This window comes from Paraburkholderia sp. J69-1 (genome assembly GCF_905220255.1).
GTDB lineage: Bacteria > Pseudomonadota > Gammaproteobacteria > Burkholderiales > Burkholderiaceae > Paraburkholderia.
Genome location: NZ_CAJMZG010000013.1, coordinates 170819 through 228489 on the forward strand (window position 1 = coordinate 170819; position 57671 = coordinate 228489).

Genomic DNA, 57671 nt, shown 5'->3' on the forward strand with positions numbered 1-57671 from the left:
GCACCGAATTTGCGTTGAATTTGATCGCGAGGTTCGAGTACAGCGGCGAGACGGCCATCGCCACGCCGGCCAGCATCGCGAGGCGGCGCGGCACGAAGCGCCCGGCCAGCGCGACGATGCCGAACAGTCCTGCCATCGCGTTCAGCGACGACAGCGCGAAATAAGCGATGTCAGTATGCGGAAACACACGGAACCACGCCGCCGTGATCCATGCGAACAGCGGCGGATGCTTGGCGTAACCGGCCTGCCATTCGATGCCCCAAACGTAGTTCTCGATCATGTCGCCCGGGGTGTCGAGATTGCTGCTGGCGAGCCAGGCGCCCAGGGTCCAGACGAGTGCGTGCAGCGGCAGCAGCCAGAGCAGCAGGCCCAGCTCGCCGGACTTGCTTTGCCGCGTGCGGGCCGCGGTGGGTAGGGACAGCTCCAGGGTGGAAGTATCGGACATCGATGATTCGCAGTGCAGGAAGAGGGTGATGGGCGCGCGGCGCTCGGGTGCGACGCTCAGGTGCGGCGCGTCTGGAAGGTCCAGAGCGAATTGGCGCTATAGGTGAGGATCAGGACGCAGCCCGTGGTCGCGCATTGCGCAAGCAGCCAGCCGATCCCAAGCAGATGGATCAGCACGTACATGAGCGCGCTATTGAGCGCGACGCCCACTGCGGCGACCGCGAAGAAACGGGGCGCGGCTTCGCGGTGCGAACGCGTGGCGCGAAACGTCAGGCGGTAGTTGAGGCCGTAATTGACGATGGCTCCGGCGATCGCGCCAAGCGCCGATGCCACCACCGCACCGCAGGCGTGAATCAGCACGAGCGCGCTGAGCACGCCGTACTGCACAGCGGTGCCGGCCGCGCCCACGCACGTATAGCCGACGAAGCGCCGGATCTGGGCGAACGTCATGCGGCGCGCCGGTAAGGCCGGACGCCGGCAAACACGGCGCGTGCGCCGTCGCGCCATTCGATCATGGCGTTCTTCAATCCTGCGATTCGCTCATCCTGACTCACTGCGGAGAGGAGGTACGGTCGTGCAAAGATAGTGGGGATCATTTTTTTTCTCAGGCAGGGTCGGACGCCCTTTTCTGGCGATCCGGCGCAGTGCGCCGGATCACGGTGTATTGTCTGCTTTAGCCCAACAGTTCCAGGACCGCCTTCGACGGGCGATCTTATATGGCACCAATATATCGGCACCTGCGCCGAAAAATGAAGTCTTGACGACGGCATGGGCAGTTCAAGCGCCGAATTCTACCCTGGGCTGAAGTCGACCAAGTGTGCTTTATCGTGCGCCCGGCGACCGATGCGCAGTCAATAAAATCAAACACCTACATCGATAAAACATCAGCAGACGAATGTCTTACGGCATCCAGCGATGCACGATCACGCTGGTGCCGTTGTAATTGTCTTTCGTGATCACGTATTCGCCGTTCGAGCGCAGGTAGGCGCGCAGTCCGTACATCGAATCGACGTCGTTGCCCACGTCCACCGTGCCCGGGCTCGCGTTGGTCAGCGTGGTGACGAGCTGGCCGCTCGTCAGGTTGTAGACGTCGATGTTGGGCACTGTATGTACATAGCCGACAAACAGATAATTGCCCGCTGCCGCAATCGATTTCGGATTCGCGCTGGTGAGCGTGATGACTGGGCTCGGCTTGCTGATATTTCCGGCCGCCCAGCCGTGATAGACCTCGATATAGCCGTTCATCGCGGTCCAGTCCCAGTTGCCGGCGAGACCTTGCGCGAGAATCATCGTGTCGGTTTCCGGCTGATAGACGATGCGCGCGGTGGGCCGCACGCTTTCGGGCGTCGAGGTCGTCACGGCCGGTCCCCATGACGGTTTGCCGTTGCCGTCGAAACCGGTGAGCGGGTAGTGATAGATGTGATTGGTGCGATCGAGTCCGGCCCAGATATCGCCCTTGTTGTCGAGGCAGAAGCCACCGGTGACCTGCAGGGCCGTGTTGAACGCGGTGCCGGGCAGCGCGGCATCGGGAATCGCGATATACCCGCTCGCGGTATTGAAGTGATAGAAATAAAAAATACCGGGGTTTTGCCCGGATGCCACGAGTATGCGGTTGCCGCCCACCGTCACGAGCTGGCCGAAATGTTCGTCGCGCTGCGTGTCGTTCATGTTCAGGCGCGGATCGTTCGGGTACGCGAACGGGTCGACCGTATTGGCGACGAAGCTACCGCCCGCCGTGCCCGTGAAAATATCGGTGCCGCTATAGAAAAGCGTGGCGTCGGTGAGCGGATCGGGCGCGGCCACGCCTTCGAAATTGAGCGCCTGCAGCTTGTAGAGCAGCGTGCCTGCCGCGTTATAGGCGTGGATATCGGTGCCGCCGTTGCGGCCCAGATCCCAGCCGCCGCCCCAGGGATTGTTGAGCACATAGAGATTGCCCGCACTGTCTTTGCCGATGCCGGTAATACGCGTGAAGCGCTTGTCGCCCACTTGCCCCTTGATGCCGCTCGTGGCGTCCAGATAGCCGCCTGTCACGCCGAAGGTGCCAGTCAATGCAGGCGCACCGGCAAGGCTATAGAGCTTGATGTTCTGGTCCGGGCCTTCGTCGCCCACCATCAGCAGGCCGGTCGAGGCATCGAAATACAGCGCCGAAGGTTGCGCGCCCGCCGGCATCTGGATGGTCTGCAATGGCGCGCCCGCCGCGCTGAATTCGCTGATCGTGCCCGCGCTCTTTTGCGCGACCCAGAGATTGCCCGCACTATCGATGGCGAGCGCGCCGGGGCTTTTGATCGACATGTCGCGTTGCCAGACGCCGTCGGTGGTGAACGCGCGCACGCGGTTGGCGAAGAAGTCGCTGGCGTAAAGCGAGGAGCCGGCGGTGGCGAGGCCGGTGATGGCGTCGGCGCGGCTCACCTTGTTCCAGACGCTTACGTTGATGGTGAGATCGCGCGTGCCATCCGCGCGGTTGTAGCGCCCGACCGTGCCGCTACCGAACGAGGTGCCCGACTGCAGAACCGCGAAAATCGACGTGCTATTGCCGGTAATGGCGCCGCCCTGGAATTCGTCGTGAATGCCGATCGAGCCCAGGTTTTTGCCATTCTGGTAAATAGCGACGCCGCCTTCGTTTTCGTCCCAGAACGAGGCGGTATACACGACCCCTTCGGGCGAGACCCACATCGACCGCGCGCCGTTGCCGACATGCGCGGCGAGCGTGCCGTAAGTATTGGCGAGCCAGTCGGTGGTGTATTGCTGCGCGGGCGCAACAGGTGAAAAGAGGGCGAGGGCTGCCGCCGACAGCAGCGTGACCTGAATAGTGCGCGTGCGCCTGGAAAACATGGAGCAAACTCCTGATGCCGTCATTCAATGCGGCGATGAGAGTGAAAGTGGACAAAAGCAGAAACTACGTCGCGCGATGTAGTGCGCGGCCCGTTCGCGAGCAAGCGCCGTGCCGCCATGCAAGGTGAATGCAAACGTTTGCCATACATGCCATGCGCGTTGAATTCGCGCACGCACGCGCGCGGCTTCGCGCATGCGTGACGGATCGAAATATTTTTTCAGGCCGATCCGCAAACGGCGCGAGCTTGAATCGGCACGCATGAAAAGCGGTTTTTTCGTGCACGTCATGCACTTTTTTTGTACGCTTTGCAATTTGATTTACCGGTGACGCGTGTCATCTCGGCGTCATGGAAAATTGCCTGGTATCACTAACGAATGGCAACGTCGAGAACCGGTGCGCGGCGCTGTCGCATTTCCGACCTGATTCCTCGTGCATTATTGTCAAAAGTCCGCCTTGCTCTATCATGATCTGGGTATAGGCGAGCTTTCAAAACTCAAACCGGGTTGCACGGATGACCCGAATCCACGCGCGAGACCACGGCATGGCGAATTCGAGCACGCACTACCAGGATTTACCGATCCGCAGCGATGCATTACAGCGCCGCGCGCTCGCGCATCAGCATTTCGACGTGCTGAATCTGCCGGTAGGCCGTCAGTTGCTCGCGTGGCGCGAGCGCATGGGTTCGGTCACCGATGTGGTGCCTTCGCGGCATGAAATGGAGCGGCCGTTTCGCGCCTCGATCGATCGTTACGACGTGGGCGAATTCATGTTCGCCGATTGCTATACAGACCCGCTGACGCTCGACCGCACGATCGCACGTATTTCGCGCGATAACGTGCGCAGCGTGGTGTTTCATCTTTTCGTCGACGGCACGGGTAAAGGCGTGCTCACGCATACGGCGAAGCGTAGCGGCGTGGAAATCGATTGCGGCATTCTTGCGGTCGATCTCGATCATCCCGTGCGCCTCGTGCGCGGCGCCTGCCGCCATATCACCATCTTCGTGCCCGGCGTGCGTCTCGGGCAGGTCTTCCCCGATCCGGGCGCATTGCACGGTCGCCTGCTTTCGCCGCAGATGCCGCTTGTGCGTTATCTGGTGGGGCGCGCCGTGTCGCTGGCGGCGCATATGCCGTTTCTGGCGGCTGAGCGCGCATACGACGAAGTGAGCGAAATCGTCGATCTGCTTCTGGAAGCTTACGGCGAAGAGGCGGGCATCAAGGGCGGCCAGCGCGCCACCGCGCGGGCGCTTGCGTTCGACGGCGCACGGCGTTATGTGCGTACCCATCTCGCCGATGCGGACCTCACGCCGGAGCAGGTCGTGAGTTCGCTCGGGCTGTCGCGGCCGTCGTTGTACCGGCTGTTTCAGCACGAAGGCGGCCTGGGAGCGTATATTCGCCACTTACGCCTGCGCACGGCGGCCAGCGAACTCGTAGCGTTTCCTGGCCTCGCGGTGCAGGACATCGCTTATGCGGTGGGTTTCAAAAGCGCTTCCGACTTTACGCGCGCGTTTCGGCGCGCGTATGGCGTCGCGCCGCAGGAAATGCGCCACGACGTGCGTGCGGTGCCGGACAAAGCCAGCCAGCTTTAACCAGGTGGCGGCTGATCCGATGCACAATGCGTTCTTTGCTTGCTTTTGCGATGTCCGGCCATAGCTATGGAGCCTATGTCTGGAAACGAGGGACAGCATGCCAGTGAAAACGGAATTTATCGAAGCGAGCAGTGCCCGCCCGGAATTGCTCTGTTATCTCGTGGCGATCGCCGCGTCGTCATATGCGCTGACGCAGGAATGGCGCGTCGATCATGTGGTGTCGTGCTGCCGCGAATGGCTGCAAAAAGCCGGGGCGACCATGCACTGGCTCGATCGCGTGCGTCTGGGCCAGCTTGCGCTGAAGATTGCCAGCCGCGATCTGCTGGGCGCCGGGATCGCCGTGCGGCTTTCGAGTGTATCGGTGCTGTTTACCGCTGAAATGGAACTCAATGAGGCATCGACCATGGTGCAGCGGATGATGTCTCTTTGTCAGGAAGCGTTGTAAGCACGTTTGCAAGCGCGTCGGCCTGGAAATTTTCGAGCCAGCTCCATGGATAAATGCCACGATCGTGGCCGTCGCTGAACACAAGCTGCACCCCATAGCCCATCGGCGCAATGTCGGTGAGAAGCAGATCCGCCGGGAACGCTTCGCGCGCCTGACTGCCCCCCAAACGCGGCGCACGGCAATATCCACACGGGCAGGCCGCGCGCAGTGCATTCAGCGCCACGCGCTGATGCACGCCATCGGGCCAAACCAGCACGAGCGTGCTGCCTTCGTTACGTAATTCCACCGGCACTTTCATGATGCGCGGCTTTCGACTTGCTGCAAGGCGATGCGCACAGCCTTGCGGACTTCGGGATCACGATCTTTCAGCGCCGCCTGCAATAGCGCGATGCTCGCGGGCGCGCCGATTTCGCCTAGCGCCAAGGCCGCTTCCTTGCGCAGATTGCTGATCGAATGCGTCAGCAGCGCGCCGATGGCGCCAGCGGCTTGTGGATCGGCGAGACGCCCGAGCGCGCGTGTCGCGCGCAGACGCACTTGCCAGTAATCGTCGGCGAGCGCGGTCACGAGCGCATCGCGCGCCGCATGGTTGTGCAGCTTGCCGAGCGTTGTCGCGGCTTCTTCGCGCACCTGCCAGTCGGCGTCGCCTAGCGCGTGAAGGAGTGCGGGCGCGGCGTGGGCATCGTCGGGCGCCGCGAAGCCGAGCGCGCCCGCCGCCGCGTGGCGCACCGGCACTTGCGCATCGGTTGCCAGCAACGCCGAGAGCGGAGCGAGCGCGCGCGCGTCTTTGAGCCAGCCGAGCACGGCCACGGCTTCGAGCCGCACTTGCGCATCGGCGTCGTCCAGGGCGGCGAGCGCCGGCTCGAATGCGGCGGCGTCGCGCAGTTCGCGCAGGCCACGCAAGGCCGCGCGGCGCGCGAACGGTTCGGGCCGCGCGGCCCAGCGCCGCAACACGTTCGCCGATGCCGCGTCCTTGAGTTCCGAAAGCGCTTGCTGGGCGGCTTCGCGCACGCTTGCGTCGGTGTCGAGCAAGGCGGCGCACAGCGCTTCCACCACGTCTTCCTGCTCCCACGCCGCGAGCACATTCGCCGCTTCGCGCCGCACTTCGGGCGAGGTGTCGCCGCGCAGCGTCGCCACCAGCGTGGGCACGAGCGCTTCGTCTTCGAGATCGGCGAGGTCGAGCACGGCGATGCGGCGCACGGCAGCATCGGCATCCGCGAGGCGCGCGAGTGCGCGGTTTTCGAAAAGATCAGTCATGGTGAAAATCTATCTGGAATCCGAATGATTGTGCTTCGATAGCCTGAGCGCCTAGCGCAGCAGATACGGAATGTCGACCTTGACGGCGCCGGTCGGGCAATCGCGCTCGCAGGGCATGCAGTACCAGCACTCGTCGAATTGCATATAGGCCTTGCCTTTGGACGTATCGATCGCGAGCAGATCGAGCGGGCAGACATCGACGCAAACCGTGCAGCCTTTATCGGCAATGCAGAGATTTTCGTCGATGGTGACGGGCGCGCTGCTGCGCTGGAAGATATCGTGGGGTGTAAAGGACATGATGTTTTTCTCCAGCGGTTTTTCAGTGCGCTTCGGCCAGTGTCTGGGTGGGCTTGATCCGCATGCGGTCATAAGCTCCTTGCTCCGCCGCGCCAATCGGCACGACGTAAGGTGCGACGGCGCGCTTTTCGCAGATCATGCGGTCGTTCTCGTCCTTGCGCAGATCGGAATGGCAGAACCAGTTGGCGTCGTCGCGCTGCGGAAAATCGACGCGATGGTGATACAGTCCCCAGCGGCTTTCGGTGCGAAACAGCGAAGCGCGCGCGGCCATTTCGGCGCAATCGCGGATCGCTCGGACTTCGGCTGCACGCATCAGTTCATGCGCGTTGTTGGCCTTTATCGATTCGATATCCTCAGCAATGGCGTCAAAACGTTGCAGGCCAATCTCCATCTTTCGCGTGACCTTGGGCGGCTGGAGATAATCGTTGACCATACGGCGCAACTTGTATTCGACCTGCGAAGGCGAGAGTCCTTCCTTGCGTTCGAGCGGCGCGTAAATGCGGGCGCGTTCGGCATCGATCTGGGCCTGATCGAGTGGCGCGTGTTCGCGGCCTGCCACGTAATCGGCTGCGTCGTGGCCCGCGAACCAGCCGTAAGTAAACGCGCCCAGCATGTAGTTGTGCGGCACGGCGGCCATGTCTCCGGCAGCGTAGAGTCCCGGCACGGTAGTACGCGCACGCGAATCGACATAGACGCCGGACGCGCTATGCCCGCTACACAAGCCAATCTCCGAGATATGCATTTCCACCATCTGATCGCGGTAGTCGGTGCCGCGTCCGGCGTGAAAACGTCCGCGGCTCGGGCGCTCGTTGGTGTGCAGAATCTGCTCGATGGTCTGAATGGTTTCTTCGGCAAGATGATCGAGTTTGAGAAACACGGGGCCATTGCCGCTCTGCAATTCCTGATAGAACTCCCACATCATCTGGCCGCTCCAGTAATCGCATTCGATAAAGCGCTCGCCCTTGCCATTCGCCGTAAAGCCGCCGAGCGGGCCGGTCACGTAGGCACACGCTGGCCCGTTATAGTCCTTGATCAGCGGATTGATCTGGAAGCATTCGAGGTTGGTGAGCGCAGCGCCTGCGTGATAGGCCATGGCGTAACCGTCGCCCGCATTGGTGGGGTTTTCGTACGTGCCCATCAAATAGCCGGAGGCGGGCAGACCGAGTCGCCCGGCCGCGCCACAGCACAGAATCACGGCTTTGGCGCGCACCACCACGCTATGCGCAGTACGGCAATCGAAGCCGATCACGCCGCAAACGGCGCCTTGCGCATCGGTGAGCAAACGCGTGGTGACGACACGATTGGTGATGTCTATGCGCGCGCGTTTAAGCTGGCGGTACAGCACTTTCTTGATGTCGTGGCCTTCGGGCATGGGCAATACATAGGCGCCCATGTGATGGACTTTCTTCACGGCGTAATCGCCATTGCCGTCCTTTTCGAACTTCACGCCCCAGCGATCCAGTTGCTCGATGGTAGTGAAGCTATGCTTCGCATAGGCATAAACGGCGTCCTGATCGACAATGCCGTCATTTGCGATGGTGATCTCGCGCGTGTATTGCTCAGGCGTGGCGTGCCCCGGAATGATCGCGTTGTTCAGCCCGTCCATGCCCATGGAAATCGCGCCGCTGCGTTTGACGTGGGCTTTCTCCAGCACCAGCACGCGCAGCGCGGGATTGCGTTCTTTGGCCTTGATCGCCGCCATCGGGCCGGCTGTGCCGCCGCCAACTACCACAATGTCGTAGTCCAGTACTTCGGTGGGGATCGTTTGTGTCGTCATTACGTCATCCTTATTGATGGGTGGCGTGCGATGCGCTCTTCTCGCGATCCACACGCAGGCGATACTGGAAGGCGTCGCCGCGAAAATACAGATATTCGTAATCGATGGGCGTTCCGCTGGCGTCGTGGGTGGTGCGCTCGATGCGCAGCACCGGGCTGCCGTCCTCAACGCGCAGGGCATCGACGATATCGTCGCTCGCCAGCATGGCGTCGATCGATACATCGGCGTGACCGAGCGGCACGCCACAATCGTTTTCCAGAATCAGAAAGATGTCGCGCGCGGTAAGGTCGGCATTGGCGAGGCGTTTGCCCAGCGCTTCGGGCAGCCAGGTGAGTTCGAGCGAAACCGGCTTGCGGTTGAGCAGGCGCACGCGATGAATCTCCACCACGTTTTCCCCTTCGGCCAGGTGCAGTTTTTGCGCGACATGTCGGCTGGCTTTGACGACGCGAAACGCGCGCAACTGGTTGACGATCTCATAGCCCATCGACGTCATCGCTTCGGCAAAGCCTTGCAGCGAGGTCACGTTCTGGAATGCCTTCGGCTTCGATACAAACGTCCCTTTGCCGTGCAGGCGAAACACGAGCCCTTCCTTCTGCAGATCGCCTAGCGCCTGGCGCACGGTGATGCGGCTGACGCCAAAGAGCGCGCAAAGCTCGTGTTCGGACGGCATCTGGCTATGCGGCGCGTAGCTGCCATCCAGGATGCGCGCACGCAGCGTGTCCTTGATCTTTGCGTAAAGCGGTTGCGGCGGCAGCGCGGCGAGCGTGTTCTGAGGCATGGCGAACTTGTTATGACAAGATGGAACGCAGTGTAGTGAGTGTGCAGCGCACGGCCAACGAAGCATTTCTGCTATGGATGTTCCGTAGCGCGCTTAATCAGGCGGCGAAGCCAGCGGACGCGGCTTGCATATTCATTCGCTTAAAGCTTGGTAGGCGCGCTCGCCTGCATCGACCAGAATGAACCGGTTTATCTATCGATTGCGAACAGAAGAAGGAGCAGCATGGTCAATCCCATCCGCAGTGAAATCGATTTCGACGTTACTGGCCGTCATACCGGCTATCTGCGCTTGCCGCATTCGGTGCATCGCTCCGCATACGGCTGGATTCCCATTCCGGTGGCGTCGATCCGCAACGGCACGGGACCGACCGTGCTGCTGATGGGCGGCAGTCACGGCGACGAATACGAAGGACAAGTTCTCGTCTCGCAACTGCTGCGCGAAATCGAACCGGCCTGGGTGCAAGGTCAGTTGATCTTCCTGCCGATGGCGAATTTCCCCGCCGCCGAGGCGGGCCTGCGTGTTTCGCCGCTCGACGACGGCAACCTGAACCGCAGCTTTCCCGGTGATCCGCACGGCGAACCCACTGCCGTTATCGCGGACTATATCGAGCACACGCTACTGGCGCGTTCGCAATATCTGCTCGATTTCCATTCGGGCGGCAGTTCGCTGATCTATCACGGTGCGAATATGCTGGCGATCGAACCGCGCGACGCCGATGAAAATACGCGTCTGCGTGCGGCGCTTTCGGCGTTCGGCATGCCGCGCGCGTTTTTGCATCCACTCAATCCTGTGCATTCGGCGAGCGCGGCGCGTCGTCAGGGAGCGCTTTCGATCGTCACCGAACTCGGGGGCGCGGGTATCGTGCAGCCACCTTTGCTGCGCGAGGCGCGCGAAGGCATACTGCATTTGCTAGGCAAGATCGGCTTACTGGAGGGGCCGCTGGTGCCTACGAAAGCGCCCGGCGAAACGCGCTTTTATCGCGTGGCTGGCGCGTCGCATTACGTCTATGCGTATGAGCGCGGTGTGTACGAGCCGCTCGTGCAACTTGGGCAGAGCGTGAGCGCAGGGCAGTCTGCGGCGCGCATTCACTTTCCCGACACGCCATTGCGTGAACCCGTGATAGTCAATTTCGAAGCCGATGGCGAAGTCGTCTGCCAGCGCGCGATGGCGGCCGTGCAGCGCGGCGATTGTCTGTTTCATCTGGCGCAGCCGGTATAACGATCAACGCAACGTCATGTTCCGCCAATCGGATGACGAAAATCGCGCGGCACCAGAGGGTAATAAAGCGTAATTCAATGCGGTTTCAATCCATTAAGACAAGTCGATAAACATATTAGAAATGCTTGGTTAATCTGCATTCGTCGAAAGGCTAATCTTGTCGCAACCCCAACAGTCGTTGAATAAGTATGGCGACGTTGCGATCACAGAAAAAATACGGTGGCACCGGATAAAACCTCCGGTACGCCGCCGCAAATTGGCCCATTACGAATGCAACGACCATGAGCTTCCGCATTTTCGACACCTCGCCGCTCGATCCCGCCGCGCAGCCTTTGATCGACGCGCTCACACGCGAATATGCCACGCGCTACCGCGCCTTTCGTACCGATAGCGAAGCGTCCGCTGCAGCAGAACTCGCGCGTTATCCCGCCGAATTATTCACGCCGCCCGAAGGCGCTTTCATCATTGTCGAGCGTGACGGAGAAACTGTGGGCGGCGGCGCGTTCAAGCGCTATGACGCGCAGACCGCCGAACTCAAGCGCATCTGGACGCGCGAAGATCAGCGCCGCCAGGGACTCGCGCGGCAAGTCGTGGCAGCACTCGAAGCGCGTGCGTTGCGTCAGGGGTATCGGCGTGTCTATCTCACCACCGGTTTCAAGCAGCCGGAAGCGTGGGGCCTCTATATCGATTCGGGCTATACGCCGCTGTTCGATCGCGCTATTGCGCCGGAAGTGCACGTGCATTTGCCTTTTGCCAAAGACCTGATCAATCCGCGTGCGATCGATTCGCTCCACGATCTGCGCCCGCGCGAACCGTTAGACGCGCAGCACTGAGATTCATTTCTTTATCGACCTGTCTGCTTGAATTCGCCATGAAACTCAAACATTCTCTCGCTGTTTTCGCGGGCGCGCTGGCGCTCGGCGCTGCCGGCCTCGCATTGGCCGCCACGTCTTTCGATCTGAGCCCGGAACAGCACGGCCGCGTGCGCGCCAGTGCGGACCCGGCAATCATCAAATCCATTCCGGCGAGCTTCAATTTCGTCGATAAAGATGCGCTCACCATCGGCATCGTGCCAGCGTTGCCGCCGATCAGCACCTACGCCACAGATGCGAAAACCGTCGTGGGCTTCGACGTCGATCTCTCGCAGGTGGTGGCCGATAGCTTGGGCCGCAAGCTCAAACTCGTCGTGCTCGCATGGCCGGACTGGCCGCTTGCGCTGCAGTCGGGCAAGGTCGATGCCGTGGTGTCCAACGTGACCGTGACGGAAGAACGCAAGGCGAAGTTCGATTTTTCGACCTATCGGCGCGATGAGGTGGGTTTTTACGTGCGCAAGGATAGCCCGATCAAATCGATTCGCGAACCCAAGGATGTGGCGGGCCTGCGCATCATCACCGATGCAGGCACCAATCAGGAAAAAGTGCTGCTCGAATGGGACAAGGAAAACGTGGCACATGGCCTGAAGCCGGTGAGCGTGCAGTACTACGACGACGATGCGGTGCGCACGCTCGCACTGCAATCGGGCCGCGCCGATGCAATTTTCAGCGTGAATGCCGTGCTCGCCTGGCAAGCGGCGACGCAAGGGAAGACGCGTCTGGTGGGCACCGTGAGCGGCGGCTGGCCGCGTACCGCAGAAGTGGCGATCACCACGCGCAAAGGTAGCGGTCTGGCCGATCCGATCACCCAGGTGCTCAACGATCTGATCCGCGATGGCAAGTATCGCCAGGTGCTCGACCGCTGGAGTCTGGATTCGGAGGCGATCCAGCGTGCCGCCACCAATCCGCCGGGCCTGCCGAAGACCTGATGCAGCGCGCGCCGCGTGAAATTCGCGGCGCCACGGTTTACAAACAGTTTGTAGTGCAAAGGAAAGGAAGGAGCGCTTCATGTCGGACTCAGTGGTGGTGGCGGGGAAGTGGGCAGCGCGCCCGCGCCAGTACGGGGCGCGCAGACAGGGATCGGTGCGCCGCTATGCGGGTATCGCGGCCGTGCTGCTGTTGCACATCGTCTTTATCTGGGCCTTGCTCAACGGCCTTGCTAGCAAGGTGGTGCAGGTGATCCAGAAGCCCGTGGAAGTGCGCATTCTGGAGACGGTGAAGCCGGTACCTGTGCCGCCCATCCCCACCGTCAAACTGCCGCCGCCGAAGCCGGTGGCGCCGCCCAAACGCGTCGTGCCTTACGTGCCGAAGCCCGAAGTGCCGGTCGTAGCGCCTCCCGCGCCGACGATCGCGCATCAGTCCGAGCAGCCTGCGCCGCCGGCGCCGCCCGCACCCGTTGCGCCGCCGGCCCCGCCTGCGCCCGCGAAGCCCGTGAGTCACGAGGCCGGTGTGGTCTGCCCGAACTCCGACAAGGTACGCGCTGCAATGGTGTATCCGGAAGAAGCGCAGGACAACAACATCACCGGCGATGTGCTGATCTCGTTCGTGGTGGACCCGCAAGGTCACGTGACGGAAGAGAAGGTCGAGAAGTCCGCCGATCCCTTGCTCGATCGCGCCGCCTTTAACGCGGTGAAGAAGTTCAACTGCATTTCGCAGGGCCAGCCCGTGCGCGTGCAGGTGCCGTTTTCATTCAACCTGAATTGAGCATCACTCTGGAGCAAACATGAAGAAGTCAATCCTTGCTGCGCGTTCCGCGCGCCTCATTCCTGCGGCGGCTGGCGCCGTCGCGCTGCTCGCCTCACCGCTCGTGTGGGCGCAAAGCGCCGGCAATTCAACCGATGCGAATCCGTACGGGCTCGGCGCGCTGTGGGCCAATGGCGATTTCGTCGCGCGCTTCGTGCTGCTGGTACTCGTCGTGATGTCGATGGGGAGCTGGTACATCATGATCACCAAGTTCGTCGAGCAGGCACGAGCAGCGCGCCGCGCGAAATCGGCCGACGCGCAACTCTGGAGCGCGCCGTCGCTGGCCGTGGGCGTAGCCGATCTCGACGACAACTCGCCGTTCCGCTTTATTGCCGAGACGGGCCTCGAAGCCGCCGAGCATCACGACGAAGCGCTCCTCGAAGAAGTCGATCGCAACACATGGATTCAGGTGTCGATCGATCGGGCCAGCAACAACGTGTCGAATCGCCTGCAGGACGGTCTTGCGTTCCTCGCCACGGTGGGTTCGACGGCGCCGTTCGTTGGCCTGTTCGGCACGGTCTGGGGCATCTATCACGCGCTCACGGCGATCGGCATTGCAGGCCAGGCGTCGATCGACAAGGTGGCGGGACCGGTGGGCGAAGCGCTCATCATGACGGCCGTAGGTCTGGCCGTGGCCGTGCCCGCCGTGCTCGGCTACAACTTCCTCGTGCGTCGCAACAAGTCGCTGATGGAGCGCGTGCGCGGCTTTGCAGCGCAACTGCATACGGTGCTGCTCGCCGGGGGCCGCAAGCGCCCGGTCCGCGCGGTCGTCAACGCCCACTGAGTCCGATTCGCCATGGCCATGAACGTAGCTCAGGACGGAGGCGAAGACGAAGTCATCGCCTCCATCAACACGACACCGCTCGTGGACGTGATGCTGGTTTTGCTGATCATTTTCCTCATCACGATTCCGGTGGTTACGCATACGGTGCCGGTGCAATTGCCGAAGGAAACGGTGAATCCGTTGCAGACCAAACCGGACAGCATCGAGATTGCCGTCGATAAAGAGGGCGACCTGTTCTGGAATGAGAAGCGCGTGGGTGCCACAACGTTGCTCGCGCAACTGAAAGGCATTTCGCAGCGTAACCCGCAGCCCGAGGTTCATGTGCGCGGCGATCAGGCCACGCGCTACGAATACATTGCGCGCGTGGTGAGCACCTGCGAACGTGCGGGTATTGCCAAAGTCTCGTTCATCACCCAGCCGCCTGCGCGCGGCGGCTAACCCGAACCGAAAAGGAGTCTAGACGATGGCGATGAATGTCCCATCGGGCAGCGAGGAACCGGACGTGCTGGTGGACATCAACACGACGCCGCTGATCGACGTGATGCTGGTGCTGCTGATCATGCTCATCATCACGATCCCGATCCAGATGCACGCGGTCAAGATGAATCTGCCGGTGGATAGCCCGCCGCCGCCCGCCACGCCGCCGCCGGCCGTGCAGATCGATATCGGCCCGACAGGCGCGCTGCAATGGAATGGCGCGCCGCTCGCGGCTGGCGCGGATCTCGAGCATCACATGGCCGATGTCGCCGCTCAGGCGGATCAGCCCGAGATCCATCTCTCGCCGGACAAGCTCGCGCCGTACAGCGCGGTCGCGCAGGTCATGGCGGCAGCGCAGCGCGAAGGTGCAACGAAGATCGGCCTGGTCGGCAACGAACCTTGACGGTGTCTCCGGGAACGGGCGCCGACGTTCCCGGAAAACAACTGCTTCGTAATGAAGGCAGGGGAAGTCGGCGCGTGACAATAAAGTAGTCATTAAATTAATAAGTTGTTCGAATGAAAACGAAAAACAATATTCGTGCTTCGGGTTTTGGGTTCGCGAGAACAATACCAGGCGAGCGCCAGGCGCCGCGTCTGCGTATGAAGGTGCTTTTGGCGGCGGTTTTCGCGCTGGCGTGCAATGGGGCCGTGTGGGCGCAAACGGCGGCGGCTCCCGCTGCGGCGAGTGATGCATCAGTTGGCAGCACGGTTGGTAATGCTGTCGGCAACACCGTGCAACAGGACACCGTCGTGGTCACCGGCAGCCGCACAGAAACGAAGGCGAGCAAAAGTCTCACGCCCGTGGATGTGATCAGCGGCCAGCAATTGCGTTCGACCGGCCAGACCAATCTGCGCGACGCGCTGGTGCAACTCTCGCCTTCGATCGGCCACGAAACCTACGCTGGCGACGCGGCGATGCTTACCAACACGCTTTCGCTACATGGCCTGAGTCCCGACCATGTTCTCGTGCTGGTGAACGGCAAACGCCGCCACACTACGGCGAATATTTCTCTGGACGGTGGCCTGAATCAGGGCGCGACGGGCGTGGACGTCGACACTATCCCGATTGCACTGATCGATCACATCGAAATCCTGCGCGACGGCGCAGCGGCGCAGTATGGATCGGATGCGATCGCCGGCGTCATCAATATCATTCTGAAGCGCGCGTCGCATGGCGGCGAAGTGACGTCGACCACTGGTCAGACGTATGCAGGCGATGGCCTGAAGAATGCCGAATCGGCGAATATCGGCTTCAATCTCGGCGATAAGGGCTTTCTCGATCTGAGCGCCGAATACGCGCGCCAGAATCATACGGTGCGCACGGGCCCTGACGACTACTTCGGCAGTTTCCCGGCGGGGCAGGGTTATTACAATCGTATGCTGGGCGATCCTTCGGCCACGCGCGAATCGGTGGGCTTTAACGCCGGCTATTACCTGGGCGACGATGTCGAACTCTATGGCTTCGGCACCTATGCACACCGCAATGCCAGCGCGTATCAGAACTATCGGCCGCCATCAGTGCTGCCGTCGATTTATCCGAATGGATTTACGCCGCAGGAAACCGTCAACGAGAATGACTATTCGATCACGGCGGGCGTGAAGGGCCAGAATCTGTTCGGCTGGTCGTGGGACTTGAGCACGACCTATGGCGGCGATCACGACAACATGGGCATGGTCGATTCCGCCAATACCGGGCTCTACGACGCGCAAGGTTTTACGCCCACCAGTTTCCATCTGGGGACGGTGAGCAACACGCAACTCACCAATAACCTGGACTTCTCGCGCGCGTTCCAGTTGCCGCTGCTGGCGGGGCCGCTGCATGTTTCATTTGGTGTGGAAGAGCGCCGCGAAACCTATACCGTGGGCGCGGGCGATCTGTATTCGTATCTCGACGGCGGTGCGCAGGCGTTGCCGGGTCTTGCACCGGTTAGCGCAAGCGATAATTCGCGCAACGTATTCGGCACCTATATCGATCTGGCGACGAAGATCACCCAGAAGTGGCAAGTCGATCTCTCCGGTCGCTACGAACACTACAACGATGTGGGCGATACCACCAACGGCAAGATCTCGACACGCTACGACTTTACGCCGCGCTTTGCGATTCGCGGCAGCGTGAGTACGGGATTCCGCGCGCCGTCGCTGGCCGAGGAGTATTACACCAACATCAACGTATCGCCGGCATCAGCTTCAGGTTTGCTGGCGGCGAATTCGGCGGCCGCGAAACTGATCGGCGCGCAATCGCTCAAGCCGGAAGAATCGACCAACTATAACGTTGGCTTCGTGCTGCAACCGGTCGATAACCTGCACCTCACGCTCGACGCGTATCAGATCGATATCCGCAATCGCATTGTTCTGGGCGGTACGGCAGCGGGCGCGGATGCCATCGCAGCCATGCAGGCGGCAGGGCTTTCGGTGCCCAGTTCGATTCCGGCTTCGGCGGTATCTGCGAGCTATTTCACCAACGGCGCCAGCACGCGCACGCGCGGTATCGATCTGACCGGCACATATCACACGGGCTTTGGCCGCTACGGTCAGGTGGATTGGGATCTGGGCGTGAACCTGAATACGACTTCGGTGCGCAGTGTGGCGAAGAATGCCAATGGCACGGCGGCGCTCAACGCGCAACAGATCGGCTGGCTGACGACATCGACGCCTAAAAACAAGATCATTATTGGCGGCACTTGGCATCGCGACAAATGGGCAGTGAGTCTGCATGAAACGCGCTATGGCTCGACGTCCAGCGAGATGACTTATATCGTCGGGCCGAATGCGTTTTCCACTACGCAATTCCAGCACGTAGAGAATGCCGCGCGTTACGTGACCGATGTGGAAGTGCGCTACGACGTCACGAAGAAATTCCAGATTGCCGTGGGCGCGAACAATCTGTTCGATGTGTATCCGTCGAAGATTCCTTATGTGAATCAACTGGAAGGCGTGCAGTACGACACCTATGCGTCGAATGTGGGTGTGAACGGCGGCTTCTATTACCTGCGTGCGCGTTATCAGTTCTAAAGCGTCTACGCCCACGCTCATATGCATAGCAGAAATCGCTCGTACGCTCCGGTGCGTTGCGTCGACATAATGACTGGAGCGTATTCGAGCGACCGCTATTTACCTTAAAGCGCAATCGCTTAACACCGTTCGACCCATGCGCAATACGCATGGGGAAGGAGTGACATGGCCTGGTCTCTTTCCATTCTCGACAAAAGCCCGATCGCCGAAGGCGCAAGCGCACACGATGCGTTGCGCTTCACGATACGTCTCGCACAACGCGCGGAAGCGCTTGGCTACCAGCGTTTCTGGATCGCCGAGCATCATGGCGCGCCGGGGCTTGCAAGTTCGGCGCCTGAAATCGTCGTCTCGCATCTGCTGGCGCATACCTCGCGCATTCGCGTAGGTTCGGGCGGCGTGATGTTGCAACACTACAGCCCGTTCAAGGTAGCGGAATCGTTTCGCGTGCTGGCGTCGCTCGCGCCGGGTCGCGTCGATCTGGGAGTGGGCAAGGCGCCCGGCGGGCTGCCGCTGACCACGCGCGCGCTGCAGTGGTTTCATGACAAGGCGAAGAAGCCGGACTTCGCAGGACAACTCGCGGAGCTGGACGCTTTCCTCAAATGGGGCGTGCCTGAAGATCACGCGCTGGCGGGCGCATTGGCATTGCCGGTTCCGCCCGAGGCACCCCAGCGCGTGCTGCTGGGTGGCAGTCCCGAAAGCGCGCGTCTCGCCGCAAAGCACGATTGGGCCTTTTGCTACGCCGGGCATTTCAATGGCGATGAAGCCCATATCGCCCGCTCTATCGACGCTTATCGCGGGGCCACCGGCCGCGCGCCGTTGCTCGCGCTTTATGCGTTCGCGGCTGCGACGCGTGAAGCCGCGCGTGCACAGGTTGGCGCGCTGCGTCTATTCAAACTGCAACTCGCGACGGGACAAAGCGTGAACTTGCCGAGCCCCGAAGCGGCAGCGGAATTCGCACGGCAGACCGGCGTGTCTGATTACCGCCTCGACGAACTGCATCCGCATGTGATCGCGGGTACTGCGGAAGACGTGCGCGCCGAACTGGACGCGCTGCATACGCGCTTCGGCATTGAAGAATTCGTGATCGATACGCCGGTTGCGGATTACGCGTTGCGACTCGATTCTGTCGAGCGCCTCGCGCCGCTGACCTCGCACGCGCACGCCTGATCGTCGCATCACTATTATTCAAGGAATCTGAAATGACCGACACGAATAAACGCAATCTGACTTTCGGCATCATGCTGCATGGCGCGGGCGGCCATATGAATGCGTGGAAGCATCCGGGCGGCCCGGCCGATGCAAGCGTCAACATCGATTTTTATACCGGCATTGCCCAGAAAGCCGAGGCCAACGGCGTGGCCTTTGCCTTCGTGGCGGACGGTCTGTATATCAACGAAAAATCGATTCCGCATTTCCTGAATCGATTCGAGCCAATTTCGATTCTCTCGGCACTGGCCACCGCCACGACAAAGATCGGCTTGGCCGGCACGCTTTCCACTTCTTATAGCCATCCGTTTACGGTGGCGCGCCAGTTCGCTTCGCTCGATCTGATCAGCGGCGGACGCGCGGGCTGGAATGTGGTGACATCGCCGCTGGAAGGCTCGGCGAAAAACTATGGCGGCGAGCATCCGAACCATGAATTGCGCTACGAAATCGCCGATGAATACCTCGACGTGGTGCAAGGCCTCTGGGATAGCTGGGACGACGACGCCTTCCTGCGCGACCGTGAAAGCGGCCGCTTCTTCGCGCGCGACAAGCTGCATACGCTCGATCACAAGGGCAAGTTCTTCGAAGTGGCGGGGCCGCTCAATATCCAGCGTTCGCCGCAAGGCCAGCCGGTGATTTTCCAGGCGGGTTCGTCCGATTCGGGCATCGATCTCGCAGGCAAATACGCCGATGCCGTGTTCACGCATTCGCCTTCGCTGGAGGAAACGCGTGAATTTGCCGAGCGTGTGCGTCAAAGCGCGGTGGAGCACGGGCGTGCCGCCTCGGACGTAAAAATCTTCCCCGGTATTGGGCCGATTGTCGGCAAGACAAAGGAGGAGGCCGAGGCAAAGTACCGGGCGATTCGTGATCTGCTGAGTATTGAAGACGCGCTCGCGTATCTCGGCCGCTTCTTCGAGCATCACGATTTTTCGCAGTATCCGCTCGACGAGCCGTTTCCTGAACTGGGCGAACTCGGCACCAACAGTTTCCGTTCGACCACGGACCGCATCAAGAGCGATGCACGCCGCAGCGGCGCGACGCTGCGCGAAGTGGCGCTCGAAGTCGCTACGCCAAAGTCGCAGTTTCTGGGCACCGGCGAGCAGATCGCCGACGAATTGATCCGTTGGCTCGATGCCGGCGCGGCCGATGGCTTCATCCTCGGCTTCCCGGTGCAGGCCGAAGGGCTCGACGATTTCGTCAAGCACGTGATTCCGGTGCTCGAAGCGCGCGGGCGTTACAGCCGTCGCCTGACTGGCGACACGCTGCGCGACCATCTGGGACTGCCGCGACGCGAGAGCCGCTACGCACTCGCGAAAGCCCAGTGATGCATTGACCGCAGAATCGAGCAGGAACATCGAACCATGAGCGACACCCCTCACATCGCCGTCCCTTCGTCCGCGCGCGGCCATGCCGCGCTGGAGGCCTCCGACTACGCGCATTTTCGCGTCGTGCCCGCACGCCATCGCGCACGCACGGCAGGCACCGTGCTCGCCGTCGTCCTGATAGCGTTGGTACTGCATTCCGTGCTGGGCAATCCGCGCTGGGAATGGAGTGTTTTCGCGCAATGGTTCTTCGCAGAACCCATTCTTGAAGGGCTGTCGCGGACCTTGCTGCTCACGCTGCTGGGGTCGCTGATTGGCTTTGCGCTAGCGGTGCCGATCGCGCTGGCGCGTCTTTCGCGTTCGCCTTTGCTGGCTGCGTGCGCGTGGGCCTTCGTCTGGTTGTTCCGCTCGATTCCGCCGATTGTGCTGTTGCTGCTCCTGAACAATCTCGGCTATCTCTACGAGACCGTCTGGATTGGCGTGCCATTCACGCATCTGACGTTCTACGACGGCCCGACCACCGATTTGATCAGCCCGTTATTCGCGGCCGTGGTGGGACTGTCGCTCAATCATGCGGCCTTTGCCGCCGAGGCATTTCGCGGCGGTATGCTCTCGGTCGATCAGGGCCAGCGCGAAGCGGCCGCCGCGCTGGGTTTGCCACACGCGCGTCAGGCCTGGCGCATCGTGCTGCCGCAGGCCATGCGCGCGGTGTTGCCTACCGCGTTCAACGATGTGATCGGGCTCGCGAAGGGTACGTCGGTGGTGTATATCCTCGCGATGCCGGACCTGTTCTATACCGTGCAGATTGTTTATCACCGCAATCTGGAAGTCATTCCCCTGCTGATGGTGGCGACGATCTGGTATCTGCTGATACTCACGGTGCTCTCCGCGATCCAGGTGCATATCGAGCGCCATTACGCGCGCGGCGCGACACGCACGCAGCCGCCGCGCTCCGCGCTGCTGGCATTGCTGCGTAAATCGTTTTCGGGTACGGCATCGAACAAGACTGAGCAAAGCGACGATGTACAACCCATCGCCGATTCCGGCTGGGCACAACGCCGCATCGGTGGTCGCGTAGGAATCCATAACGTGTCGAAGAGCTTCGGTACGCTCAAGGTGCTCGACAACGTATCGCTGACGGTGCCGTCGGGTAGCGTCACGGTGATCCTCGGGCAATCCGGATCGGGCAAGTCTACGCTGCTGCGTTCGATCAATCACCTCGAGAGTGTCGACGATGGCTTTATCGATATCGACGGTGAACTTGTGGGTTATCGGCGCGAAGGGCGCACGCTTTATGAATTGAAGGAGAAGGACATTCTGCGTCATCGTGCGGAAGTGGGCATGGTGTTCCAGAACTTCAATCTGTTTCCGCATCTGAGCGTGCTCGACAACATCACCGAAGCGCCGCTTGCCGCTGGCGTGCCGCGCGCCCAGGCGCAAGCCGAAGCGCGTGCATTGCTGGCACGCGTAGGTCTCGCAGGCAAGGCCGATGCCTGGCCGCGCCAGCTTTCGGGCGGTCAGCAGCAGCGCGTAGCGATTGCGCGCGCGCTCGCGCTCAAACCCAAGGTGCTGCTATTCGACGAACCGACTTCGGCGCTCGATCCGGAACTTGTCGGCGAAGTGCTCGACGTGATCCGGCAACTGGCGCGCTCGGGCACCACGCTGGTGATCGTGACGCATGAAATTGGCTTTGCGCGCGAAGTCGCGGACACCATCGTGTTCATGGACGGCGGCCGCGTGGTGGAGGCGGGGCCGCCCGCTCAGGTGCTCGGCAATCCGTCGCATTCCCGCACCCGCGAATTCCTCTCCAGGGTTCTTTGACATGAAGCGAAATTCACTGGTTGCGAACGCACGCATTGAACCAAGGCGAAGATCGCAACGTAATTAAATCCATAAAATATTAATAGTCATCCTGATTAAAGAGGAGTCGATCACCATGAGCCAGGATTTGCTGTTGTTGCTGGAACCCGCCTTTACCGACCCGAAACATCCCGGTGAGCATTTCGTCTGCCCACATGGGCTTTCCATCGAAGGTCTGCTCGCGAGCGATCCGGCGCGCGCCGCACAACTGGACGTAAAGCGCGTGGCGTTCGCCCGCCCGCGTCCGGCCGTGATCGACGTCCTCGACGAAGCGCACCAGGGGCTCCCCGCGCTCGTGTTAGGCAACGAGCATCCGGTGCCGGACGACGCCTTGACGCTGGGCGAAACGCGCTACGTGACCGACCCGAAGCGCATTCTCGCGCTGCTGGCCGAACGTCACGGCTTTCCCCGGGTGCATTGATGGCGCACGAGGCGTTTGTCTATGTTCAGGTGCGAGACCCGCGAGCGCGGCCTCTGCTGGCAGAACTGGCCGATGAATATCGCAGCCGCTATGCGGATGTCATCGCTGCCGAAGATCTCGAACGCGAAATGACGCGTTACCCGGAGGAGGATTTCACGCAGCCGCGGGGCGCATTCGTGCTTTTGTTGCGCGATGGCGTTGCGGTGGCGGGCGGCGCATTCATGCCACATCCCGACGAAGGCACGGCGGAATTCAAGCGCATCTGGGCGAGCCGTCGCGAGCGCCGCCAGGGACTCGCGCGCCGTGTGCTGGTGGAACTGGAAGCGCAGGCGGCACGCCAGGGTTATACGCGTGTGTTTCTGGGCACCGGACCGCGTCAGCCCGAGGCGGTCGGGCTCTATACGTCGAGTGGCTACACCTTGCTTTCGGCGCACGACTTCGGCGAGGTGCAGCCGCCCGGTTACCACTTCGAAAAGCGGCTGCCTGTCCTGCAGGAAGTTCAGGTATAAGCGCGTCACGCGCGCCACTTCAGGCGGCGCGCTTCTCGAATACGTCCTTGAAAACCGGCATCGCCGAAAACGCCATCGGCCAGCCCGCATAGAACGCGAGTTGCGTGAGGACTTCGCCGGCTTCGGGTTGCGTGAGACCGTTATCCATCGCGCGATTGAGGTGATAAGGAATCTGCGCGGACTGCCCGTTGGCAACCAGTGCGCTCACCGTGACCAGACTGCGGTCACGCGGCGCGAGGCCGGGGCGCAGCCAGAGATCGAGAAAAAGCGCTTCGGTGGTGTAGTGCACTACGCCTGGCGCGGTCGTGCCAAAATTCTGTTCGACGGTTTGCGCGCGTTGTGCTTCGGCGGCTTCGTTCAGCGGCAGCGGATCGACATGAGCGCCCGGCAATTGATTCACGCCGATATCGCGCTCGCGGAACGCGTCGCCGACAATCGCCGTGGCAGCCGTTGCCGTGCCCCAGCCCGCATAGAACGCGAGATGCGTGACGATCTCCGAAAGCTCGGCAGGTGTGACGCCGTGATCGAGCGCGAGACGAACCTGGAACGGCAGTTCCGCGGTGTGATGACGCGCGATGAGCGCCGCAACGGTCACGATGCTGCGATCGCGCAGGGAAAGCGGCGTGCGTTTCCATACGCCGTCGAGCAAGGTGTCCGATGTGTAGCGGGCGAGCGCGGGCGAAACCGCTTGCGTGGCGTTGAACGTGGTCATCGGCATGATTCGGAATCCTTTCTTTATGCGGGGCGTGTGGCAGTGGACAGCGGCGTGACGGTGCCTGTGCACGCGTCTAACTGCTACGCCGATACCACCCGTGACTCTAGCATTGCCGCCGACGAAGAATAAGGCGCTGCGCTTGCATGCACTTATCGATGGGATTCATGAATCGGCGCTGGACCGTGCGGGCTCCAGCGCCGGGTTACGGCATTAATACCGCATTAATACACCATTATTGCTGCGTTAAACCTTGGCTTCGGTGGGCAGGGATTCGTATTCGGCGTGGCGCTCGCGTTCGTCGAGATACGGCGTGCGATAGCCCGAGCTGACGCCCCAGTAATAAAAGCCCAGCGAGATGATCGCGACCACCAGCATGTCCCAGCCATAGGGAATCACATCGTGACCGCCGAACTCCTTGCTGCCGATCAGTGAGAGCACGGCCATCACCGGCAAATAGGCGCACAGCCACCATGCGGCCTTCAGGTCGCGGCCCCAGCCGGCCCAGCCTTCCTTGCCCTGAAAGTAGAAGTACACGGGCAGTGCAACAACCATCAGCAGAATGATTTCGCCGGTCAGCGGCCATTTGGCCCAGTACAGGATCATCGATGCGCAGACGAAGGCGAATGGCGCGATCACTTTCATGAGCGGCACGGTCAGCGGGCGTTCGATGTCGGTGGCGGTGCGCTTGAGCGCCATCAGGCTGATCGGGCCGGTGAGATACGAGATCACGGTCGCCACCGAAATCACGGCCGCGAGCGAACTCCAGCCACGGAAGAAGAACATGAAGATGAACGACACGGCCAGGTTGAACCACATGGCCTGACGCGGCACGCCATAGAACGGATGCACATTGCCGAACATCGCCGGCATGGTGTTGTTGCGCTCCATTGCGTAGATCATGCGCGAGGTGGTCGCCATATAGGTCGTGCCGGTGCCGCTCGGGCTCACGAATGCATCCACATACAGCAGGATCGCGAGCCAATTCAGGTTCAGCGCAATCGCGAGTTCCGCGAACGGCGACTTGAAATTGAAGGTATTCCAGCCTTTCATCACATCAGACGGGTCGACCGCGCCGATATACGCCACCTGCAACAGTACGTAAATCACCAGTGCGCAAACAATCGAGCCGATCACCGCAAACGGCACGCTCTTTGAAGGATTGCGCGCTTCGCCCGCGAGATTGATCGGGCTCTGGAAGCCATTGAATGCGAACACAATGCCGCTGGTCGCGACTGCCGTGAACACGGCCGACCAGCCATACGGCGCAAACGTGCTGGCTTCGCTGAAGTTTTCGTGGTGGAAACCCGTCGCCATAAGACCGGCGATCGTCAGACCCGGAATGATGAACTTGAAGATCGTAATGGCGCTATTGGCGCGCGAAAAAACCTTTACGCCCCAGTAATTGAGCATGAAATAGACAATCACGAGCAGGGCCGAAAGCAGCAAGCCTGAATGCGTGAGTTCGCCATTCACGAATAACGCATGCGCCCATGGATAAGGCCAGGTGCTCATGTATTGAATGGACGCTTCGGCTTCGATGGGAATTACCGAAACAATGGCGATCCAGTTCGCCCATGCGCTGATAAAACCCACCAGCGCGCCGTGCGAATAGCGCGCGTAACGCACCATGCCGCCCGATTCCGGGAACATCGCGCCGAGTTCGGCGTAAGTGAGTGCAATGGCCAGTATCACCACCGCGCCGATGATCCACGCGCAGACCGCAGCGGGACCGGCGATCTTGGCGGCTTTCCAGGCACCGAACAGCCAGCCGGAACCGATGATCGATCCAAGGCCGGTAAACATCAGTGCAAACGGGCCAATATGTCGTTTTACAGAACTGCTCACGTCGTCTCCTCATGTCCAGATCGAGGGAGATCGCGGCGGGTTGCGCAGCGATTCCCGTCGTCGTTTCAGGCATTCGCGCCGCCTTTTGCGAGGCTTGCGTGCGGGTTATGCGCGATGCGTGGTCACCTGCGGATAGCGGTGACAAGGCTGGCTTGAATGCCGAACGCGGATACTCGGGCGACGCAAAGCCAGCGTCCAATGCTGAATACACATAGCGTCATGCGCAATTTGCATGAGGGGAGAAAACATGCAGACAGGTCAGCAGATTCTTGCGCGCGATGCGCATTCATCGAGTGCGTGAATGCATCGCAATGGGCTCGGCATTCCGCCATAAATTCGCCCATGAGTGATCCGCGAGCGAGCCATAAATCATTCATTCCAGATTTTAAGGCAGGAAAACCGGATTTTTCGGCATGGCCGATTCGACCCCTCGCGACTAGACTCGGAAGGTCGTGCGCGGGCGAGCGTGCTATTGCGGCTCGCCCCGGTTTTCCCCAGCGCCAACCCATTCCCGCCACATCCGCCGATCCGCGCGAACGCGCCGGATACGGCCACCTTACAAGGAAGGTCCGAGATCATGGTTCAGATAGTGATTAATGGTCAGCCACATCAATTCGATGGCGATCCCGAGATGCCGCTGCTCTGGTATCTGCGCGACGAACTCGGCATGACCGGCACCAAGTTCGGTTGCGGCATGGCGCTGTGCGGCGCCTGCACCGTGCATCTGGACGGCCAGCCCGCGCGCGCCTGCGTGACGCCCATCGGCGCGATCGAAGGCCGCAAGGTCACGACGATCGAAGCCGTGCAAGAGCAGAAGGTGGGCGCAGCCGTGCAGGCCGCGTGGATCGAAAAGCAGGCGCCACAGTGCGGCTACTGTCAATCGGGGCAGGTGATGTCGGCGGTGGCGCTGCTCACCACCCAACCCAATCCCACCGACGCCGATATCGACGACGCCATGAGCGGCAACATCTGCCGCTGTGCGACCTATCAGCGGATTCGCGCCGCGATCCACGAAGCTGCGGAGGCGCTCAAACATGCGTGATCCGAAACTCAACGAAGGCGCAGCGGCGGGTGCCTCGCTGTCGCGCCGCCAGTTTCTCGCGGGCATGTCGGCGCTCACGCTGGCGGTGGGATTTCGCGGCGGCCTGGCCGTCGCGGCTTCGCTCGATCCTGCTGGGAAATCCAGCGCTGCGTTCACGTTCGAACCGAATGCGTTTATCCGCGTGAATGCGGATGGCTCGGTCACGGTTATCGCCGAATATCTGGAGATGGGTCAGGGCACCTTCACGGGTCTCGCGACGCTGGCCGCCGACGAACTCGACGTGCCGCTCGACCGCATTACCGTCGAAGCCGCGCCCGCCGACGTCAAGAAATACGCGAACCCGATGTTCGCTTCGTTTGGCTGGACGCTGCAGGCCACCGGCGGCAGCACGGCGATGGCCGGCGCGTGGAAGCAGATGCGCGAAGCCGCCGCCGCCGCCCGCATGATGCTGGTCGGCGCGGCCGCGAAGCAATGGAAGGTGGACCCGGCCACGCTGAAAGTGGAAGACGGCGTGATCGTCCACGCGGCGTCGAATCGCCGTGCGAGCTATGGCCAGTTCGTGGCCGCCGCCGCGCGCGAACCTTTGCCCGCGAAGATCGTCGTCAAGCAGCCCGCCGATTTCAAACTGATCGGCAAACGCGATTCGAAGCGCGTGGATATTCCCGCGAAGGTGAACGGCTCGGCCATCTACACGCAGGACATCAAGGTGCCCGGCATGCTGGTGGCGGTGATCGCGCATCCGCCGCGGCTGGGCGGCAAGGTGCGCCACATCGACGCGAGCAAGGCGAAGGCGATTCGCGGCGTGGTGGCGGTCGTGCAGATTCCCGGCGACGACGAAGTGCAGGGCGGCGTGGCCGTGCTCGCGCACAACACGTGGATCGCACGCCAGGGCCGCGACGCGCTCAACATCACGTGGGACGACAGCCACGCGTTCGCGCTCAGTTCGACCGATATCTTCAGCCAGTTCCGCACGCTCGCCGATCAGGCGGGCAACGTGGCGGAGCAGCGCGGCAAGGTGCTCACGAGCGCGCCCGAGGGCGGCCACTATATCGAGGCGGTCTACGAGCAGCCGTATCTCGCGCATGCGCCGATGGAGCCGATGAACTGCCTGATCAGCCTCAAAGGCGATCAATGCGAGATCTGGAACGGCGAGCAATGGCACACGGCCGATCAGGCGATGGCGGCGAAGGAACTCGGCATCACGCCCGCGCAGGTGACGATTCATCAGCTCTATGCGGGCGGCAGTTTCGGCCGCCGCGCGAATCCGCATTCGGACTTCGTGCGCGAAGCGGCGCGCGTGGTGAAAGCGGCGCACGCGCAGGGCGTGGATGCGCCCATCAAACTCGTGTGGATGCGCGAGGACGACATGCGCGCGGGCTATTACCGTCCGCTGACGGTGCACAAGGTGTGCGTGGCCGTCGATAAGGCGGGCCAGCTGGTTTCGTGGAATCACGATGTCGTGGGCCAGAGCTTCATGCAGTTGCCGAAGCCCGATTCGATCGATCCGGTGCTGGTCGAAGGCGCGGCGGACATGCCGTATGCGATTCCGAATTTCCGCGTCGCGCAGCACAAGCCGAAGCTGCCCGTGCAGACGCAATGGATGCGCTCGGTCGGTCACACGCATTCGGCTTTTGTCGGCGAAACCATGATGGATCAGGCCGCGCGTGCGGCGGGCAAGGACCCGTATGCGTTCCGTCACGCGTTGCTCGCGAGCCAGCCGCGTCATCGCGGCGTGCTCGAACTCGTGGCGCAGAAGGCGGGCTGGTCCACGCCGCTCAAGCCAGGACCGCAGGGCACGAAGCGCGGGCGCGGCATCGCGTTGCAGCTTGCGTTCGGCACCTACGTGGCGCAGGTGGCCGAGGTGACCGTGCAGCCCGACGGATCGTTCACGGTGGATCGCGTGGTGTGCGCGGTCGATTGCGGGATGGTGGTGAACCCGGACATCGTCACGACCCAGGTGGAAGGCGGGATCGGCTTCGGTCTCACGTTCCTGCGCACGGCGATCACGTTCGATAAAGGCCACGTCAGGCAGGGCAATTTCAACGATTACCCGGTGCTGCGCATGAGCGGCATGCCGGTGGTCGAGGTGCATATCGTGCCGTCGAAAGAAGCGCCCACGGGCATCGGCGAACCTGGCGTGCCGCCCGCGGCGCCGGCGGTGGCCAATGCGCTTACCGCCGCCACGGGCGTGAGCATTCGCTCGCTGCCGCTGGGCGATTCGCTGCGTCCGGCGTAATGCGTTTTGAGCGCTCTGAGCCTTCTGAGCGCCTCCTGTCGAAACGAACAACATTCCAATCATCGTGAACATTCGCAGAATCATCGGCTATACAGCGCTGGCGGCTGCCGTGGCCGCCGTCGTCCTGTGCGGCCGCGCTTGGCTGTTGCCCGCGGGCGCCGAACCGCAAGCGCCTGTCGCGGGCACGCCCGCCGATCTGGCCTCCAGCGTCGCGCGCGGAGAATACCTCGCCAAAGCCGCCGATTGCGTGGCCTGTCATACCGCACAAGGCGGCACGCCTTACGCGGGCGGGCGCGCCTTCAAGCTGCCGTTCGGCACCATTTACGCCACCAATCTCACGCCCGACAAGGACACGGGCATCGGCAACTGGAACGACGACGCCTTCGTGAAAGCCGTGCGCGCGGGCGTGGGCTCGCACGGCAATCTCTATCCGGCGATGCCCTATACCTCGTACACGCAGCTCAGCCGCGACGACGTGCTGGCGATCAAGCAGTATCTGCTGAGGCTGCCGGCCGTGCATCAGGCGCCGCCTGCGAACGATCTGTCGTTTCCGTATAACCAGCGCTGGGGCATGGCCGCCTGGAACGTGCTGTTTTTCCGCGAGCAGCGTTTCGTGACCGATCCGGCGAAGAGCGTCGAGTGGAATCGCGGCGCGTACCTGGCCACGGCGCTCGGCCATTGCGGCGAATGCCATACGCCGCGTAACGCGGGCTTCGCGATGAAGTCGCGCGATTATCTGTCGGGCGCGGAAATCGAAGGCTGGAAGGCCTACAACACGACCTCGGACCAGAGCTACGGCATCGGCGCGTGGAGCGATCAGCAGGTCGCGCAGTATCTGTCGCGCGGCCATGCGCCGGGGCGCAGTTCGGCGGCGGGTCCGATGGCCGATGTGGTCGAGCACAGCCTGCAATATCTGACGCCCGGCGATATCTCGGCGCTGGTCACGTATCTGCGCAGTGTCGCGCCAGCGACGGGCGGCCAGACCGGCCAAGCGACGATTGCGCTCGATCCGTCCGCCGCGCGCGCGTCGAACGCGGTGCTGCCGGGCGCGTCCGCCACGACGCCCGCGCTCGAACGCGGCCAGCGTCTGTTCGCGGGCGATTGCGCGGGCTGTCACCAGTGGAACGGCGCGGGCCGTCAGAGCGACTACGCCTCGCTGGTCGGCAGCCATGCGGTGAACGATCCGTCGGGGGCGGCGCTCGTTCAGGTGCTGCTCAACGGCACGTCGCTGACCGTCAATGGGCGCTTGCAGCAGATGCCGGGTTTCGGCGGCGCTTATACCGATTCCGATGTCGCGGCCGTCGCCAATTTCGTGCTGAATCACTTCGGCGCGAAAGCGGGCACCGTGACCGCGCAGCAGGTCGGCAAGCTGCGCGCGGCGCAGTAATGCTTTAGCGTCGTTGGCTACGATGTCGCCTTGAATGGCGGCGTCATGGCCGCATACGGCGCTCTTTTTTATCGGTTGTATTGCAACTAACAGCCAAGTTTTTACGCAACCCTAACAGGTTGCCACCTTCGGCTCGCCGCATCGAAACGCACTTTCCACGGCTTCTTCCCGGTCGAATTCCTGCAGCATTCAGGTCAATACCCTACCGATCATGGGTGGGTGCGGCCGGTGTGCCGTTCGTTACAGTCCGCTCAGGCAAGCACTCTTGAGGGGCACACATATGGGCGTACTAAGCGGCATCCGCGTACTGGAATTCGAAGCAATCGGCCCGGGCCCGTTCGGCGCGATGCTGCTGGCCGATATGGGCGCGGACGTGCTGCGCATCGACCGTCCCGCCGAACCCGACGATCTCGGCCCGAAGCGCGCGGGCGAGCGCATCGACATCATCGGGCGCGGTCGCTGCTCGATCACGCTCGACCTGAAGCAGCCCGAAGCGGCCGACGCCGCGCTCGATCTGATGCCCACGCCGATGTGCTGATCGAAGGCTTCCGGCCCCGCACGATGGAGCGTCTCGGACTTGGGCCGCAGGCGGCGCTGGCGCGCAATCCGCGGCTGGTCTACGGACGCATGACGGGTTGGGGCCAGTCGGGGCCGCTCGCGCCGCGCGCCGGGCACGACCTGAATTACATCGCGCTGTCGGGCGTGCTTTCTGGGATCGGACGCGCGGGCGAGGCGCCGGTGCCGCCGCTGAATCTCGTCGGCGATTATTGCGGCGGCGGGATGCTGCTGGCGCTCGGCGTGGTGGCGGCGCTGGTGAATGCGCAGCGCGGCGGCGCGGGCCAGGTCGTCGATGCCGCGATGATCGAAGGCGCCGCGCAACTGGGATCGGTGGTCTGGGGCGCGCTGGCAGCGGGCCACTGGCGCGAACAGCGCGAAAGCAATCTGCTCGATGGCGGCACGCCCTGGTACGACAGCTATCGCACCCGCGACGGCGGCTATATGGCGGTGGGCGCGGTGGAAGCGCGCTTTTACGCGCAGTTGCTCGACAAGCTCGGTCTTGCCGATGCCGGTTTGCCGCAGCAGCACGATCGCAGCGGCTGGCCGCTATTGCGCGAGCGTTTTGCGGCGGCGTTTCTCACCCGCACGCGCGACGAATGGAGCGCGATATTCGACGGCAGTGATGCGTGCGTCGCGCCCGTGCTGAGCTTTTCCGAAGCGCCGACGCATCCGCATCACGTGGCGCGCGGCAGCTTCGTGGAGCGGCAAGGCGTCGTTCATCCGGCGCCCGCGCGCGGCGAGCAGGGACGGGCGGCGCTGCTCGATTGGGGCTTCGATGAGGCGGCTATCGCGCGCCTGTGCGACCGGGGTTTGGGGTATCGGGCGTGAGCCGCAGCGTTTAAAGCATCCGCTTGAGCACGCCGTTGCGCGCGATCCATCGATGCTTGGCAACCGCGAGCAGATGCAGCACGACGAGGCCGGCCAGCACGGCGCAACTCGCACGATGAATCGCGAACAGCCGTGCGGTGAGTGCGCCTTGCTCGAACGGCGTCGGAATCTCGATCAGGCCGAAAAACGCATAACCGTGCGGCACCATCAGATAGCCGCTCGCGAGCACGGCAAAGATCGCTACATAAAGCAGCCGATGCGCGCCATGCGCGAGCGCGCGTTGCGCAGCGGAAAGCCCGGGCAGATCGCGCGGCCTGGCTCGCACCGACGCCCACCACACGCGCAGCGGAAACAGCACGATCAGCACGGTGGCGATCGACATATTCAGGCGCGAAAGGTCATCGCGCAGCGCGCCTTCGGGCAACTGTGCGAGCGAATAGCCTGCGACGGTCGCGTAAAGAATCGCCGCGGCGAAAATCCAGTGCAGTAGACGCGAGAGCGCGTCGTAGCGATCCGCCGGTTGAGGTTCTGTTATCGCGACGTGTCCGCTGGGCGGCGCGCCAGTATCGACTGCTTCCATCCGCTCCACGCCGATCAAAAAGCGAAAATGATAATCAACCGCATTGACAATTTGATTACGTCCCCGATGTCGCTCCTGAGACGCGGCACGTCGCGTGCTGCAGTGTGTCGTCGCTGTGAGTTAGCGCCAGTCCATCGACATCAGGAGGCCACTGCGATGAGCGAAATCACTGACATCCCCAGCAAATTCCCCACCCCCGACGACGAGCCGCCGATCCTGCCTTCGGAGCAGTCGCGGCCATTCGGCGACGCCGTGCCAGCGCCCACCGAACCGGGGCTCGACCAGCCATTGCCGCCCAAGCAGCCGCAGATCGATCCCGATCCCGCGCCGCAGCCGCCGCAGGCACAGCCGGACACGGACGATAGCGTCCCGGTGCCCGAGGAGTTGTCGGTTCCGATCGGCGATGCGGTGCCGACGCCGGTCGAACCGGGGCTCGATCGACCGCTGCCGCCCAAGCAGCGGGAAGCGCAATAGCGCGCGCGGCCCGTCAGCCGCCGCAAAGCCGCAGCCCCGCCGCACCCTCGCGCAACGTTTTCCCTCACTGCGTTACCCTGCTAGCGCGTCACTTTCAGGCGGCGTCGCGTCACGCCGCGCGCTTCCCCCTTCAAGGAGCAGACGATGCCAACGATGCAGGCAGTGCAGGTAGCGAAAGCAGGCGGACCACTCGAAGTCGTCGAGCGTGAGATCCCGGAACCGGGCGCCGGCCATGTGCTGATCAAGGTGCAGGCGTGCGGTATCTGTCACAGCGATTCGCTGACCAAGGAAGGCCAGTGGCCCGGCCTGCAGTTTCCGCGCGTGCCCGGTCACGAGATCGCGGGGGTGATCGAGCGCACCGGCGCGGACGTCGAAGGCTGGAGTGTCGGCCAGCGCGTCGGCGTGGGCTGGCACGGCGGCCATTGCGGCCACTGCGATCGTTGCCGTCACGGCGACTTCGTACTGTGCCAGAGCGCACTCGTGCCCGGCATCAGCTACGACGGCGGCTACGCGGAATATATGGTCGCGCCGCAGGAAGCGCTCGCGCGCATGCCCGACGATCTCTCCGATGTCGACGCCGCGCCGCTGCTTTGCGCGGGCATCACCACCTTCAACGCGCTGCGCCATAGCGGCGCGCGGGCGGGCGATGTGGTGGCGATTCTCGGCATCGGCGGGCTGGGGCATCTGGGCGTGCAGTTCGCGCGCAAGATGGGCTATGTGACGGTGGCCATCGCGCGCGGCCAGGACAAGGCGCCGCTCGCGAAGGAACTGGGCGCGCATCACTACATCGACAGTTCCGCGCAGAACGTCGGCGAAAGCCTGCAGGCGCTGGGCGGCGCGCGCGTGATTCTGGCGACCGTCACCAACGGCCAGGCAATGAGCGCGGCGATTGCGGGCCTCGGCGTGAACGGCAAGCTGATCATGGTGGGCGTGGCGCAGGAGCCCGTCGAAGTGCCGGTGACGCAGTTCATCATGGGGCGTCAGTCGGTGCAGGGCTGGCCCTCGGGCACGGCGGCGGATTCGCAGGAAACGCTGGCTTTCAGCGCGATTTCCGGCGTGAAGCCGATGATCGAGGAATATCCGCTCGCGCGCGCCGCCGAAGCCTACGACCGCATGATGAGCGGCAAGGCGCGCTTTCGCGTGGTGCTCAAGCCGGGCGGCTGAGCGCTTGAAGGCGAGGCAAAGGCGTGATTCAGACGAGCCGGGAAAGCCCCTACGCCAAAACGTAGCGGCAAGCGGATGCGGCGCTAAAGCGCGAGGCCACGCGCGCCGATATAGAGCTGTTTAACGCTGCCCGCTTTTTCCCGTTTTTCCCCGCTTTCGCCTGATTCCGCCCGACACCCGCATGAACAAGCTGATCACCTCACGACGCCCGACTCGTCTGCATCGCTGGATCGCGTTGAGCAGCGCGTTGGGTATCGGCTTGCTGGTGGCGGCGATCTATCCCTACGCGAGCCAGCCGCTGCCCGCGTGCGCGCCGTTCGTGCCGATCTTCTGCACGGCCGTCGTCGTCACCGAGGCGATTACCTCGCTGCTCATGTGGGTGCGTTTTCGCATGGGCAAGTCGCCGATCGATGCCGCGCTCGCCGCCGCTTATGCTTTCAGCAGCCTGACATGCGCGGTGCAGTTGCTGATTTTCCCGGGCGTATTCGCGCCCACCGGTCTGCTCGGCGCGAGCAAGCAGACGGCCGTGTGGATCTGGGTGCTCTGGCACGGCGGTTTCCCCACGATCGTGCTGCTGGGTTTCGCCGCGCAACACCTTGCCCCGCAACGTTTCCTGTTTCGCCTCAAGCATGCGCGTCTGTTGTTGCTGGTGGCCCTCGCGGGCAGTGTGGCCGGTTGCGTGATGGCCGTGCGCTTCAGCGACTGGCTGCCCATGCTGATCAAGGACGGCTCCTACAGCCTGCTGCGCCACAGCTATTTCGCGCTCTACGTGGTGGTCGCCTGCGTGACGGCGCTGGCCGCGCAACTGGCCATCAGCGGCCGGATGCGCTCGGTGCTCGATCTCTGGCTGTCGATCGCGCTACTCGCTTTTCTCGCCGATGTGACGCTCACGCTGGCGGGATCGGCGCGCTTTACGCTGGGCTGGTATGGGGCGCGCGTGGCGTCGGTGATTGCGTCGTCGGCGTTGCTGGCGGCGCTGCTGGTCGAAATCTCGATGCTCTATTCGCGGCTGGCGCGCATCAACGAAGATCTGGAAGAGAAAGCCAATCGCGATGCGCTCACCGGTCTCTACAACCGCGGCTGGTTCGACGCGGCCTACACGCGCGAACGCCTCGTGGCGCGGCATCAGGAGCGGCCGTTATCGGTGCTGATGGTGGATGTCGATCACTTCAAGCTGTTCAACGACGCCTACGGCCACGCGGCGGGCGACGATTGTCTGCGCCTCGTGGCGAGCGCGCTGACGGGTTGTCTGCGGCGTCAGGGCGACGCCGTGAGCCGTTATGGCGGCGAGGAATTCGTCGTCTTGCTGCCGGGCTGCGCAACGGCCACAGCCGTCTCGATCGCCGAAGCGATGCGCAGCGCCGTGCGCAAGCTCGACATTCCTGCGAAAAGCCCGGCAGGGCGCGTGACGATTTCGCTCGGCGTGTTCACCTGCGATGCCGGCAAAGCGAAATCCGCCGATCCGCTGCAAGGCGCCGATGAAAACCTGTATCGCGCGAAGGAAGCCGGCCGCGACCGCGTGGTGGCGGGCACGCGCAAGACATCGGCGCGTGGCTTGCGGGCTCGCGCGGTGTAGGGCGGGGCATCACGACATCACGCGACGAACCCAATGAAAAACGCGGCCCTCGGGCCGCGTTTTCACTTGAAGTGATACCGAAAGCCGCTTAGCGCTTTTCCGGCAGGAACCAGTTCATCAGCAGCGCGCAGAGGCCGCCGGTGGCCACGCCCGATTCCAGCACGTTCTTCAGCGCGTGCGGCAGGCTGGTCAGAATCTCGGGCACCTGCGAGACGCCCAGACCCAGCGCCAGGGACACCGCGATGATCAGCAGCGCGCGGCGATCGAGCTGGATGCCCGCGAGAATATTGATCCCCGAAGCGGCCACGGCGCCGAACATCACCATTGCCGCGCCGCCCAGCACGGGCTCCGGCACGGCCTGCAGCACGCCCGCGACGGGCGGGAACAGGCCCAGCACGACGAGCATGCCCGCAATCCACACACCGACGTGACGGCTGGCGATGCCGGTCAACTGGATCACGCCGTTGTTCTGCGCGAACACGGAGCTCGGGAAGGTGTTGAACACGCCGGCCAGCAGCGAATTCGCGCCGTTGACGAGCACGCCGCCCTTGATCCGCTGCATCCACAGCGGGCCTTCCACGGGCTGGCGCGAGATCTTGCTGGTGGCCGTGACGTCGCCGATCGCTTCGAGCGAGGTGACGAGGTAGATGATCAGCATCGGCACGAACAGCGACCACGAGAAGCCGATGCCGAAGTGCAGCGGCGTCGGGATCTGGAACAGCGCGGCTTCGCGCGCGCCCGTGAAGTCGAGGCGGCCGAGCACGCCGGCCACGATATAGCCGACCACCAGCGCGATCACCAGCGCTGTGCTACGCACCCAGACGATGGGCACGCGATTGAGCACGATGATGGTGCCGAGCACGACGCCCGACAGCGTGAGGTTCTCGACGCTCGCGAAGTTGCCCTTGGCGATCGCGCCATAGCCGCCGCCCATGCTGATGAGGCCCACCTTGATCAGCGTGAGGCCGATCAGCAGTACCACGATGCCGGTGACGAGCGGCGTGATCAGGCGCTTGACGAAGGGCAGGATGCGCGAAACGGCCATTTCGACGAACGAACCGGCGATCACCACGCCGAAGATCGCGGCCATCACCGTTTCGACCGGCGTGCCCTGCTTGACCATCAGGCTGCCGCCGGCGATCAGCGGGCCGACGAAGTTGAAGCTGGTGCCCTGCACGATCAGCAGGCCCGCACCCAGCGGACCGAAGCGGCGGCACTGCAGGAAAGTTGCGATGCCCGAAATCACCAGCGACATCGACACGATCAGCGTGGTGTCGCGGCTGGACACGCCCAGCGACTGGCAGATCAGCAGGCCGGGCGTGACGATCGGCACGAGAATGGCCAGCAGATGCTGGAGCGCGGCCACAAAGGCGATGGCGGGCGCGGGGCGGTCGTCGGGACCGTAGACGAGGTCGCGGGCGGGTGCGTCGTCGTGGGTGTGACTGGGGTGAGTAGGGTGAGAGTTGGGTGTGGCGGACTGCGGGGGCGAAGCGGGTTGCATCGGGAAAGGCCGGTTGGAATGAAAGACCGGGATTTTAACGGTTAGGATTGAGGGCACAATCGAAATCGCAAGGCGATCGCCATCGGGGCGATGGCCAGGAGACCCGCCGATGAACCAAAACCACGCAATCGCACGCGCCGCGCTGGCGTCTCTGCCGCCCGAAAGACCGCCGATTTGATGTCCGCCACGGTAGTTTGAATGGGGGCTTCGATCGTATCGATCGATCTGGATTGCTAATTAATTGCCGTGCGATAAAACGCTTTCAGAAAAAAGACGGTGTAAGGCGACCTGCATTCATAGTACAAATGGGCGAAAACAATCGGGTCCCGATTTCGTTAAACTTTGCCCGCCTGCTGCCGTTAAGAGGGCATCGCACTCAATTGAAGCTCTCGTGTCCTCGCTCCTCGGCTCCGATCGTCCGGCCTCGCGCCCGCAGCTTGCCCTGACCGGCTTCCATCCGACCCATGCGGAACCGTCGGTCGTCGAATGGCTTCTGCATGACGATCAGGTCATGCGCGAATGCTTCGGCCACGCCACCGGCATCCTCAAGTTCGTCACGGGCGCGGCCTATACGGCGGTCACGCTGCTCGACGCTTCGCATCAGCACTTTTGCGGCGATCTGGGCGCGCTGGTGACGAACACGCCGCGCGAAAGCTCGTTGAGCGAACACGCGTTGCGCACGGGCAGTGTCTTTGTGGTCGAAGACACGCTCGAACGCGATGACGTGCAGCGCTGCGCGCTCGTGCAATATCCGCCGCATGTGCGCTTTTTCGCCGCTGTGCCGATCCGTCTGCCCGATGGCGAGCCGATCGGCGCGCTGTGTGCAATGGACCCGCAGCCGCGCCGCATGGACGACAACGCGCGCGGCGTGCTGCGTCATCTCGGCGAGATGATCGAGAACGATCTGCGTCTGCGCATGGCGTCCGCAGTCGATCCTCTGACGCAACTGTTCAACCGCCGCAGCACCTTCGAAAGCGTCCACCGGCGCTGGCAGGGCGCGCGCGACGGCGAGGGCGTGGGATCGGTGATGGTCGATATCGACTGGTTCAAGCAGTACAACGACAACTACGGCCATCCGGCCGGCGATGTGTGTCTGCGCGCGGTGGCCCAGGTGCTGCGCGATGCCGCCGACGAACACAATATGATCGCGGGCCGCGTGGGCGGCGAAGAATTCGCACTGTTTTTCACGGGCATCGAGCGCGCCGAAATGGGTCTTGCGCTGGAGCGCGTTCGCGCGGGTGTCGAGCGGCTTGCCATCGAGCACCGTGGCTCGCCGCTGGGCGTCGTGACCTTGAGCCTGGGCGCGACGCATGTCTGGCGCAATGGATCGGGCGATAACGGTTATCGCGAGGCATTCAGCGCCGCCGATCACGCGCTTTACGAGGCGAAAGATCGCGGGCGCAATCGCATCGAAATGGCGTGATGCTGCCGCGCGCATCACGCACTCCTCCAGTTAATTCGGAACGCTAACCGATATTTGCCGGTAGATCGCCCGGGCTCGTTTCGAACTGCAGCGCCGCAAGCTGCGCGTAAAGCGGCGAGCTTTGCAGCAGTTCGGCATGACGTCCCTGCGCGACGATGCGGCCATGTTCCAGCACGACAATGCGGTCGGCCTGTTGCACGGTCGCCAGCCGATGCGCGATCACCAGCGTCGTGCGGTTCTGCGCGGCGTTATCGAGGGCGGTCTGCACGAGGCGCTCGCTGGCGGCATCGAGCGCGCTGGTGGCTTCGTCGAGCAGCAGAACGGGCGGGTTCTTGAGGATCGCCCGCGCAATCGCCAGGCGTTGCCGCTGACCGCCCGACAAACGCACGCCACGCTCGCCCAGAAACGTATCGTAGCCTTGCGGCAATGCGTCGATAAAGCCGGCGGCTGCGGCCATTTCAGCGGCGCGTTGCACTTGCGCGAGGCTCGCGTCGGGCATGCCGTAGCGAATATTGTCGAGCACGCTGCCCGAGAAAATCACCGATTCCTGCAACACCACGCCAATCGACTGGCGCAGCGCGTTGAGCGAGACCTGTTGCGTGGGCACGCCGTTGATCGAAATCTGGCCGGACTGCGGATCGTAAAAACGCAGCAGCAACTGGAACAGCGTGGTTTTGCCCGCACCCGAAGGCCCGACCAGCGCCACATGTTCGCCGGGACGCACATCGAGCGTAAAGCCGTCGAGTGCAGCCACGCCTGCGCGCGACGGATACGAAAAGCTCACATTCTCGAAGCGGATGCCTTCGCCTTGTGCCGGCAGCGGCACGGTCGCGGCGGCTTCCACAACCGGCGAACGCGCGGCCAGCAGTTGCAGCAGACGCTCGGTGGCACCGGCGGCGCGTTGCAGATCGCCCCAGACTTCGGCGACCGCGCCCACCGCGCCCGCCGTGAATACTGCGTAAAGGATGAACTGGGACAACTGGCCCGCCGTCATGCGCCCGGCCAGTACCGCTTGCGCGCCCAGCCACAGCACGAACACAATCGCCGCGAACACGAAAACGATCACCACGGCGGAGAGCCCCGCCCGTGCGCGAATGCGCGTGAGTGCTGTTTCAAAGGCCGTTTCCACTGCGCCGCCAAAGCGCCGCGCTTCGTAATTTTCCTGCGTGTACGACTGCACGGTGGGCATGGCGTTGAGCACTTCGCCGGCCAGTGCGCTTGCATTGGCCACCTTGTCCTGACTCGCGCGCGACAGACGCCGCACGCGGCGCCCGAAAATAACGATGGGCGCGACCACCACGATCAGCGTCGCGATGATATAGGCGGATAGCACCGGACTCGTCGTCACCAGCATCGTCACGCCGCCGATCGTCAGCAGCGCGTTGCGCAAACCAAGCGACAGACTCGTGCCGACTACGGCCTGAATCAAGGTCGTATCCGTGGTTAGCCGCGAGAGTACTTCGCCGGTTTGCGTGGTCTCGAAGAATTCCGGGCTCATGCGCATGACGTGGTCGTAGACCGCGCGGCGCAAATCGGCCGTGACCCGCTCGCCAAGCCACGAAACCCAATAGAAGCGCAGGGCCGTCGCCGCCGCGAGTATCAGCGAGACGATAAAGAGCGCGATGAAATAGCGGTCGATATGCGTGCGCTCGCCGCTCGCGAAGCCGCGGTCGATCAGATATTTGAACGCCACGGGCAGCGCGAGCGTGGCGCCCGCCGATGTCAGCAGCGCGAGAAACGCCAGCGCCCAGCGCCCCGCATAAGGCCGCAGGAAAGGCAAGAGGGCGAACAACGGGGTGATGCGGGCGGAGCGGGGAGCGGCGTCTGGCATGGATTTCCTCGCCCTCGCGAGAGGGCATCGATGGGCGTTGAAACGCGATTATCGTTCAATGGACTCCAGGCCGTGCGCGGACATCGCATCGTCGCGTATTTGACACGAAGCTTTATCGACACCGATAATTGCGCCGACTCTTTCGTGGGAGAGAGAGGCCATCTGTGCCTCCGCCGAAGGCGCAAGCTCCCGGAATCGCTCAGGCACATGTACCACGAGAGAATTTCGCCGACTGGAGAGAGGCTGCGATTCACGCGATCGATGCGCGTGCAAGGATCGCGGTCCACCGAAGGGGCAGGCTCGTAACGAGCCCAAACTCTCAGGTAAAAGGACAGAGGGAGAGGCTTTCGAGGTGTGCATCGCGCACCCTGTTCTTTTCCAGGTTCTTATGCTTTTTCTGCTGTTGTCGTTCCCGCTGCCGCTCGTTTTACCGAGGTGCGCAGCATGCTGAATTACATCTATCTCCTTGCCATTACCGCCGAAGCCATGACCGGCGCGCTGGCCGCTGGCCGCCGCAAGTTCGACGTGTTCGACGTGTTTGGCGTTCTGGTGATTGCGTTCGTTACCGCACTGGGCGGCGGCACGGTTCGCGATATCTTTCTCGGCCATTTTCCGGTCGCGTGGACCCAGCATCCCGCTTATCTGTATCTCGTGCTGTGCGCGGGTTTGCTGACGATGCTGATCGCGCCATATCTTCGACATCTGCAAACGATATTTCTCGTACTCGATGCAATGGGTCTGATGGCGTTCACCTTGATCGGCTGCAATGTCGCTTTGACGATGGAATATCGCGTGCCGGTCGTGATGATGGCGGGTCTGGCGACGGGCATCGTCGGCGGCATATTGCGCGATGTGCTGTGCAATCGCGTGCCCATTGTGTTTCGCCACGAGATGTATGCGAGCGTTTCGCTGCTGACGGCGGGGCTTTTTCTGCTGTTGCGCAGCGCCGGCGTCGATACCGATCTGAATACCGCCATGAGTTTTATGGCCGGTTTATCCTTGCGCCTGACCGCGCTGGCGCGGTTGGCGTTTGCCGGTTTTTGCACTGGCTCAACGCAGCAATGCAGGAGGAAAGCGTGGCGCGTTGCACGATTGATTCCATCGCAGTGAGCGTCGGGAAATTCGCCGCCACGACCGGCTGCATGGGTTTGCTGTTTTACGCGGCTGCGGCCCACGCCGTGCAGTGGCGCGTGCTCTCACACGATTCCGGCGCGACGATCTATTACGACGCTTCCTCGATTGCCGCCGAAGCAGGCATCGTCAAGGTGTGGACGCGCACAGAGTTCGACCCGCCCAATCTGATTGGCGCGAAGCAGGAAACCCACGATCGCGCCTTATTCGCGTTCCGCTGCACGGCGCGCAAAGTTGGCCTGGCGAGCCTGCTGGCCTACGATGCGAACGGCGATGAAATCGCGCGGGCGGTCGAACCGAAGATTCGTTTCGAGCAGGTCGACCCCGTGGGGCCGGCCCGCACGTTGATGAAGATCGCCTGCGCTTCGCGTGGATGAAGCCTGCGTTTCGCTTCACTTGCCGCAAAGCAGCAGCAGGCGCTCCTGATCCGAACACGGCCGGCCATTGACCACCTGCGCGGGGGCGCGTGGCTGCGCGCCCGCACCGGCGGCCGCCTGCGTCGCGGCGCGATGCGCGAAGCACGCCTTCAGGCGCCGCTCGACCGGCTGATAGTATTGCCATCCCCTACCGAGTCCAGGCAGTTCCAGCTTGACCTGTTTCCATTTCGGATGGCCGTGCTCCTGCAGATTGTCGAAGTTCACGCAGAGCGAATCGGCAAAACGCCGCAGATTGCCGACCGTATCGCGCAGGTTGTAATCGTAGGTGACGAGAAAGGCTTTGACCGTCCACGTCGGCACATCTTCCTTGAGCCAGTTCGGGTAGCTGGAGGTGTGAATCGTCGCGGGGAAATAGGTTTGTTTCGCGCGCGCGGTTTCCGGCGCGGCCGGATCGACGTGCAGGAAACGGATCTGCTGCAGCAGATTCGGATTCATGTCGGTAAAAAGTTTCGCGGGCTGACCGGCGACGATAATCGCCACGTCGATCTTCTTGACGATCAGCGCGGCCAGCGCATCTTCGTTGCTCAGATGCTGCGCGTTCTGATCGGGAATCGGCTGGCCGAACATCAGGCGATACAGCGTGGTGGCCGATTGCGCCGTGCCGCTGCCGATCAGCCCGACGCTCATGACCTTATCCTTGATCTCGTTGATGCTCTTCATCGGCGAATCATTGCGGACGACGAAATAAATCTCTTCGTCGTAAAGCGGCATGATCAGACGCAATGGGCGAATCGTCGTGCCGGCGTCCTGATTGCCGGAATTGGCCATATCGACATAAGCCTGATAGACATCGGACTGCACGAGCGCGAGTTTCACGCCAGGCTCGAAACGCATGCGCTGCACGTTTTCCGCCGAGCCTTTCGAGGGCAGCACTTCCAGATCGATGCCTGCGGGCTGCGCGACCCATTTGGCGAGATCCTGGCCGATCTGGATATACGTGCCGCGTTCCGGCCCGGTCGTGATCTTGTAGTGCGCGTCAGCCGCAGCGGCTATGGCGAACGCCGAAAAGAGCAGGGCGATCAACCCCGCCATTGCCGCTAGAGTCGTCTTCAGCATGGTCACTCTCCCGCATTGGATGTGATGGACGGCAGATTGCGATCGGGTTGGGGCGCGAGGTCATTGGGTATTGCCGGGCTGTGCAGGAGACTTCCAGCCGTTTTGCAGAATGGCGCGCTCGCGCGCATCCGCGCCGCTGTCGTTCGCGGCGGCGGGCGTGTGTGTCGGGTTGGGCGCGCTGGCTGCAGGAGCCGCAGCGCCCGATGCAGCCGGTGCCCAGGCGGTCGACAGAATCGCGCGCTCCATCAACGACTGCGCCTGCTGGCTGCTCGAATCGATGGCGAGCGCTTCGGAGGCCTGTTGCTGCACGCAGCCCCAGTCGCGCTGGTTCACGCAGCGGTCGGCGTTTTGCAGCGCGCTGTCGCGCCGTTGCTCGCGCGCGGCGATGTCGCGCTGGATGGCCAGCGCGTCGCTGTTTTGCGCGTCGTGTGCGAGTGCGGCTTCGTCGGCGGCTTTTGCGTCAGACAAATCGTTGGTCGCGAGACCGGCGTGCGCCGCGCGCAGGCTATCGGGCACGTCCTTGAATTGCGGTACGGCGACGGGCTTGGGAACGTCGGCGGGTGGGGTATCGGCGCTCGAATTGGTGCTTGTCGAATTGGTGTCGGTCGAACTCGAACGGCTGCGTGGCAAGTAGGGCAAAATCTTTCCGACCAGCGAATGAATGCCCTGGCCTTCGCCCGCATCGCCCGCGTCACCTGGCTTGCGCGCGCCGCCAAGCATCAGATACGCCGCATACGCAAGCGCCAGAAACAGCAAAACAAGCAAGAGGATTTTAGGGAAGGCGCGCCGCTGGATTTGCCCGGGTGCGTGTTCGAGCGCGGCGTGGTGCTGGTAGTCGGCCTTGATGGTGGGATGATCCGCGGGCGTCACGGCATTCTGCGCAGGCGGCGCACCGGCGCTGCTGCCGGACGTCGCGACAGCTTCGGAGCGCGAGCGCACGCGCAGCGCGGCGCGTTCGAGCGGACGGCTCGCCCCGCAGTACGGGCAGCGATCGACGTACTCCTTGAGCACGCCGCCGCAATGCCTGCACGCGGCGGGCAGACGCTGGGCACGGGTAATGTCAGCTGACATGCAGTAGCCCCACCGTGATGACGATGCTGCTTAGGCACGGTCAAGTCGGCATGCTCAGAATCGTCGTTGATGCGATCGCCGGGCAATCGCGAAACTCACGATCTACATGCGCAGGAAAGCGGAGGGGCCGGACCGCGCGCCACCGCCTGTAAGAAAATATGGGTGGTTTCCCACATTGAGTCAATGGCCGTTGTTACCTACCGCACATAAGTATCGATAAGGCGGGAGCCGCGACGCTCGCACGGCATTTGTTCATAGGAATGACGCGTTGCTCGCGTAATCGCGAATCAGATAGATTTCTTCAGAATTCATCTGCAAACGTTTGCAATGAATCGATGCAAACAATCTCATGGCTCATCGCGGGAAATTCATCAAGCCGTTGCATGATGGTGATATGTAAACTCCGGGAAGTTTTTCGAATTTTTAAATTGGCCGAAGATGGTAAGCAGTCCGTTGCATGATAGTATTTTCATCGACTGCAAATTCATGCGGCATCGGTCATTCAAAGGCTGGGCGCAATCGAAATGCGAATATTAAAGCTGCCGCTTCGTTCGAGACGGCAGCTTTTTTGTGCACGCATCGGCGCGGGGAAGTTTGTCGATGTGTGTTCGGTCCAGATGATCAGACTGGCAATCTGGACGCCAGCTTATAAAAGATAATCCAGTTTGACCTCATGCCTCGCACGCATGCCGGGTCACAATAAAAAATGAAAACGACCGAATTCATGTTTCGTATTCCGGGGCACGGGAACGAAGCATTGCGCTACAGCGTGATTGTCGTATCCGGGATCAGTGTTGGATTCATTCGAATCGGCTCTGCAGAAAAGCCTTTTTCGCTCTTGGTGCCGCGCGTGCATGACGAAACGTTTGCGCATGTTCCCGCCGAACATCTCGCGCGACTGGCCATTGCCCAGGCGATCTATACGGAACTGTTCGACGCGCATCCGCCAGGCGCCATCGATCTGGACGTGCACGGGCCGCTCTGGGACGGCGATCTGGAAAGCGGGCAATGGCGGCATGACAGTGCGCAGGAGGCGGCTGCGCCTGTTGCGTCGCTCGACTACGTGCAGTCAGAACCGGCGCAGAAAGCCATATTCGTCGCGCCGAGCGAGCCGCTTCTGGACCCGGATGTGGCGATGGCAAGCGGCTCGTAACCGAACACGCAGCGTGATTTGCAGGACTCGTCTGACGAATATGACTGTGCGCCTGGACACTTATATCCTCAGACATTGCCCCTTTTGCATCCGCAAACGTTTTACCGATTATTTTGTCGCGTCGACGTAACAAATCGGGTGCTGTTGCGAGATTAAAAAAATAAACATCGAGAGAATAATCAGTATAATCCGCCCCGCGCGCGTGTTTGAATCGACGTCCTTGCCGGATCATCTCAAGGTACATCGCGCGTATCGTCGGTCACGGCCCGAATGGTGCTCAGGGCCGTTTCTATCAGTTCCGCTTTGCAATGTGCGCCTGCCTGCAAGGCGCACGGATATGTCATGAATTCCATGCCTGCACCGCAATGGCGACCGTTCCTGTCGCTCTTTACGCAAGAGTTGACGCAAAACCTGACGCCCCGGCTCCTGACCCAGCTCATGCGTAGCGCGGGCGAACAATTCGGCCGTCAATATGCGCTCGCGCCGTCCGGCACGGTGGCCGAGATGCAGGCGGCGATGAATCGGGTCTGGAGCGAGTTGGACTGGGGTACGGTCGAAATTCGCGAGGCGCAGGACTGGCTGGTGCTCACCCATTACCACGCGCCGCTCAAGGCGGCGTTTGGCCCGGAGAATCTTCCATGGGCCGGGGCGTTTCTGGAAGGCGCCTACGAAGCATGGATGCATCAGCTGGGTGCCGATTCGCAATTGCGGATCACCACGGCCGGACCGGCGGATGCATCGGGGACGATGGTTTTTCTATTCGGCAAGTAAAGAACAGCAAGTTGTGCGAGAGGCGCGTGGCGCCGGTCGGTGGACCGCACAACGAATACGACGGGGTCGGCGCATGAGCGGTGCATCGGACATTGCGAATCTCTTCGAGGTAGCGGGCGGAAATCCGGCGCAGTACCAGGAAGTGGAAAGAACGGAGCAGATGCAAGGCTCGCGTGGCCCGTGGTCCGCGTCGGATACGACCGATGCCGATGCCGCCGCGCAGCCGCTGTTCGCGTGGACGCTGCCCGATGCCGCGTCCGAACCGCCGCCGGTCGTGCCGGAGGCTGGCGACGCGGTGGTGCTGCAGGCGCAGGTGCAAGCGCAGGTCCAAGCTCAAGCGCTGCCCGAAACTGTTGCGATCGAGCCGCAGGTTGCCAGCGCTGCGCAGCCGGAAATCGCGCCGCAACCGGTCATCGTTCAGGCTGAATCCGCCATCGTCGAGACTGACACTGTAGCCGCCGCGCCGCTGTCCGCTGTCGAAGCGCCCGTAGTGGCGCCCCAGCCGGCCACACCTCAGCCGGGCGCATGCGCCGCCAGTCAACCGGCGCCGCTCGGCAGCGTGTTCGCACGCCTGCTCGCGCGCAGCGAGCCGCGTTCCGATGCCTCACCACGCGGGACGCCATGATCGTAGTCGCAGTCGTTTCCGCAAAAGGCGGTGTGGGCAAGAGCACGATAGCGGCCAACCTGGCTGTCGAACTGACCCGTCGCGCCCGAACGGTGCTGGCGCTCGATCTCGATCCGCAAAACGCGCTGCATCTGCATTTGGGCGGCAAGCCGGAGGCTTACTTCGGCCTGTCGCGCGCGAGCGTGGGCGACACGAGCTGGCGCGTGGTCTGCGAACGCACGGCATCGGGCGTGAGCGTGTTGCCTTTCGGTCAGCTAAATGAAAGCGATATGCAGGCCCTGGAGCGCCGTATCGCCGACGATCCGTACTGGCTCTCGCGCCACCTGCAGAGCCTGAAGCTGCCCGACGACGCGCTGGTGTTGCTGGACACGCCGCCCGGCGTATCGAATTTTTCGCGTCAGGCGCTGGGCGTGGCCGATCTGGTGATTTCCGTCGTGCTCGCCGATGCCGCGTCCTACGCAACGCTGCCGCAGATCGAAAATCTGATCCGCCGTCACCACGGCAAGCGCGAAGCCGTCTGTCTGATCAATCAGGCTGACGATACGCGTGCGCTGTCGCGCGAAGCGGCGGAACTGATCCAGCGTGCGCTGGGCGAGCGCGTGCTTGCGCGCGTGCGCGCCGACCGCGCGGTGAGCGAGGCGCTGGCGCAGGGCAGAACCGTCGTCGAATCGTCGCAGGAAAGCGTGGGGCGCACGGATCTGATCGCGTGCGCCGATCGCGTGCTCGAACTGTTGCCGACACTGCGCGTGCCAACCGCGGCGATCGACATCGCCACGCAGGCACGCGCACAGCAGAGCGAACAATCGACCGAACGATCAACCGCACAATCAACCGAACAATCGCCGGAACACGCCACCGGACAACTTCAGCCGACGAACGCCAAAGGCGTTAGCGGCAGCGAACCCGCCGTCAGCATGAGACTGGCCGACGACGAGCGGCGCGCCGCTGCACCCGCCGCATCGGCGCGAAAAACGGGCGTGATCCGCGTGATGGCCGTGTTGTCGGGCGTGGTTCTGGTGCTGCTGATCGCGCTTTGGATCAGGGCCCGCCAGGGATAATTGCTATGGCACAGATCGAACACAAGCCGCTGCCGCGCAGGCAGCAACCCGCCGGGTCGGGGCAGAGCGACGACGCCGGCGACTGGGACGACAAGCTCCTCGCCACCGGCACCTCGCTGCTTTCGTCGGGCTGGGCGCGCGTGGTCGTGATGCTGGCCGCCGTAGGGCTGTTCACGTCCGCGATGACGGTCCATCTGGCTTTGTCGAAGCAATGGATCTTCGCGATCATGTGTATGGTCGTCGCGTGGTTCTTGAGCCGCATTCGCGGCCGCGTGCTGACGGTGTCGCTGGTCGCGCTGTCGGTGTTCATGTCCATGCGCTACCTCTACTGGCGCATGACGCAGACGCTATCGTTCACGAGCCCGCTCGACATGACCTTCGGCTATCTGCTGCTTGCCGCCGAATGCTATGCCGTGCTGATGCTGCTGTGCAGTTACTTCCAGACGCTCTGGCCGCTGCATCGCCGCCCCGTGCCGCTGCCCGCCGACACCTCGCTCTGGCCCACGGTGGACGTGTTCATTCCCACCTATAACGAGCCGCTCGAAGTGGTGCGGCAGTCGGTGCTGGCGGCGACGCTGCTCGACTGGCCGGCCGACAAAATGCGCGTCTATCTGCTCGACGACGGCCGCCGCGAAGCATTCCGCGCATTCTGCGCCGAGGCCGGCGTGGGCTATCTGACCCGCCCCGACAACCAGCACGCCAAAGCGGGCAACCTCAACGCCGCGCTGGCGAAAACCGACGGCGAATTCGTCGCCGTGTTCGACTGCGACCACGTGACCACGCGCTCGTTCCTGCAGGTCTGCATGGGCTGGTTCCTGAAAGACCCGAAGATGGCGATGGTGCAGACGCCGCACGTGTTCTATTCGCCGGACCCGTTCGAACGCAACCTGGAAACCTTCCGCAAGGTGCCCAACGAAGGCGACCTGTTTTACGGCGTGCTGCAAAACGGCAACGATCTCTGGAACGCCGCGTTCTTCTGCGGATCGTGCGCGGTGCTGCGCCGTTCCGCGCTCGACGAAGTGGGCGGCGTGGCGACCGAAAGCGTCACCGAAGACGCGCTGACCGCGCTCAAGATGAGCATGAAGGGCTACAACACGGGCTACCTGCCGATTCCGCAAGCCGCCGGTCTCGCCACGGAAAGCCTCGGCCGCCACGTTGGGCAGCGCATTCGCTGGGCGCGCGGCATGGCGGAAATCTTCCGCCAGTTCAATCCGCTATTGATTTCGGGCCTGACGCTGCCGCAGCGGCTCTGTTATCTCAGCGCGATGATGCACTTCTTCTTCGGCCTGCCGCGCATCGTGTTCCTGCTGACGCCGATGGCCTTCCTGTTCTTCGGCGCGCACGTGTTCCATGCATCGGCGCTGATGGTGCTCGCCTATGCGGTGCCGCATCTGGTGATTTCGAGCATCGGCGCGTCGCGGATTCAAGGTCGTTTCCGGCATTCGTTCTGGAGCGAAGTCTACGAAACCGTGCTGGCGTGGTACGTGATCCTGCCCGCGCTGCAAGCGGTGCTGTTCCCCGGCAGCAAGGGCTTCAACGTGACTTCGAAGGGCGGCGTGATCCGCCAGTCCTTCCTCGACTGGGCGATGGCGCGGCCTTATATCGTGCTGTTGCTGATCAATCTCGCCGGTTTCGGCGTGGGCGTGGTCGGCCTGATTCGCAGCCCGGGCTGGCCCGAGGCGATGAGTATCGTCTTCAACCTGGTCTGGGTGATCTACAACGTGATGAACCTGAGCGCCGCCGCCGGTGTGGCGACCGAATCGCGCCAGTTGCGCCTCACGCCGCGCGTGCAGATCGAACTGCCCGCCGCCGTGCAACTGGCCGATGGCCGCCGCATCGCCTGCCAGACCAGCGACTATTCGCAGGGCGGTCTCGGCCTCGTGCTGCCCGAAGATGCGCCGATGCCGCAACGCGGCGAGCGCATTCTCGTTTCGGTGTTCCGCGACGACTACGAAGGCAAGTTCCCGGCCGAAGTGCAGGTGTGCCGTGGCCGCACCGTGGGCGTGAGCTTCCCGGCGCTGACCATCGATCAGGAGCGCGACCTGATGCGCGTGACCTTCTCGCGCGCCGATAGCTGGATTGCCTCGTGGGGCCGTTATCGCCCGGACCGGCCGCTGCGCAGCCTGTTCGAAGTGCTGGGCGTGGGCGTGCGCGGGTTGATCGACCTGTTCCGCCATCTGCTGATGGGCGGGCGCGAGCGGCTGGGTCGTTCGACCGAAACGCCGGCGAGCGAGTTGGGATCGAAACAATCGTGAGTGCCGGCAACTTGACGTCTACGCGCACCTTGACGTGCACGCTGCTGCGCACGCGCCGCCTGGCGGCGCGCTTCGGTGCGGGCCTCGCGGCCATCGCCGCGCTCTCGCTGAATGTGGCGATGGCGCAGGGCGCGCCCGCGATTGCAACTGCATCGGCTGCGCCTATGCCGGCCTCGGCCACGCAGGCCACGCCATCCAATGCCGCCCCGCAAGCCAGCGCCGAAAGCAACACCTACACCTATCGCATTCCGCTGCTGCGCGATAACGCCGCGGCAGGGCTGTCCCTGCTCGGCGAGGACGCCTATGGCGGCATGGACTTCGGCCTGCGCCGCGACGAACGCGTGGTCAGCGCGAAGCTCGTGCTCGACTTCCGCTATTCGCCGACGCTGCTGCCCGCGCTTTCGCACCTCAACGTGCTGCTCAACAGCGTGGTGGGCGCGACGATCCCGCTGCCCGAGCCGGTACCGGCGGCATCCACGAACACCACGATCGACCTGCCGGTTTCGCTGCTCACCGAGTTCAATCATCTGAACCTCGAACTGATCGCCCATAGCAAGGCGAGCGACCAGGGCAACAACCCGCTCAGCGCCGATCTGTGGCTCAAGGCCGGCCCGGATAGCGCACTCGAATTGACGGTGGTGCCCGCGGCCGCAGCCAGCGATCTGTCGCAACTGCCCGCGCCGTTCTTCGACGCGCGCGACGTGCGCCGCGTGAACCTGCCCGTGGTGCTGCCGCGCGCGCCAGGCGGCACGCGTCTGGAATCGGCGGGCATCGTGGCGTCGTGGCTGGGCGCGCAGGCGGGCTATCGCGGCTCGCATTTTTCCGCGAGCCTCGGCGCGTTGCCCGTGCACGGTCACGCCGTCGTGCTGGCCTCGCGCGACGAACTTGCCGGGCTCGGCCTGAGCACGCTCACCGTCGATGGCCCGACGCTCGCGATCGTGCCCAATCCGAACGACCCGGCTGGCCGCCTGCTGCTCGTCACGGGCAGCGACGAAGAGCAATTGCACACGGCGGCAACGGCACTGGCGCTGGGCGCGCGGACGTTTTCGGGCTCGCAGGTGCGCATCGACGGCCCGGTTTCCGGCGCGCCGCGCAAGCCCTTCGACGCCCCGAACTGGCTGCCCAGCGACCGTCCGGTCGAGCTCGGCGAACTCCAGCCCGTGGATCGCTTCACGGTGCAGGGCCTGCGTCCCGGCGCGATCGACGTGGACCTGCATCTGCCGCCCGGCCTGTTTGGCTTCGATAACAGCGGCGCGGTGCTGAATCTGCATTACCGCTATACGGCGCGGCCCGAGTCGGCGCGTTCGTCGCTGCATGTGCTGGCGGGCAATACGCCGATCCAGACACTCGCGCTGCCCGGCGACGCGTCGGACGGCCACGCCACGATGCGCATCCCGACCTATCTGCTGCCGCCGCTCACGACGCTGCAATTCGACTATCGCTACGAGGACGTCGCGAGCAAGGACAACTGGCAGGACGTGCCGAGCGGCCCGCTACTCAGCGCCATCGATCCGACATCGACGATCGATATCTCGCACTTGCCGCGTTACACGGCGATGCCGGATCTGCGTCTGTTCGGCGATGCGGGCTTTCCGTTCACGCGTCTGGCCGATCTGTCCGAAAGCGCGGTGATCCTGCCCGCGCAACCGGTCGCCGACGACTATTCGGCTTATCTGACGCTGATGGGCAGCATGGGCCAGGCCACCGGCTATCCGGTGCTGGGCGTGCGCGTGAGCAGTCCCGCGCAGGTGCTCAAGGACGACGCGCTGCGCGACAAGGATCTGCTAGTGCTGGCTTCGGGCGATAACCAGCCGGTGCTGAAGGCCTGGCACGACATGCTGCCGCGTGGCTTCTTCGGCCCGGTCAGCGCGCGCGCTCACACGCTGTCGACGTGGTGGGACAAGCTCACGGGCAGTCACGCCCAGGCGCAGCGCGACGCCGATATCGCCGCGCTCTATCGCAGCGACGACCACGACGGCATGGTGGCCGGGCTGGAATCGCCGCTCGCGGGCGGCCGCAGCGTGGTGGTCATCTCGGCCAATTCGCCGGCGGGGCTCGACGCGGTCGTGAGCGCGCTGCAGGCGCGCCGCTATCGCGCCAACGACTCGCTCAGCGGCAGTCTCGTGGTGGTGCACGACGGTCTGCTGACCACACTGAATACGGATCAAAGCTATTTCATCGGCTCCCTGCCGCTGCGGCTGGGCATCGAGTGGTTCTTTGCGAGCCATATCGTGCTGCTGCTGTTCGCGACGCTCGGCAGCGTCGTGCTGATCGGCCTGCTCGGCGGCGTGCTGCTGCACCGGCGCGCGCTGAACCGGCTGGACCTGGCCATTCCCCAGACATCGCAACGTGAAGAAGGACGACGAGGTTCTCATGTTTAAAAGACGGCCTGACCTTTTCCGGGCACGCCTTGCGCGTCGCATCACCGTGCAGCCGGCGCTGCTGCTGGGCTGTGCCTGCCTCTGGGCATCGGTTACGCTGGCGGCGCAGCCGGTCGCGGCAGGGAACGCCGATGCCGCGAAGAGCGCCGCGCCGCAGCCCGCAGCAGGCGCGACCGCACCGACCGCACCGACCGCGGCGCCGGCAGCGGCAGGACCGACTTCGACCGTCACCTACACCTTGCGCCAGCTGGGCGCGCAATACGCGCTGAACCTGCGCGGCGTCGATGGCAGCAACACGCTGCCGGTCGGCGTGCGCGACGACCAGGTCGTGAGCGGCGCGCGTCTGAATCTGCGCTATGCCTATTCGCCGGCGCTGTTGCCCGATCTCTCGCACATCAACGTGCTGGTCAACGATCAGGTTGCGGCGTCGATCGCGGTGCCCAAAGACACGGCCGGCGCGAGCCTGCAACGCACCATCGCGCTGCCGCCGTATCTGTTCACCTCGAACAGCAAGTTGCGTCTGCAACTGATCGGCCACTACACCACGCAGTGCGAAGACCCGCTGCATTCGAGCCTGTGGGCCAACATCAGCAACGACAGCACGCTGAGCATCGATACCCAGCCGCTGCCGCAGGCCAACGATCTCGCGCGCCTGCCGATGCCGTTCTTCGACACGCACGACATCCGCCGCCTGAGCCTGCCGTTCGTGTTCGCGGGCAATCCCGACGCCGCTGCGCTGGAAGCCGCGGGTTCGGTGTCGTCGTGGTTCGGCGCGCTGGCGAACTATCGCGGCGCGGATTTCCCGGTCTCGCTGTCGACGGTGCCGCAGCAGGGCAACGCGATCGTGATCGTCGAAGGCGCGGATCAGGCCACGCTCGCGGGCGCGCCGCTGCAAGGTCCGACGCTCGCCATCGTCGCCAATCCGAACGATCCCAACGGCAAGCTGCTGCTCGTCATGGGCCGCGACGGCAAGGAACTCAAGCAGGCCGCCGACGCGCTCGTCACCGGCAGCCAGACGCTCTCCGGCCCGAGCGCGCTCATCACGCATTTCGCCGAAATCACGCCGCGCAAGCCTTACGACGCGCCGCGCTGGCTGCGCACCGACCGGCCGGTGTCGTTCGGTGAACTGATCGATGCGAAGCAGTTGAGCGTATCGGGCTATAGCCCCGACCTCATCCGCATCAATACGCGCGTGCCGCCGGATCTGTTCGGCTGGCATGCGCCGAATGTGCCGATCGACCTGCATTACCGCTACACGCCACAGCCGTACATGGTGAATTCGTCGCTGCTCTTTAGCGTGAGCGACCAGTTTATGAAGTCGATTCCGCTGTTGCCGCTCGAACGCCTCGAAGGCGGCGCGAAGCTGCGCGCCGAAGTGCTGCCCGACAGCAGCCTGCCGCGCCAGGCGAAGCTGGAAGTGCCGCTGGGAACGCTGCTGCAGCCGAACACGCAGCTGCAGTTCCGCTACATGTACGACTACATCAAGCAGGGCGAATGCCGCGACATCATCATCGATAACGTGCGCGGCGCGATCGATCCCGAATCGACGATCGATCTGTCGAAGTATCCGCACTACATCGCCATGCCTAACCTGGCGGCGTTCGCGCAGGCGGGTTTCCCGTTCACGCGCATGGCCGATCTCTCCGATACCGATGTCGTGCTCGGCGAGAACGCGGGCGTGCAGGAATACAGCGCGTATCTGTCCGTGATGGGCCGCATGGGCGATTCGACCGGCTATGCGGCGCGCGGTGTGACCGTGCTGCGCGGCCAGCGCATCGACGCGATGCCCGCGTCGAAGGACCTGCTGGTGATCGCCTCGGGCGCGGATCAGGCCTGGCTCAAGGACTGGGCGCAATACATGCCCGCCGCGTACGACCACGGCGCGCAGTTCTCGCTGTCCGATCTGCCGGGCCGCGTGCGCGGCTGGTTCCATTCGAATCCGCGTCTCGATGCCGCGCCGGGCAGCCTGCAGCTTTCGTGGACCGGTCCGGGCGTGAGCGCCGTGCTGGCCGGTTTCGAATCGCCGAAGGAGAAGGGCCGCAGCGTCGTCATGATGGTCAGCAATCAGCCTGAAGGCCTGAAGGATGCGGTCTCCGCGCTGCTGGGCGTGCCGAACTACGACAAGCAGCCGATCCAGGGCAGCCTCGTGTCGATTCGCGGCCAGGAAGTGGATTCGCTCGTGAGCGAGCACAGCTACTACGTGGGCCATCTGGGCATCTGGCGCGGCCTCGACTGGTGGCTCGCGTCGTTCGGGCTGTCGCTCGGCTGGCTGGCGAAGGTGCTGGGCATCGTCGCGCTGGTGGCGTTTGCGGCAGGGCTGTTCGGCTTTCTGCGCCGTCGTCAGGCGCGCCGCGACGCGCAGGCGCAGGCACGCCTGCAGGCCGCGCAGCGGGCGCAGCGCCAGATCGAACATGACGCGCAGCGCGAGCAACATTAATCAGGACAGGAAACGTTCATGCTAGTCAGCCGCAGCCAGGCCTGCATTCTGGGTTTGTTGCTCACCTCGGCCAGCCACCCCGCGTGGGCGCAGGACGCCACCTCCAGAATGCTGCTGGAGCAGGGCCGCTATTGGCAGGCGCACGACAAGCCCGAGCTGGCCGCGCAATCCTGGCAGAAGTTGCTTTCGACCGATCCGAAGCAACCCGAAGGTCTTTACGGCATGGGTTTGATCGCGGTCGGCAAGCGGCAGTTTGCGGCTGCGGGCGATTACCTCGCGAAGCTGCGTGCGTCGGCGCCGGATAGCCGCTTCGTGCCGCTGCTCGAACAGGATATTCGTCTCGCGCAGGAGCCCGGCAAGTCGACGCTTGCCAAGGCGCGGCAGATGGCGCAGGACGCCGTCAACCAGAACGACCCGAAGGGGCTCGCCGCCGCCATCGCGCAATACAACAAGGCGCTGGGCGGCAAGCCGCCGCAAGGCACGGTGGCGCGCGAGTACTACACTTATCTGGGCTATACCGAAGGCGGTACGGATCAGGGCATTCAGGGCCTCGAGCGCCTGAACACCGAAACGCCCAACGATCCGTACACCATGCTGGCGCTGGCCCAGCATCAGGTGCGCGACGAACGCGATCGCGCGGCAGGCGTGGCCTTGCTGGAAAAGCTGGCGGCGCGCCCGGACATCGGCGGTGCGGCCACGGAAGCGTGGCGTTCGGTGCTCACGTGGGTCGCGCCCACGGCGAAAAATCGTTCGTGGTTCGAGGACTATCTCAAGCTGCACCCGGACGATGACGAAATCCGCCATCAGATGACCTCGCCGCGCGCAGCTGGCACGCCGGGTTCGGCGCCGCCGGTGCCGGTGATGGACCCGCGTCTGACGCGCGGCTTCGCGGCCTTCAAGGCGGGCGACATCACCACGGCCGAGCGCTCCTTCAGCGACGTGCTCGCAGATAAACCCAACGACACCGACGCGCTGGGCGGCCTCGGCCTCGTGCGTATGCAACAGGGCGACCTGGCGCAGGCGCAGACGCTGCTTTCGCGCGCCGCTTCGCGGCCGGGCGCGGGTGCGAACTGGAGCCGGGCGCTGGCCTCCGCGCGTTACTGGCTGCTGGTGAACCAGGCCGAAGGCGCGCAGAGCGTGGGCGACTACGCCACCGCGCGCCGCGATCTCGATCAGGCGCTGCGCATGGACCCGGCCGAGCCGGGCGGGCGCAACGCCTCGGCACGTCTTTACGCCACCCAGGGCGACCTGCCGCGCGCAGAAAAACTCTACCGCGACGTGCTCGCCACGAGCCCGAACAACCGCGAGGCCGTGAGCGGCCTCGTCGATATCCTTGCCGAGACCGGGCGCGCCGAAGAAGCGCAGAAGTGGATCGACGGCATGACGCCCGAGCAGCAGGCGGGCATCGGCGGGCTCGATCGGCTGCGTGCGGCCGTGGCCTCGGGGCGTGCCGACGCCGCCGAACAGCGCGGCGATCTCGACGCGGCGCGCCGCATCCTCGAAGACGCGCAGCACACCGACCCGGACAATCCGTGGATTCGTCTGGAGCTGGCGCGTTTCGAACTCAAGCAAGGTCACGCCGATCAGGCGCGCGAACTGGTCGACGGCCTGCTGGCCTCGAACCCGGACAACCCCGACGCCCTCTACGCCAGCGCTCTGCTGGCGATGCAGATGGGCGACTGGTCGCGCGCGCAGGACACGATGGCGCGCATCCCGGCGAGCGCACGCACGCCGAATATGGTCGCCACCGCGCAGCAGATCGACTTTCAGGCGGTCGCGGCGCAAGCCTCGCAACTGGCGCACGACGGCAACCTCGACGACGCGCGCAATATGCTCGCGCGCCTGGAAACGTCGGCGGGCAAGGACCCGGCGCGCGTGAGCGCGCTGGCGCAGGCTTATGTCGATGCCGGCAACCTGCCGCGCGCGATGAGCCTGATGCACGGCCTGATGCCCAACGGCGTGAAGGGCAGCGGCCCGGATGTGCAACTGGCCTACGCGAGCCTGCTGCTCAAGACCGGCCAGAACGTGCAGGCGCGCGACGTGATGCGCGGCCTCGAATCGCAGACGCTAACCGCCGATCAACGCCGTCAGCTCGACGATCTCGACTACCTCTACGCCGTGCGGCTGGCCGAACAGCAGCGCCAGCAAGGCGATCTGGCGACGGCTTACGACACGCTCGCGCCGGTGCTGGCGAAGCGCCCGAACGACAGCCTCGCCAATGCCGCGCTCGCGCGCATGTATGCCGCCGACGGTCAGTACGATCGCGCGCTCGCGCTGTATCAGAAAGCGCTGTCGAACGACCCGGACAACCCTGGCTTGCAGCTTGGCGTGGCGATGGCGGCGGTCCAGGCCGGCAAGGGCAGCGTGGCCGATGCGGCCTTGAAGCAGGCGGTCGCCAAGGCGCCGAACGACCCGGACGTGCTGGCGGGCGCGGCGCGCATCTACGTGATGCAGGGCAAAATCCGCGAGGCCCAGGCGCTGCTCGAAACGGCGATCGCCGCGAAGGAAAAGCGCATGGGCGTGAATGCGCAGAGCGTTCACGTGGCAGGCAATCCGTTCGTTCACGACGACGCGGATACCCGTCTCGCGGCGCGCGACAAGCGCCGTGCCGCTGCGGCGGCGCTGGCGCTTCAGGATCAGGCGGGCGTGACGACGGACACGGCGGCCGCGCCTGCGACGGCCTCCGGCTTCGCTTCTGCTTCGGCATTGAGCGCGCCAGTAGCAGGCACTACGACGGCTTCGCGCGAACGCGCTCCGGCGCGCACGGCCGCGCTGCCCTCGGTCGCGGGCACGCCGATCGGCGCGCAGGCGCTCGCCGATACCGTCACGGCAACCGAGCCCTCGGACGGCACGATTTCGCTCGACGACATGCGCGACGAACTCGACGACATCCGCTCGCAGCGCTCGCCGCAAGTGCGCGGCGGCCTGATCGTCTCGACGAATAACAGCGCCGGCGGCCTGTCGCAACTGACCGACGTGCAGCAGCCGATGGAAGTGCTGATTCCCGCCGGCAACGGCAAGCTCTCGCTGCGCGTGACGCCGGTGGAACTGAACAGCGGCACGCTCGGCACCGATGCCTACAGCAGCAGCCAGTTCGGCGGCGGCCCGGCAGCGGCGCTGGCGCAGCAAAACAGCGAGGTTCCGGCGCCGGCTTCACAGAACGCGCGCGGCGTGGGCCTGGGCGTGGGCTACGAGATCCACAACTGGAGCGTCGATGTCGGCACCACGCCGTTGGGCTTCCAGTACACCGACATCGTCGGCGGCGTGACCTACAAGAGCGCCATCAACGCGGCGCAGGG

Annotated in this window: 47 protein-coding genes, 2 pseudogenes and 1 riboswitch (2 of these 50 running past the window's edge); of the genes and pseudogenes, 33 read left to right on the plus strand and 16 right to left on the minus strand. The window is 63.5% G+C overall.

The window, feature by feature from the left end; genetic code table 11:
- The 4 genes from U5A67_RS23880 to U5A67_RS23895 all read right to left on the minus strand — a co-directional run.
- Positions 1–445, minus strand: the beginning of a protein-coding gene (locus U5A67_RS23880) for a glycosyltransferase family 39 protein (protein WP_321816125.1). 1082 nt of this gene lie to the left of the window's left edge; the window shows 445 of its 1527 coding nt (coding positions 1–445); it begins with the start codon at positions 443–445; its stop codon lies beyond the left edge, outside the window.
- Between the two features lie 56 nt (positions 446–501).
- Positions 502–894, minus strand: a complete 393-nt coding sequence (locus U5A67_RS23885) for a GtrA family protein (RefSeq protein WP_205987746.1) — start codon at positions 892–894, stop codon at positions 502–504.
- Positions 891–1040 (minus strand): hypothetical protein, encoded by a 150-nt coding sequence (locus U5A67_RS23890; protein WP_321816126.1) that lies wholly within the window; start codon positions 1038–1040, stop codon positions 891–893. Before U5A67_RS23890 ends, U5A67_RS23885 begins: the two co-directional genes overlap by 4 nt.
- 304 nt (positions 1041–1344) lie before the next feature.
- Entirely contained in the window at positions 1345–3276 is a 1932-nt protein-coding gene (locus tag U5A67_RS23895; protein WP_321816127.1) for an SMP-30/gluconolactonase/LRE family protein, read from the minus strand.
- Positions 3277–3788: 512 nt separating this feature from the next.
- Here U5A67_RS23895 and U5A67_RS23900 point away from each other — a divergent pair.
- Positions 3789–4862, plus strand: a complete 1074-nt coding sequence (locus U5A67_RS23900) for a helix-turn-helix transcriptional regulator (protein ID WP_321816128.1) — start codon at positions 3789–3791, stop codon at positions 4860–4862.
- A gap of 97 nt (positions 4863–4959) precedes the next feature.
- Positions 4960–5307: a hypothetical protein gene (locus U5A67_RS23905; RefSeq protein ID WP_205987743.1), complete on the plus strand. Its 348-nt coding sequence runs from the start codon at positions 4960–4962 to the stop codon at positions 5305–5307.
- Here U5A67_RS23905 and U5A67_RS23910 read toward each other — a convergent pair.
- From U5A67_RS23910 to U5A67_RS23930, 5 genes are read right to left on the minus strand one after another with little or no spacing between them, the layout of a single operon-like run.
- The gene (locus tag U5A67_RS23910) at positions 5249–5605 is read right to left on the minus strand and encodes a DUF971 domain-containing protein (protein ID WP_321816129.1); all 357 of its coding nucleotides are present in this window, start codon (positions 5603–5605) and stop codon (positions 5249–5251) included. The two genes, U5A67_RS23905 and U5A67_RS23910, sit on opposite strands and share 59 nt — an antisense overlap.
- Positions 5602–6561 (minus strand): HEAT repeat domain-containing protein, encoded by a 960-nt coding sequence (locus tag U5A67_RS23915; protein ID WP_321816130.1) that lies wholly within the window; start codon positions 6559–6561, stop codon positions 5602–5604. Before U5A67_RS23915 ends, U5A67_RS23910 begins: the two co-directional genes overlap by 4 nt.
- 51 nt (positions 6562–6612) lie before the next feature.
- Entirely contained in the window at positions 6613–6858 is a 246-nt protein-coding gene (locus U5A67_RS23920) for a ferredoxin family protein (RefSeq protein WP_205983651.1), read from the minus strand.
- A 22-nt stretch (positions 6859–6880) separates the two neighbouring features.
- Positions 6881–8635, minus strand: coding sequence for a fumarate reductase/succinate dehydrogenase flavoprotein subunit (locus U5A67_RS23925; RefSeq protein ID WP_415767914.1), 1755 nt, complete (start codon positions 8633–8635; stop codon positions 6881–6883).
- Positions 8636–8645: 10 nt separating this feature from the next.
- Positions 8646–9413 (minus strand): GntR family transcriptional regulator, encoded by a 768-nt coding sequence (locus U5A67_RS23930; RefSeq protein ID WP_321816131.1) that lies wholly within the window; start codon positions 9411–9413, stop codon positions 8646–8648.
- Between the two features lie 222 nt (positions 9414–9635).
- Between U5A67_RS23930 and U5A67_RS23935 the strand changes: the two genes are divergently transcribed.
- The 13 genes from U5A67_RS23935 (at position 9636) to U5A67_RS23995 (ending at position 22837) form a co-directional block, all read left to right on the plus strand.
- Positions 9636–10631, plus strand: coding sequence for a succinylglutamate desuccinylase/aspartoacylase family protein (locus U5A67_RS23935; RefSeq protein WP_321816132.1), 996 nt, complete (start codon positions 9636–9638; stop codon positions 10629–10631).
- 281 nt (positions 10632–10912) lie between these two features.
- Positions 10913–11464 (plus strand): GNAT family N-acetyltransferase, encoded by a 552-nt coding sequence (locus U5A67_RS23940; protein WP_321816133.1) that lies wholly within the window; start codon positions 10913–10915, stop codon positions 11462–11464.
- 38 nt (positions 11465–11502) lie between these two features.
- Positions 11503–12432: an ABC transporter substrate-binding protein gene (locus U5A67_RS23945; RefSeq protein ID WP_321816134.1), complete on the plus strand. Its 930-nt coding sequence runs from the start codon at positions 11503–11505 to the stop codon at positions 12430–12432.
- Positions 12433–12511: 79 nt separating this feature from the next.
- Positions 12512–13207 (plus strand): energy transducer TonB, encoded by a 696-nt coding sequence (locus tag U5A67_RS23950; RefSeq protein ID WP_321816135.1) that lies wholly within the window; start codon positions 12512–12514, stop codon positions 13205–13207.
- Between the two features lie 19 nt (positions 13208–13226).
- The gene (locus U5A67_RS23955) at positions 13227–14030 is read left to right on the plus strand and encodes a MotA/TolQ/ExbB proton channel family protein (RefSeq protein WP_205983657.1); all 804 of its coding nucleotides are present in this window, start codon (positions 13227–13229) and stop codon (positions 14028–14030) included.
- Between the two features lie 12 nt (positions 14031–14042).
- Positions 14043–14468, plus strand: a complete 426-nt coding sequence (locus U5A67_RS23960; protein ID WP_321816136.1) for a biopolymer transporter ExbD — start codon at positions 14043–14045, stop codon at positions 14466–14468.
- A gap of 25 nt (positions 14469–14493) precedes the next feature.
- Positions 14494–14910, plus strand: coding sequence for a biopolymer transporter ExbD (locus U5A67_RS23965; RefSeq protein WP_321816137.1), 417 nt, complete (start codon positions 14494–14496; stop codon positions 14908–14910).
- Between the two features lie 197 nt (positions 14911–15107).
- On the plus strand, positions 15108–17519 hold the full coding sequence (locus U5A67_RS23970; RefSeq protein WP_321816138.1) for a TonB-dependent receptor: 2412 nt from the start codon (positions 15108–15110) through the stop codon (positions 17517–17519).
- Positions 17520–17684: 165 nt separating this feature from the next.
- Positions 17685–18686 (plus strand): LLM class flavin-dependent oxidoreductase, encoded by a 1002-nt coding sequence (locus U5A67_RS23975; protein ID WP_321816139.1) that lies wholly within the window; start codon positions 17685–17687, stop codon positions 18684–18686.
- A gap of 32 nt (positions 18687–18718) precedes the next feature.
- A complete protein-coding gene (locus U5A67_RS23980; RefSeq protein WP_321816140.1) occupies positions 18719–20050 on the plus strand; it encodes an LLM class flavin-dependent oxidoreductase in 1332 nt (443 codons plus the stop codon).
- 36 nt (positions 20051–20086) lie between these two features.
- Positions 20087–21868: an amino acid ABC transporter permease/ATP-binding protein gene (locus U5A67_RS23985; RefSeq protein WP_321816141.1), complete on the plus strand. Its 1782-nt coding sequence runs from the start codon at positions 20087–20089 to the stop codon at positions 21866–21868.
- 115 nt (positions 21869–21983) lie between these two features.
- Positions 21984–22328: a DUF3088 domain-containing protein gene (locus U5A67_RS23990; RefSeq protein ID WP_321816142.1), complete on the plus strand. Its 345-nt coding sequence runs from the start codon at positions 21984–21986 to the stop codon at positions 22326–22328.
- Positions 22328–22837 (plus strand): GNAT family N-acetyltransferase, encoded by a 510-nt coding sequence (locus U5A67_RS23995; RefSeq protein WP_321816143.1) that lies wholly within the window; start codon positions 22328–22330, stop codon positions 22835–22837. The genes U5A67_RS23990 and U5A67_RS23995 overlap by 1 nt, the downstream gene beginning before the upstream one ends.
- 19 nt (positions 22838–22856) lie before the next feature.
- Here U5A67_RS23995 and U5A67_RS24000 read toward each other — a convergent pair whose 3' ends face one another.
- Together U5A67_RS24000 and U5A67_RS24005 are read right to left on the minus strand one after the other, a co-directional pair.
- Complete coding sequence (locus tag U5A67_RS24000; protein ID WP_321816144.1) at positions 22857–23555, minus strand: carboxymuconolactone decarboxylase family protein; 699 nt, start codon at positions 23553–23555, stop codon at positions 22857–22859.
- A gap of 240 nt (positions 23556–23795) precedes the next feature.
- Positions 23796–25397, minus strand: a complete 1602-nt coding sequence (locus U5A67_RS24005; RefSeq protein ID WP_321816145.1) for an APC family permease — start codon at positions 25395–25397, stop codon at positions 23796–23798.
- 577 nt (positions 25398–25974) lie between these two features.
- Here U5A67_RS24005 and U5A67_RS24010 point away from each other — a divergent pair.
- The 4 genes and pseudogenes from U5A67_RS24010 (at position 25975) to U5A67_RS24025 (ending at position 31448) form a co-directional block, all read left to right on the plus strand.
- Positions 25975–26439: a (2Fe-2S)-binding protein gene (locus tag U5A67_RS24010; RefSeq protein WP_321816146.1), complete on the plus strand. Its 465-nt coding sequence runs from the start codon at positions 25975–25977 to the stop codon at positions 26437–26439.
- The gene (locus U5A67_RS24015; RefSeq protein ID WP_321816147.1) at positions 26432–28675 is read left to right on the plus strand and encodes a xanthine dehydrogenase family protein molybdopterin-binding subunit; all 2244 of its coding nucleotides are present in this window, start codon (positions 26432–26434) and stop codon (positions 28673–28675) included. The genes U5A67_RS24010 and U5A67_RS24015 overlap by 8 nt, the downstream gene beginning before the upstream one ends.
- Positions 28676–28739: 64 nt before the next feature.
- Positions 28740–30062 carry a cytochrome c gene (locus U5A67_RS24020; protein ID WP_321816148.1) on the plus strand — a complete coding sequence of 441 codons (1323 nt, stop codon included), beginning with the start codon at positions 28740–28742 and terminating at the stop codon, positions 30060–30062.
- Between the two features lie 280 nt (positions 30063–30342).
- A pseudogene (locus tag U5A67_RS24025) lies at positions 30343–31448 on the plus strand (CaiB/BaiF CoA transferase family protein).
- Positions 31449–31458: 10 nt separating this feature from the next.
- Here U5A67_RS24025 and U5A67_RS24030 read toward each other — a convergent pair.
- A complete protein-coding gene (locus U5A67_RS24030) occupies positions 31459–32028 on the minus strand; it encodes a cytochrome b (protein WP_321816149.1) in 570 nt (189 codons plus the stop codon).
- Between the two features lie 156 nt (positions 32029–32184).
- Between U5A67_RS24030 and U5A67_RS24035 the strand changes: the two genes are divergently transcribed.
- From U5A67_RS24035 to U5A67_RS24045, 3 genes are all read left to right on the plus strand, one after another.
- A complete protein-coding gene (locus U5A67_RS24035) occupies positions 32185–32502 on the plus strand; it encodes a hypothetical protein (protein WP_321816150.1) in 318 nt (105 codons plus the stop codon).
- Between the two features lie 144 nt (positions 32503–32646).
- Positions 32647–33666: an alcohol dehydrogenase gene (locus U5A67_RS24040; RefSeq protein ID WP_205983674.1), complete on the plus strand. Its 1020-nt coding sequence runs from the start codon at positions 32647–32649 to the stop codon at positions 33664–33666.
- Positions 33667–33847: 181 nt separating this feature from the next.
- Positions 33848–35242, plus strand: a complete 1395-nt coding sequence (locus tag U5A67_RS24045) for a sensor domain-containing diguanylate cyclase (RefSeq protein WP_321816151.1) — start codon at positions 33848–33850, stop codon at positions 35240–35242.
- Between the two features lie 88 nt (positions 35243–35330).
- On the opposite strand, the gene U5A67_RS24050 is transcribed toward U5A67_RS24045, so the two are convergent.
- Entirely contained in the window at positions 35331–36743 is a 1413-nt protein-coding gene (locus U5A67_RS24050) for a uracil-xanthine permease family protein (RefSeq protein ID WP_321816152.1), read from the minus strand.
- Between the two features lie 391 nt (positions 36744–37134).
- Here U5A67_RS24050 and U5A67_RS24055 point away from each other — a divergent pair, with 391 nt between their 5' ends.
- Complete coding sequence (locus U5A67_RS24055; protein WP_321816153.1) at positions 37135–38166, plus strand: sensor domain-containing diguanylate cyclase; 1032 nt, start codon at positions 37135–37137, stop codon at positions 38164–38166.
- 43 nt (positions 38167–38209) lie between these two features.
- Here the strand turns inward: U5A67_RS24055 and U5A67_RS24060 are convergent, their stop codons facing one another.
- Positions 38210–39997 carry an ABC transporter transmembrane domain-containing protein gene (locus tag U5A67_RS24060; protein WP_321816154.1) on the minus strand — a complete coding sequence of 596 codons (1788 nt, stop codon included), beginning with the start codon at positions 39995–39997 and terminating at the stop codon, positions 38210–38212.
- Positions 39998–40132: 135 nt separating this feature from the next.
- Positions 40133–40222, plus strand: a riboswitch (glycine riboswitch).
- Between the two features lie 219 nt (positions 40223–40441).
- On the opposite strand from U5A67_RS24060, the pseudogene U5A67_RS24065 reads away from it, so the two are divergent.
- Both U5A67_RS24065 and U5A67_RS24070 read left to right on the plus strand, forming a co-directional pair.
- Positions 40442–41093, plus strand: a pseudogene (locus U5A67_RS24065) (trimeric intracellular cation channel family protein).
- 10 nt (positions 41094–41103) lie between these two features.
- Positions 41104–41505, plus strand: coding sequence for a surface-adhesin E family protein (locus U5A67_RS24070; RefSeq protein WP_321816155.1), 402 nt, complete (start codon positions 41104–41106; stop codon positions 41503–41505).
- Between the two features lie 15 nt (positions 41506–41520).
- Here U5A67_RS24070 and U5A67_RS24075 read toward each other — a convergent pair whose 3' ends face one another.
- Both U5A67_RS24075 and U5A67_RS24080 read right to left on the minus strand, forming a co-directional pair.
- Complete coding sequence (locus U5A67_RS24075; protein WP_321816156.1) at positions 41521–42621, minus strand: TAXI family TRAP transporter solute-binding subunit; 1101 nt, start codon at positions 42619–42621, stop codon at positions 41521–41523.
- Between the two features lie 60 nt (positions 42622–42681).
- Positions 42682–43692, minus strand: coding sequence for a hypothetical protein (locus U5A67_RS24080; RefSeq protein WP_321816157.1), 1011 nt, complete (start codon positions 43690–43692; stop codon positions 42682–42684).
- 850 nt (positions 43693–44542) lie between these two features.
- Between U5A67_RS24080 and U5A67_RS24085 the strand changes: the two genes are divergently transcribed.
- The 8 genes from U5A67_RS24085 to U5A67_RS24120 all read left to right on the plus strand — a co-directional run.
- Positions 44543–44845, plus strand: coding sequence for a hypothetical protein (locus U5A67_RS24085; protein WP_321816158.1), 303 nt, complete (start codon positions 44543–44545; stop codon positions 44843–44845).
- 342 nt (positions 44846–45187) lie between these two features.
- On the plus strand, positions 45188–45616 hold the full coding sequence (gene bcsD / locus U5A67_RS24090) for a cellulose biosynthesis protein BcsD (protein ID WP_321816159.1): 429 nt from the start codon (positions 45188–45190) through the stop codon (positions 45614–45616).
- Positions 45617–45689: 73 nt separating this feature from the next.
- Positions 45690–46241, plus strand: coding sequence for a BcsR/BcsP family cellulose biosynthesis protein (bcsR, locus tag U5A67_RS24095; RefSeq protein WP_321816160.1), 552 nt, complete (start codon positions 45690–45692; stop codon positions 46239–46241).
- A complete protein-coding gene (gene bcsQ / locus U5A67_RS24100) occupies positions 46238–47299 on the plus strand; it encodes a cellulose biosynthesis protein BcsQ (protein ID WP_321816161.1) in 1062 nt (353 codons plus the stop codon). Before bcsR ends, bcsQ begins: the two co-directional genes overlap by 4 nt.
- Before the next feature lie 5 nt (positions 47300–47304).
- Positions 47305–49554: a UDP-forming cellulose synthase catalytic subunit gene (bcsA, locus tag U5A67_RS24105; RefSeq protein ID WP_205983686.1), complete on the plus strand. Its 2250-nt coding sequence runs from the start codon at positions 47305–47307 to the stop codon at positions 49552–49554.
- A complete protein-coding gene (locus U5A67_RS24110; protein WP_321816162.1) occupies positions 49551–51935 on the plus strand; it encodes a cellulose biosynthesis cyclic di-GMP-binding regulatory protein BcsB in 2385 nt (794 codons plus the stop codon). Before bcsA ends, U5A67_RS24110 begins: the two co-directional genes overlap by 4 nt.
- Complete coding sequence (bcsB, locus tag U5A67_RS24115; protein WP_321816163.1) at positions 51928–54372, plus strand: cellulose biosynthesis cyclic di-GMP-binding regulatory protein BcsB; 2445 nt, start codon at positions 51928–51930, stop codon at positions 54370–54372. The genes U5A67_RS24110 and bcsB overlap by 8 nt, the downstream gene beginning before the upstream one ends.
- A gap of 18 nt (positions 54373–54390) precedes the next feature.
- On the plus strand, positions 54391–57671 hold the 5' portion of the coding sequence (locus tag U5A67_RS24120) for a cellulose biosynthesis protein BcsC (RefSeq protein ID WP_321816164.1). Its footprint extends 769 nt past the window's final position; the window shows 3281 of its 4050 coding nt (coding positions 1–3281); the start codon lies at positions 54391–54393; the stop codon falls past the right edge of the window.

Bases quoted from the DNA above. Each gene is read 5' to 3' on its own strand.
- U5A67_RS23950 (WP_321816135.1), top strand. From the start codon at position 12,512: ATGTCGGACTCAGTGGTGGTGGCGGGGAAGTGGGCAGCGCGCCCGCGC.
- U5A67_RS23925 (WP_415767914.1), bottom strand. From the start codon at position 8,635: ATGACGACACAAACGATCCCCACCGAAGTACTGGACTACGACATTGTG.
- bcsR (WP_321816160.1), top strand. From the start codon at position 45,690: ATGAGCGGTGCATCGGACATTGCGAATCTCTTCGAGGTAGCGGGCGGA.
- U5A67_RS23920 (WP_205983651.1), bottom strand. From the start codon at position 6,858: ATGTCCTTTACACCCCACGATATCTTCCAGCGCAGCAGCGCGCCCGTC.
- U5A67_RS23955 (WP_205983657.1), top strand. From the start codon at position 13,227: ATGAAGAAGTCAATCCTTGCTGCGCGTTCCGCGCGCCTCATTCCTGCG.
- bcsB (WP_321816163.1), top strand. From the start codon at position 51,928: ATGTTTAAAAGACGGCCTGACCTTTTCCGGGCACGCCTTGCGCGTCGC.
- U5A67_RS23970 (WP_321816138.1), top strand. From the start codon at position 15,108: ATGAAGGTGCTTTTGGCGGCGGTTTTCGCGCTGGCGTGCAATGGGGCC.
- U5A67_RS23965 (WP_321816137.1), top strand. From the start codon at position 14,494: ATGGCGATGAATGTCCCATCGGGCAGCGAGGAACCGGACGTGCTGGTG.
- U5A67_RS23940 (WP_321816133.1), top strand. From the start codon at position 10,913: ATGAGCTTCCGCATTTTCGACACCTCGCCGCTCGATCCCGCCGCGCAG.
- bcsA (WP_205983686.1), top strand. From the start codon at position 47,305: ATGGCACAGATCGAACACAAGCCGCTGCCGCGCAGGCAGCAACCCGCC.
- U5A67_RS23945 (WP_321816134.1), top strand. From the start codon at position 11,503: ATGAAACTCAAACATTCTCTCGCTGTTTTCGCGGGCGCGCTGGCGCTC.
- U5A67_RS23960 (WP_321816136.1), top strand. From the start codon at position 14,043: ATGGCCATGAACGTAGCTCAGGACGGAGGCGAAGACGAAGTCATCGCC.
- U5A67_RS23915 (WP_321816130.1), bottom strand. From the start codon at position 6,561: ATGACTGATCTTTTCGAAAACCGCGCACTCGCGCGCCTCGCGGATGCC.
- U5A67_RS23895 (WP_321816127.1), bottom strand. From the start codon at position 3,276: ATGTTTTCCAGGCGCACGCGCACTATTCAGGTCACGCTGCTGTCGGCG.
- bcsQ (WP_321816161.1), top strand. From the start codon at position 46,238: ATGATCGTAGTCGCAGTCGTTTCCGCAAAAGGCGGTGTGGGCAAGAGC.
- U5A67_RS23930 (WP_321816131.1), bottom strand. From the start codon at position 9,413: ATGCCTCAGAACACGCTCGCCGCGCTGCCGCCGCAACCGCTTTACGCA.
- U5A67_RS23985 (WP_321816141.1), top strand. From the start codon at position 20,087: ATGAGCGACACCCCTCACATCGCCGTCCCTTCGTCCGCGCGCGGCCAT.
- U5A67_RS23900 (WP_321816128.1), top strand. From the start codon at position 3,789: ATGACCCGAATCCACGCGCGAGACCACGGCATGGCGAATTCGAGCACG.
- U5A67_RS24045 (WP_321816151.1), top strand. From the start codon at position 33,848: ATGAACAAGCTGATCACCTCACGACGCCCGACTCGTCTGCATCGCTGG.
- U5A67_RS24035 (WP_321816150.1), top strand. From the start codon at position 32,185: ATGAGCGAAATCACTGACATCCCCAGCAAATTCCCCACCCCCGACGAC.
- U5A67_RS23975 (WP_321816139.1), top strand. From the start codon at position 17,685: ATGGCCTGGTCTCTTTCCATTCTCGACAAAAGCCCGATCGCCGAAGGC.
- U5A67_RS23990 (WP_321816142.1), top strand. From the start codon at position 21,984: ATGAGCCAGGATTTGCTGTTGTTGCTGGAACCCGCCTTTACCGACCCG.
- U5A67_RS23885 (WP_205987746.1), bottom strand. From the start codon at position 894: ATGACGTTCGCCCAGATCCGGCGCTTCGTCGGCTATACGTGCGTGGGC.
- bcsD (WP_321816159.1), top strand. From the start codon at position 45,188: ATGAATTCCATGCCTGCACCGCAATGGCGACCGTTCCTGTCGCTCTTT.
- U5A67_RS24040 (WP_205983674.1), top strand. From the start codon at position 32,647: ATGCCAACGATGCAGGCAGTGCAGGTAGCGAAAGCAGGCGGACCACTC.
- U5A67_RS24060 (WP_321816154.1), bottom strand. From the start codon at position 39,997: ATGCCAGACGCCGCTCCCCGCTCCGCCCGCATCACCCCGTTGTTCGCC.
- U5A67_RS24030 (WP_321816149.1), bottom strand. From the start codon at position 32,028: ATGGAAGCAGTCGATACTGGCGCGCCGCCCAGCGGACACGTCGCGATA.
- U5A67_RS23890 (WP_321816126.1), bottom strand. From the start codon at position 1,040: ATGATCCCCACTATCTTTGCACGACCGTACCTCCTCTCCGCAGTGAGT.
- U5A67_RS24015 (WP_321816147.1), top strand. From the start codon at position 26,432: ATGCGTGATCCGAAACTCAACGAAGGCGCAGCGGCGGGTGCCTCGCTG.
- U5A67_RS24080 (WP_321816157.1), bottom strand. From the start codon at position 43,692: ATGTCAGCTGACATTACCCGTGCCCAGCGTCTGCCCGCCGCGTGCAGG.
- U5A67_RS23910 (WP_321816129.1), bottom strand. From the start codon at position 5,605: ATGAAAGTGCCGGTGGAATTACGTAACGAAGGCAGCACGCTCGTGCTG.
- U5A67_RS24075 (WP_321816156.1), bottom strand. From the start codon at position 42,621: ATGCTGAAGACGACTCTAGCGGCAATGGCGGGGTTGATCGCCCTGCTC.
- U5A67_RS24010 (WP_321816146.1), top strand. From the start codon at position 25,975: ATGGTTCAGATAGTGATTAATGGTCAGCCACATCAATTCGATGGCGAT.
- U5A67_RS24050 (WP_321816152.1), bottom strand. From the start codon at position 36,743: ATGCAACCCGCTTCGCCCCCGCAGTCCGCCACACCCAACTCTCACCCT.
- U5A67_RS23935 (WP_321816132.1), top strand. From the start codon at position 9,636: ATGGTCAATCCCATCCGCAGTGAAATCGATTTCGACGTTACTGGCCGT.
- U5A67_RS23980 (WP_321816140.1), top strand. From the start codon at position 18,719: ATGACCGACACGAATAAACGCAATCTGACTTTCGGCATCATGCTGCAT.
- U5A67_RS23905 (WP_205987743.1), top strand. From the start codon at position 4,960: ATGCCAGTGAAAACGGAATTTATCGAAGCGAGCAGTGCCCGCCCGGAA.
- U5A67_RS23995 (WP_321816143.1), top strand. From the start codon at position 22,328: ATGGCGCACGAGGCGTTTGTCTATGTTCAGGTGCGAGACCCGCGAGCG.
- U5A67_RS24000 (WP_321816144.1), bottom strand. From the start codon at position 23,555: ATGCCGATGACCACGTTCAACGCCACGCAAGCGGTTTCGCCCGCGCTC.